Genomic DNA, 57,671 nt, shown 5'->3' on the forward strand with positions numbered 1-57,671 from the left:
GGACGGATCGGCAGGATGGTGGCGGAGGTCGGCACGCCGGCCATCCGCTCCATCACCGAAATATCGATGCCCTCGCGCTCCATCGCATTCAGCACCCAGTCGGCCTTCTCGTCGGCGCCGACCGCACCGACGGCGAGCGCCTTCAGCCCGAGGCGCGCGCAGGGCACCACGGTGCCACCCGCGGTGCCGGCGACCGTGAGCCGGATCTCATCGATCAGCGCGCGGCCGCCGCCGGCCGGGATTTCAGTGACGGGGACGCCGAGGATGTCCAGGATGTAGGTGCCGCAGACGCTGACGTCGTGGGGATGGGCCATGTGGCAAGTCTCGCAATTGTTGGTGCTGGTTTGTTAGGTCGAGGTTTTCGGCGTGCCGTCGCTGTCGCGCAGGCCGTATTGTCCCCATCGCTTCAGGATGCTGTCGATCTCGGCATCCGGCAGCAGCGGCGGCGTGCCGAGTTGCAAGCAGCCGTGATACTGCTTGGCGAGCACCTCGACCTCCACTGCAAGCCACATCGCCTTGCGCAGATTGGGGCCGATGGCGATCAGCCCGTGATGGGCGAGCAGGCAGGCGCGGCGATGGCGCAGCGCCTCCAGTGCCGCTTGCGACAGTTCCGCGGTGCCATATTGCGCATAGGGCGCGCAGGGGATGTCGTTGCCGCCGGCCGCCGCGATCATGTAGTGGATCGCGGGAATGCTGCGGTTCATGATCGCGATGATCGTGCAGAAGATCGGATGCGCGTGCACGACGGCATTCGTTTCGGGCTTGGCCTTGAGTATGTCGAGGTGGAAACGCCATTCCGTCGAGGGCACGCGGCCAGCCGGCGCCGTCCACGAGCCATCCCATTTCATCGCGACGATGTCTTTCGGCCGCATGCTGTCATAGGGAACACCGGACGGCGTCAGCAGGATGCCGTCCCCGGTGCGGACGCTGATATTGCCGGACGTGCCCTGATTGATACCGGCAGCCGACATTTCGTGGCAGGCATCGATGATGGCCTGTCGGGTTGCGACGTCTGCAGCGCTTGGATGCGTCATGGCCTGTTTCCTCGAAAGTCGTCGCTGCGGCTCTTACCGGCCGCTGCGGGCGATCGTTATATCGGTGCGAGGCGGGTCAGCGCCCCATGGCGAAGAATTCGTCGTTCGGCCGCATGCTGGTGACATTCGCCAACCGGTTCGACATGCCGAAGAAGGCGGCGATGGCAGCGATATCCCAGACGTCGTCCTCCGTGAAGTCGTGGCGCTTCAGCGCCTCGATATCGGCATCGCCGACCTCGTAAGCCTGCATCGAGACCTTCATGGCGAAATCGAGCATCGCGCGCTGCCGCGGCGTGATGTCGGCCTTGCGATAGTTCACCGCGATCTGGTCGGCAATCAGCGGGTTCTTGGCGCGGATGCGCAGGATGGCGCCATGCGCCACCACGCAATACTGGCACTGGTTGGCATTGCTGGTGGCCACCACGATCATCTCGCGCTCGGCCTTGGTGATTGGGCCTGGCTTGTCCATCAGCGCATCATGATAGGCGAAGAAGGCGCGGAATTCGTCGGGCCGGTGCGCCAGCGTCAGGAACACGTTGGGCACGAAGCCGGACTTTTCCTGCACCGCGAGGATGCGCGTGCGGATGTCCTCCGGCAGGCTGGAGATTTCGGGGACGGGGAAGCGGCTGATGGCTGAGGTGGTCATGGTTTCTGTTTCCTCTCAGGCGGTCGCGAGTGCAACCAGTCTGTCCTGGTATTCTTCAAAAGCGTCGCGTTGATCTGCAATATGGGGTTCGGCGCGGACCAGGCATGTATGCGCCGAGCAGCCCTGGCCGAATTGCGAGGTGCCGATGTCGAGCGTCAGCACGTTCGGATTGCCGGCGACTTCAAGACCAGTCTCGGCGCGCGGGGTGAACCAGGCGCCGGTCGGCAGCACCAGCACGCCGGAGCGCACGCTGTCGGTGACGTCAGCAGTGGCAAGACAGGCGCCGCGTGCATTCCAGATGCGGATGGTCTGTCCGTCGCTGATGCCGCGCGCCGCGGCGTCGTCAGGATGCAGCCGTGCCTGTTCGCGGCCGTTGCGCTTGTTGGCCACGCTGGCGACGCCGGTTTCGATCTGGCTGTGCAGCCGGCCGGCCGGTTGATGCGAGATCATGTGCAAGTCGGACGCATCGCTACCGTTTCCGAGCCATTCCGCCGGCTCAACCCAGGCCGGATGCGACGGACAATCGGCATAACCGAGCCGGGCGAGGGTCTCGCTGCCGAGCACAATCTTGCCGCTTTCGGTCTTGAGCGCGTGCGCCTCGGGATCGATGCGGAAATCGGCGAGGAAAGTGTGGTCGGCGCGCACCGGGCAGCGCGCGTAGCCGTCGTGCCAGAATGTTTCGAAATCGGGCATGTCGAAGCCGAGCCGCTCGGAGGCGTCCTGCCGGCTCGCCTCATAAAGATGACGGACCCAGCCGATTTCGTCGCGGCCTTCGTTGAAGCGGTCGGCAACGCCGAGCTTGCCGGCGATGCGGTCGAAAATCTCGAAGTCGGGCAGCGAGTCTCCGACCGGCTTGATGGCCTGTTTCATCGCAATGATGAAGTCGGAGCGCCTGTTGCCGGCAAGGTCGTTGCGTTCGATCGATGTAGTCGCCGGTAGCACGATATCGGCGCGCTGTGCCGTCGCTGTGAACATCGGATCCTGGACGATGATGGTCTCGGGCCGCGTCCAGGCTTCGGACAGCCGGTTGAGATCCTGATGGTGATGATAGGGATTGCCGCCGGCCCAGTAGACCAGCCTTGTGTCCGGATAGATTCGCGTCTCGCCCTCATAGGTGAAGGTCGCGCCGGGATTGAGCAGCATGTCGCTGATGCGCGCCACAGGGATGAAACTGTCGATCGGGCGCGTCAATTGCGAGATGGCCGGTGACTTGCCGAGATTGAAGGGCGAGCCGACGCCGCCCAGCGAGGCATAGCCGTAGCCGACACCGCCGCCCGGCAGCCCGATCTGGCCGACGATGGAGGCGAGGCCGAGCGCGGCCCAGAACGGCTGCTCGCCATGATGCGCGCGCTGCAGGCTCCAGCTCACGGTGAGCATGCTGCGGGTATCGACGAGGCGCCGCGCCAGCTGGCGGATGCCATCGGCATCGAGCCCGCAGATCTCCGCGGCCCAGGCTGCATCCTTGCGAATGCCATCCGACGAGCCGTCGAGATAGCCGAGCAGTTGCTCGGCGCCGCTGGTGCAGCGATCAAGGAAATCCCGGGCGTGCCGGCCTGCCTTTACGATCTCGCCGGCGAGGCCCAGCATCAGCGCGGTGTCAGTGTTCGGGCGGATCGGCCACCATTCGGCATCGACCCAATCCGGCATATCGTCCTTCAGCGGCGAGACGTGAACGATGCGGATGCCGCGCTCGGCGATTTTCCTGAGATAGGATTCGAGGCGGTGGGTGCCGATGCCACCGGCCTCGGTCTGCGCAGTGCGCGGCGATAGCGCGCCGAACACCACAAGCGTGTCGGTGTGTGCGGCTATGGTGTCGAGCGTATTGGCCTGGCCGTCGCAAGCATCCGAGCTTCCCAGCGTATGGCGCAGGATCACCGGGCCTGCAGCAATGGAATACGTATCCACATGCCGGGTGAAGCCGCCGACCAGATTGAGCATGCGCTTGAGCAAAGACGACGCATGATGCAGGCGGCCCGAATTGGTCCAGCCATAGGAGCCCGCGAAGATCGACGCATTGCCGTGGGTGTTGGAGACGCGACAGATTTCGTCGGCCACCAGCGTGGTCGCCTCATCCCAGCTGACGGGCACGAACTTCTCCGCGCCGCGCTTGCGCCGATCGCTGTGCTCGCGCTTGTCGAGCCAGCCGGAGCGCACCATCGGACGCAGAACGCGGCGTTCAGGATTGGCCCATTCCGGCACCGAATGGATGATCGGCGAGGGGGCGGGATCATGGACGAACGGCTCGATGCCCACGATCTGTTCGTCCTGCACGAGGATCGTATAGGCGCCCCAGTGACTGCAATGCGGGATCCGCTTGATCTCACTCACGCATCGTCTCCGTGTCGTTGCTCGCCGGTCCTGTCAGGATGCATGGGACAGCGGCCGTTCGATCTCGCGCCGCATCTGCGCGGCGAAGTCCGGATAGGTTTCGGCAACCTCGTCGTAAACACGCCCGCGCAGCAAAGCCAGCGTCTGCGAATCCGGCAGCGCGGTCTGTTCCGGCTGGCTTTCATGGGCGAACTGGAAGCCGGTGGCGTCCTTGATACCTGCGAGGTCGTGTCCGGGATGGATGCTCTGTAGATCGAAGCCCGGACGCGCCTTGTCGAAACGGAACAGGGCCTTGCTGGTCAACAGCGCGATCGGGCCGCCACTGCGGTAAACGCCATTGTCGCTGACGCCCGGCGTGCTGATGAAATCCACCTTCTCGATCAGAGCGCGTGGCGTATGTTCCTCGCGAAACAGGATCACGCGCGGCACGACGTAATATAGATAGGCCGATCCGAACGAGCCGGGCCATCGCACTTGCGTTTGCGGATAGTCGCCGGTGCCCACCAGATTGACATTGCCGCGTCCGTCGATCTGGCCGCCTCCGAGGAAGAAGGCATCGATGCGGCCCTGGCCGGCGCAATCGAACAGTTCGGCCGATCCGTTGGTGAAGAAATTGTGCTCCACCGATCCGAGGATCGAGATACGCGGGCCTTTCTCGCCGGTCTGCTGCTTCAGCGCCCGCAGCAGCATGGCGCCGGCCGCGGGGATCGGCGAGGACGCACCGACAGCGACATGCCGGACGCCGTCGAGCAGTTTGGCGACGGTGCAGATCAGGATCTCGCGCGGGTGAACCTCGCTCATCATGCGGGCTCCATCTGCGCGTTCGTCATGTAGTCGGCAAAACCCTCGGCGCTGCGCGCGGCGCGCGCATAGTGCAGAATCTCGGTCGTGTCGGTCGGATATTCGCCCCACAGGCCGTAGGGCCACGCGCCCTTCGGCGCGACGGCGATTTCGGTGACATAGAGCGCCGGCAGCACGCCCGCCGCGCTCATTTCGCTGGCGAGCAGGCTTTCATCCACGATGCGCTCGACAGTGACAAGCGTGGTGGCCGATGCATAGGCCATCGCGGCGAGTTCGCGGCGTCGCCCGATCCACACATTGCCGAATCGGTCGGCCATCGGTGCGTGGAAGATCGTGATGTCGGGCTTGATCGCGGGGATGAGCACGATGGGATCGCCGCCATCCGCCAGCGGATTGTCGATGACGCGCCAGTCGCTGCGGTGGTGCAGCAGGTCGCTGCCGATCAGCCCGCGCATCGGCATGAATGGGCTGCCTTTCTGCGCGGCCATCAGGCCGGCATGGATAGCGGGGCAGGTGGCGTCCTTCAATGCGATCGCGCCGTCCTTGACGGCTGCGTTGAAACGCGGCGCGCCGCCGGCTTCGCCGAGCGATACGGCGCTGGTCTCAACCGACCGAACCAGACCGGCACCGACGAGTTGGTCCACCTGAAGGCCACCGGTTGGCACGCAGACGAGATCGAGATTGCGTGTGTTGCGCTCTATGATCGGGCGCGTCATTGCCATCGAGACGCCGGCATAATCCACCGGCAGCGCCAGCCGGATTCCCGGCTCCACATACTTCGCCAACGCGCGAAGATCGCTTACCACAATTCGCCTCCCGATTTTATTGTTCTATATTATAGAACGTAGTTCTAAATAAAGTTAGTCGCGCCGCGCCGCGGCTGTCAATCCGTTTGTGTCGCGAAGCGCTTTGCCCATAGGGGAAAATGCAAACCCGTCGGTAAGTCGATGATGACCGGCGCGTCGTCGCATCGCGCATTCACTTGACAAGACGATGCGTCGCGCCAACAATAATTGGAATAACGTCTCATAATATAGAACGACCAGGGAGGTTGATGATGGCTGAGCCATTGGCGCTGCGCGTGGGACATTCCGGCGCGGGTGTTCCGGCGTCGCAGTCGGGCGGCGCAAGCGAGCGTCAGGTCATCGGTTCGCGCATCGCAGTTCGCGATGCCGAAAAACGGTACGGCCAGTTCCATGCCGTCAATCGTATCAATCTTGATATCGAACCCGGCGAATTCATCACGCTGCTCGGCCCGTCCGGCAGCGGCAAGACCACATTGCTGAACCTGCTGGCCGGTTTCCAGAGCCTCGACGGCGGCGAGATTCTCGTGGACGGCAGGCCGGTGCACAACGTGCCCACGCATAAGCGCGGATTCGGCATGGTGTTCCAGAGCTACGCGCTGTTTCCCAACATGACGGTGACACAGAATGTCGCGTTCCCGCTGCGCATGGCCGGCGTCGATCGCGCCACCACCGAGCGGCGCGTTGCCGAGACACTGGAAATCATGCGCCTGTCGGAGCATGCGAACAAATCGCCGTCGGAAATGTCCGGCGGACAGCAGCAGCGTGTCGCCATTGCGCGCGCCATCGTGATGCGGCCGAAGGTCGTGCTGATGGACGAGCCGCTCAGCGCGCTCGACCGCCGGCTGCGCGAATCGATCCAGATCGAGATCCGCGATCTGCATCAGACGATCGGCAGCACGATCCTGTTCGTGACGCATGATCAGGGCGAGGCGCTCACCATGAGCGATCGCATCGCCGTGCTGGACGCCGGCAAGATCGTGCAGATCGGCCGCCCGGTCGACATCTATCGCCACCCGTCCAATCGTTTCGTGGCGTCGTTTGTCGGCGAGAGCAATCTGATCGAAGCCGAGATCATGCAGAAGCGCGGCACCACCGTGACGCTGAAGAACCGCGCCGGCTATGTGTTCGATGCCGAGAGCCGCGACGCCATCGATGTTGGCCGCGTCACCGTGCTGGTGCGGCCCGAGCGCATCGCGATTACCAGCGAGCCAACCGCAAGCTCGACTCCGGTGACTGTGACGTCAGCGATCTTCCTCGGCGAGATCCTGCGCATCGAGGCGCAGATGGACGGCGGCGACACGCTGCTGATCCGCTGCACCGACACCGCCAGGCGGCCGCTGCCCGATATCGGCGATCGCCTGCATGTGAGCTGGGGTCCGGAAGACTGCTGGGTGCTGACATGACGACGATCTCGCTGTCCGAGGAGCCGCGGCATCAGGCGAGCTCCAGCCTGGCCATGAAGCTCAAGAACCCCGCGCTGCTGCTGCTGCCCGCGGTCGCTTTCCTGTCGTTCATCTATCTGCTGCCGCTGGTCGATCTCATTCGCATCAGTATCAGCGGGCCAAGCTGGCTGACCTATTTCCAACGCGTCTTTGCGGTGCCGCTCTATTGGGAATCGCTGGTCCGCACCATGCAGATCTCGGTCACGGTCGCATTCCTGTGCCTGTTGTTCGGCTATCCCACCGCACTCCTGATCCATCGCACCCGCGGCATCACCCGCGCGCTGATCGCCACCGCGATCGTGCTGCCATACTTCATCGCGATCCTGATCCGCACCTATGCCTGGATGGTGCTGCTTGGCCGCAATGGACCGGTCAACAAATTTCTGGTGTCGATCGGTATCCTGAGCGAGCCGGTCCAGCTCTTGTTTCACCGCGGCACCGTGCTGCTCGGCATGACGGCGGTGCTGCTGCCGCTGATGGTGCTGACCATCTATTCGAGCGTGTCGCGGCTCGATCCCGGTCTCACACGCGCGGCGCTGGCCAGCGGTGCGGGGCCTATTGCCGTGTTTTGGCGGGTGCTGCTGCCGCTGACGCTGCCCGGCATTGGCGCCGGCTTCCTGCTGGTTTTCGTGGCCGCGATCGGCTTCTTCATCACGCCGACACTGCTCGGCGGCCCGGGCGACCAGATGTTCGCCATGCATATCACGCAACAGGCGGACTCGGTGACGTCGGAGGGCTTCCTGCAGGCGCTGGGCGTCGTGCTGCTGTTGATCACGCTGCTGGTGGTCGCCATCGCCGGACGTTTCCTTGGCCTGGAATTCATCTGGGGCGGGCGCAAGCTCACCGAGACGACAGCAGGGAAGGCCGCGCCAGCGGCAACGTCCGGCACCGCACGTCGCAGCTTCGGCAGCGCATTTGCTGACGCCATCGGTTGGCCGCTGCTTCGGCTGTTCGGCATGCTGCCGGCTAGTTGCGGCACATGGACGGTCCGCCTGATGGGTGGCCTGGTGGTCGCGCTGTTGATCCTGCCCATCGTGGTCGTTATGATCATCTCGTTCAGCAGCGCCAGCTATCTGACCTTCCCGCCGCCGGGCTTCTCGCTGCGCTGGTACGAGCAGTTCTTCTCCGACACCAACTGGATGCGCGCGTTCTGGACATCCGCGTTGATCGCGGCGGTCTCGGCCTTCATTGCGGTCGGGCTCGGCACATGCGCGGCGCTCGGCATCGTCAGAGGTAATGTGCGCGGCAAATCCGCGATCATGCTGCTGCTGGTCAGCCCGATCATCGTGCCGCCGGTGGTGCTCGGCTTGTCGCTCTACACGCTGTTCTTGAAGTTCGATCTGGTCGGCTCGGTGTTCGGCCTTGCGGCGGCCCATGCCATTGGCGGTTTGCCGATTGTGGTGGTGATCCTGTCTGCTGCGCTGCAGAGCGTGGACTCGCGGCTCGAACAGGCCGCCTCGGTCCATGGCGCGTCGTCGCTCACGGTGCTGCGGCTGGTGACGCTGCCGGCGATTGCGCCGGGCCTTGCGGCCGCGACCTTCTTTGCGTTCCTGCATTCGTTCGACGAATTGGTGCTGACCCTGTTCCTGTCGAGCGCGCAGCTGAAGACGCTTCCGTTGATGCTATGGGGCGATATCAATTACCGGCTCAACCCGGTACTGGCCGTCGTGTCCACGCTCGAAGTGCTGCTGGTCGTGGGAGGACTGTTCCTCGCCCGGCCAGTGCTCGCAACGTCGCAAAAAGCGACCTGATGACAAACGATCAAACAGGAGGAAACACACTATGCTGGGAATGAAACGCTTCAGGCTGCCGGCCTTGGCTTCGGCGGCGTTCATCGCCATGGGGACGGGTCTGGCCGTTGCCCAGAGCAACGTCGTCATCATGCAGGATCCGGGCGGCGGCTATGGCGATGCGCTACGCAAGGTGATGTACGATCCGTTCGAGAAGGAAACCGGCATCAAGGTCGTCACCGTGCAGGAAGCGCGCAGCGGTCCGCGCATCAAGGCGCAGGCCGAAGCCGGCAAAGCGCAGTGGGATCTGACTTTCATCTTCGATCAGGAAACCAAGCTGCTCGGCGACTGCTGCCTGGCTGACATCGACTATTCCAAACTGTCGGAATCCGCGCAGAAGACCCTGGCGGCGATGCCGGACAATCTGAAGCGCAAGAAGGGCGTCGCGCTGCAGGTGATCGGCGTCGGCCTCGTCTACAACAAGGACAAGTTCAAGGGCGATAAGGCACCGCAGAACTGGGCCGACTTCTGGGACGTGAAGAAGTTTCCGGGGCGCCGCTGCATGCCAGCCTGGCCGCGCTTCACCTTCGAGGCGGCGCTGATGGCTGACGGTGTCGACAAGAGCAAGCTGTATCCGATCGACATGGAGCGTGCGCTCAAGAAGATCAAGGAGATCAAGCCGCACATCGTCAAATGGTGGACCACCGCCGCGCAGCCGCCGCAGCTGATCCTCGATGGCGAAGCCGATATGTGCCAGGCCTATACGGGCTCGATGAGCAAACTGGCGCTGGAAGGCGCTCCGATTGATCTCACCTTCAATCAGGGCTTCGTCTATTACGACTTCTTCTCGATTCCGAAGGGCGCGCCGAACTATGACAACGCGCTCAAGCTGCTGTCCTGGCGTCTCGACCCCAAGCGCGCCGCCCAGCTGACCTCCACGTTCCCGGTCGCGCTTCCTTCGAAGGTCGTGTTCGATGCTGCGACGGATAAGAACGTCGCGCGCTATTGGGCGAACAATCCTGAGAACGTCTCCAAGGCAATCGAATGGAGCCCGGACTTCTGGGGGGCGCCATCGCCCGCTGGCAATTCGACCAATGAAGAATATGCGCAGGAAAAGCTGAACGCACTGCTTGCCCAGTAAATCGCGCCATACAACAATGAGACCGGCGGCGGCCCAGCGCCGCCGGTCTGTTCGCAACAGAGAACTACCTCGCATCGGCTGCTTGGATGGATAAGGCATTTATCAAGGGACTGAGGCTCCTCGAGGCGCTCGCGATGAGCGAGCAGCCACGCGGGGTCACCGATCTCGCCAATGAGCTGAAGTTCACCAAGAGCAATGTGCATCGACTGCTGGCGACGCTGCAATCGCAGGGCTTCGTTCGCCAGATTCCGCCGCACAGCACCTACGAACTCACAACCAAGCTATGGGTGCTCGGCAACCACGTCATTCAGCGCATGGATCTGATCCGTATCGCACGCCCGGCGATGACGGCGCTGGCCGAAGTTACCGGAGAGACCGTTCATCTGTCGGTGCTCGAGGGCACCGACGTTGTCTATGTGGACAAGATTGAAAGCGCGCATCATATTCGCGCGCATACCAGCGTCGGCATGCGTGCGCCTGCATTCACCATGGCAACCGGGAAGGCGATGCTCGCGCAAATGCCGGACGAATATCTGGAGAACTTTCGCCCGCATCTCAAGCGTTATACGGATACGACGCGAACGACCATCGAGGAGTTGCGCGAAGACATCCATGCGGCGCGGGCACAAGGCTATTCGTCAGTGCTGCATGGCGAATGGCGGGAAGGTATCGCCGCTTGCGCTTGCGCCATCGTTGGACGCTCCGGTGAACTCGTCGGAGCCATCGGCATGTCTGGCCCGGACATCCGGGTCAAGCGAAAGCAGATCAAGGAATACGCTGTTCACGTGATGGAAGCGGCGCGCGCCATCGGCCTGGCACTCGGCCATGTTCGTGCGATGTGAACAATGGCTGCCCATTCGAAGTCCGTGATACCGCATCGATGCTTCGGTTTGGACGCCTGAATCACGTCTAAGCCGATGCCTTCAATCGGCAAAAACGGAAGACCGTACTTGCGAGATTACCCCGTAAGCGGACATATCCGGACATGCCAAAATCGACCCGAATGACCCACACCAGACATGGGCTGTTTCGATCTCCTGGGCACCGGCGCGCGCGGTCACAGGAGCGCGGCGAGCACAGGGACGTCACCCGCGACGCCGCGAAATAACTGGTAGTACTCTCGCAAACCGTCGCGTTCGCTGTGAAAGCGAAAGTTGATCGACTGCCGCTATTGCGTGGTGGCCTTGGCTGAGCATCGTCGGCCACGGCCATCACCAGTGATCAACAAGGTGTCCGCTGCACGCGTTTTGCATGTCTTCGAAGTCGCTGGCGTCGAATCTACTTTCAATGGCGACAACTGAATCGCCACGATTTCGCCTCCGAGCGATCGGCTAATCTCGCAACGTCACGCAATGATTCTCGCGAGGCATTTGGGATGAATGATTTGATCCTCTGGAACGAGCTAACGCGCCGCGAACAGCGAATTATGAACAAGCTGTTCGGCGGCGGATCAGCCTATGGTGATGGTCCGATAGAAACAGTCAACCTCATGCGGCTCGGTCTGATCACCGAAAGCGGATTAACCTCGGCCGGCCTCGAGTTATTCATTGCTGCTTTCAAAGCGCAACGAGACGTCTGTCGGGCGAACTGATTGCGCGCAGAGCATCGCGTTCTGGTCCGGGCCTCATAACGTCGGATGTTTTTTTATTCGATCTTTGCAAATCAAGAGCCAGGCTTGAGCTGTCCGTTCGGCGTGGAGCGTGAGATCTCAAGCTCTTCCTCGTTCATGTCTGCCGACACATCAGCGAAAAGGGGTGTGCTCAAATAGCGCTCGCCGGTATCGGGAAGCATGCAGAGAATATTTGCCCCTTTCTCTGCCTCGGCTGCAACCTTGAGCGCGCCCGCAAAGGTTGCGCCTGAGGTAATACCCACAAAGATGCCCTCTTTGGTAGCAAGGTCCTTGCTGCAGCGAATGGCATCCGGACCGGAGATCGCTAAGATGCGATCGATGACCTTCATTGCGACGGCATCGTCGGTGAGTTTCGGGATGAAATCCGGCGTCCAGCCTTGCATCGGATGGGGCTTGAATGTCGGATGCGGGGCGGCCGGAGTTCCATCTGAGTTTCGCGACTGCGGGGTGCCACTGGCCAACAACTGCGCATCCTCTGGCTCGCAAACCACTATCTTCGTTTCGGGACGCTCCTCTGCGAGCACCCGCGCGACGCCCTTTAACGTTCCGCCCGTTCCATAGCCCGTGACCCAATAATCCAACCGTTCTCCGGAGAAATCGTCGAGTATCTCACGCGCTGTCGTACGCGAATGAATATCGGGATTTGCTTCATTCTCAAACTGCCTAGTCATGTACCAGCCATGCGCCCTGGCGAGCTCGATGGTCTTGTTGATCATGCCTACGGCGCGCTCAGCCGCGGGAGTTACGATGACCTTCGCTCCAAGGAACCGCATGAGCTTACGCCGCTCGACGCTAAATGGCTCTGCCATGGTGATCACAAGCGGGTATCCCTTGGCGGCGCAGACCATGGCAAGACCAATGCCCGTATTTCCACTTGTCGCCTCTATGACCGTCTGACCAGGCTTGAGCTCTCCAGATTTTTCGGCCGCCTCGATTACTCCGAGAGCCAATCGGTCCTTCACTGAACTAAGCGGGTTGAAGGCTTCAATTTTTACGAAGAGATTCACGCCTTCCGGCGCCAGACGATTGATCCGCACTACCGGCGTATTACCGATCGTTTCGACGATACTTTGATATTTCCGTCCCATGATGCATTTCCCGACATTGCGTTGTTTGCGACGGCTCCAATTGCCATGCATTGCGTCGAAGCTGCCCTCGGTTATTGGGGACAATCATTGGGCGCGCAAGAGTTAGCTTTCAGGGCGTACCCGACTTCACCGCCCGTCCTGATTGATCGTAGCGCGGCAAATGGACCTGTTTTGAACATTGTACCTAGCGGAACAGCCACCGCCTATGCTTTGGTAGAGGCAGATAGTTTTTCACCGAGCCAGGGAGCGTTTTTTGCCCGGCGAGCGCGTGGAACGGCGACTGGCGGCTGTGCTGGCGGCGGATGTCGCCGGCTATAGCCGGTTGATGGGTCATGCCGAGGAGCGCACGCTTGCGGAGCTAAAGACGTTTCGAAAGACGCTTGTCGATCCCAGGATCGCCACGCACTGCGGTCGCATCGTCAAGACCACTGGCGATGGCATGCTGGTCGAATTCGCCAGTGCTGTCGATGCAGCGCGCTGTTCGGTGGAAATCCAGCAAGAGATGGCTCAACAAAACGCCGCCGTTCCGCCGGAACTCAGGATTGAATTTCGCATCGGCATACACGTTGGGGACATCATCATCGACGACAACGATATTTTCGGCGATGGTGTCAACATCGCAGCCCGTCTTGAGGGAATTGCCGAGCCAGGCGGTATCTGCATCTCCGATGATGCGCACAGGCAAATTCGCGGCAAGCTCGACGTCGCCTTCGACGACATCGGCGAGCAGACTTTAAAGAATATTGCCGAACCAATGCGCGTATGGCTCATACGGCTTGCCCGCGAGAGCGCCCCTGCGATCCCGTCAAATTCGTCTGCGAAACAAGTTCGAGATCTAGCTCTACCTGACAAACCGTCCATCGTCGTCCTGCCGTTCGACAACATGTCCGCTGAGGCGGGGCAGGATTACCTTGCTGATGGTATCGTCGAGGCAATTACCGCAGCTCTTTCGTGCATTCGCTCTTTTTTCGTCATCGCCCGTAGCTCAGCGTTCACCTATAAGGGCCGCGCGATAAATGTGCGCAACGTCGGTAAGGAGTTGGGCGTTGCTTATTTGCTTGAGGGTAGCGTGCAGAAAGTCGGCAATCGCCTCCGCATTATCGTTCAGCTAATCGAAACCGAGGGAGGGGCACATGTTTGGAGCTCACGCTTTGACGGCGCAGTCGACGAGTTCTTTGACCTCGAAGACCGAATAACGGAGCAGGTGGCAGGCGCTCTACAGCCTTCCATCCGCATTGCCGAGATTGAGCGGTCGCGACGCAAACGGCCGCAAGACCTGAGCAGCTATGACTATACTATGAGAGCGATGCCTCATGTCTGGGCGTTGGAGAAGGAAGAAAGCGCTAAAGCGATTGAACTTCTCGAAAAGGCGCTCGCGATTGATCCCGAATATCCCCTAGCTTTGTCGCTTGCTGGTTGGTGCCACGCCCAGCGCTCGGTCTATAACTGGGCGGACGACATCGTTGGAAGCCAGGCAATGGCGCGATCGCTCGCCGAGCGGGCAGCAGAGATGAGTGGCGATGACCCCGTCATTCTGGCGGTACTCGGCGCAGTGCACACATTTGTACGCAACCATGGAACCGCGCGTATACTGCTTGAGCGAGCCGTCAGCCTCGACCCCAACGCTGCATGGGCCTGGAGTAGGCTCGGATGGCTAGAGAACTATGCCGATCAGCCTCAGAAGGCGATTGACAATTTCGAGCGCGCTCTGCGCCTGAGCCCGATTGATCCAATGAATTTCAACAACTATGTAGGAATAGCCTCTGCGCATGAAGTAGCGCAAGAATACGACAAGGCTGCCGCGTTCTATAGGCGCGCCCTCGAAGAACGGCCAAACGCTAGTTGGATTTATCGCAATTTGGCGTCGGTCCTGTCGGGAGCCGGCCGGGTCGGCGAAGCTAAACAAGCATTCGAGGAGTTGATGCTTACTTACCCCGATCTGACGATTTCAAAATTCAAACAGGCAATGGTGTTTTCGCCTGCTGTTCTGAACCGTATGGCAGAAAACCTCCGAAAGCTCGGGTTGCCTGACTAGGACGACCGGAGAGAGCCGGCCGGCATCGATACCTTTCCGAGCACATCTCGATGAGTTGACTTCCGCTTGTGGGACTTTTCGGACCTGAGGCGATGTCTGACCTGAGTCCGTTATCGGCACCCAAGCAAACGTCCGCCGTCCGCGCGAAGTTTATGGGGTCACGCCCTAGTGAGGCATCCACATCGTTGTCGCCTGATCGCTCGCCTCGTGTTGCTCAAGGCGATCGGCTTCCTGGCGGTATGCGTGCGATGCTTCGACAAGTCGCGTGACGGTGACGGCATCCAGAATGGTCTTTGCCAACCGTTCGGCGCGGATCGCTTGTTCTCTGAGATACTGAACCCTGGTCATCTGTTGCCCTCACACTTGCTGATACAAGTTGAGTCAATTTCGATCGTTCCCAGCCTGTCCCCTGATGCTTAACAGACCGTAAGCGGCGCTGGATTCGCAGTGAAGATTGTCCTGATTGTGGTGAACGCGGCGGCGCCAACCCTAATACTCCCGCGCAAACGGACATTCTCGTTAAGCCCGAACATTTCGCCTGAGGTGGTAGGCATGTAAATCGCCTTCACCCTCGTCATTCGCACCGTTGCTATCCCCGGTTCAAACGGGGAGATCGCAATGTCGGAGAATGCAGGCGTCGCCAAGCGGCTAGAGAAATTTCCGGCTTTCGACGGCTTTCGGGGGATTGGCGTGGTGGTGGTGGTGGTGTTCACCCATTGCCCGTAGGTGCGGGACCGCAGCGCCTACAACGCGATCTGGTACGTCAATCAGCTGTCACGCGTGGGCTATATCGCGCTCGACATCTTCTTCGTGATCTCAGGCTTCTTCATCACGCGTTTGCTGCTGCCGGTCAGCACAATGGGAGCAGACATCGCCCAAGACGGCCTGCTCGCCGGGTTGCCCACGCAGCGTTTTTCCCCCGGAGGATCGCGCCAGACCGGCCGACGAGCCTTCGCAGCAGACGATGATCTGGCGAGGAGTTCGTCGCAGTCAGGCGAAATAACGTCGGCTGCGCCGCCGGCGGCATTAGTTGCAACCGAGGCGCGAAGCCGTCGTGATCGGCCTCGGTGATGTGCGCGTGGTGATGGGTGTCGTCCATCGGGAAGGGCTTCGCCCGGTTTGTAGAGACCATGTAGCGAAGGGCAAGACTTGACGAAGCCTCGCGTCTACTTCTCATTGGCTGGCAGCACGGCGATAGTCCGTGCCTGCTTGGAGGTCTCGCCCGATGATCACGCTCTATCACTGCGCCCGCGCGCGCTCGTTCCGCCCGCTATGGACGCTTGAAGAGCTCGGGCTAACCTATGAGCTGAAGATGCTGCCGTTCCCGCCGCGTGTCTTTGCCAAGGAATATCTCGGCATCAATCCGCTCGGCACTATCCCGCTGATGCTCGATGGCGAGATCCGAATGACGGAATCGGCGGCGATCGCGCAATATCTGGTGACCAAATACGGTCCGACGCCGCTGGCCGTCGGCATCGACGAGCCGGACTACGGCGCGTTCCTGAACTGGCTGCATTTCGGCGAGGCGACGCTGACCTTCCCGCAGGCGCTGGTGCTGCGTTATTCGAAGCTCGAGCCGGAAGAGCGCCGTCATCCGCAGGTGGTCGAGGATTATTCGAAATTCTTTCTTGGACGGTTGCGTATGATCGAGACCATCACCACCGGCAAAGACTATGTCTGCGCCGGCCGTTTCACCGCCGCGGACATTTCCGTCGGCTATGCACTGCTGCTGGCCAATCGTCTCGGGCTTGCATCGCAATTCGGGCCGAGTGTCACAGCCTATTGGGCGCGATTGCAGCAGCGCGAGGGCTACCTGCGTGCGGTTGAGTCCGAGAACCGCGCCGGCGACGCGCTGGGTTTGGCGCGCCGCTTCTGAGCGGCTATACCGACCGAACCATATTCAAAACGAGCGAGCAGACCGATGGCCAATGATAGCGTAATCTTGGAGAAGAAGGGCGCCGCACTCTGGATCACCATCAATCGGCCGGAGAAGCGCAATGCCATGAATGGCGATGTCATCGCCGGCATCGCCAACGGCTATCGCATGGCGCATGAGGACGCCGGCGTGCGCGTCATCGTGCTGACCGGTGCGGGCGAGAAGGCGTTCTGCGCCGGCGCTGATCTGGCGAATGCGGGTGCGGCCTTCTCGATGGATTTCTCCAAGCCCAACGGCGATCTCGCCGATCTCATGCGGCTGTCGCAAAACGCCACGAAACCCGCCATTGCGCGCGTTAACGGCGTCTGCATGGCCGGTGGCATGGGGCTGCTGTGCATGACCGACATGGCGGTGGCCGCGGACCACGTGATCTTCGGTCTGCCCGAGGTGAAGGTCGGCGTGTTTCCGATGCAGGTGCTGGCGCTGCTGCAGTCCATTGCGCCACGTCGCCTGGTCAACGAATGGTGCATCACCGGCGAGCCGTTCGACGCGCAGACCGCGCTTGGCGCTGGCCTGTTGAATCACGTGGTGCCGGCGGCCGAGCTCGACAGCAAGGTCGACTGGCTGATCTCGCGCATCACCGACAAGTCGCCGACCGCGATCCGCCGCGGCAAATATGCGATGCGCGCCATCGCCGCGATGTCGTTCGACGAGAGTATTGCCTATACCGAAAGTCAGATAGCGCTCCTGTCGATGACCGAGGATGCGAAAGAAGGCCTCAAGGCGTTTGGCGAGAAGCGCAAGCCGGTGTGGCCGGGTAAATAGGCGGCTCTCGGTGGCGCGCCACGGCAGACCATCGAGCCGGCGTGCCGGCGCATCGTCAGCCTTAAAGCGGAATTAACAGTGTCGCCGTACCCTCGCAGCCCGTGAGCGACCAGGCCATCAGCAGCCCAGCCAAACAGTTCCCGGTGCGGGCAGCGATGCCTTTGCTGGTGAGCGCGTGCGTCTATGGCCTGCTGCTGGCGCTCGGGCCGCAGCTGCTGAACGATCCGGACAGCTATTCTCATATCGCGATCGGCCGCTGGATACTGGCGAATGGCGTCATTCCGTCGACCGACTCGTTCTCGTTCTCCATGCGTGGCGGTCATTGGCTTGCCTTCGAATGGCTCTCCGAGGTCATTTACGGGGCGGTCTATACGTTTGCCGGCTGGCAAGGCGTTGTGGCGCTTGCTGCCGCAGCCATCGCGCTTTCCGTCGGGATTCTGACCCGGTTCCTGCTGCGCGAACTTGCGCCGAAGCCGGTATTGATCATCGTTACAGCCGTGGTCGTTCTTCTCGCGCCGCATCTGCTGGCGCGGCCGCATGTATTGGCACTGCCGGTCATGATGACGTGGGCGACCGCGCTCGTTCGTGCCATGGATACGCGTGCACGGCCGCCTTACTGGGCGTTACCCCTACTGGTTCTGTGGGCCAATCTTCATGGCAGCGTCATTCTGGCGCTGGGATTGATCGGCCCCGCGATCCTCGAAGTCCTGATACGGAACAAGCTCCGCGAGCGGCCTCGCGAAGTGCTCCATTGGCTCGCTTTCACGGCTCTCGCTGTTGCCGCATCCTGCCTGACCCCTTACGGGCCCGGCACGCTGTTGATGCCGCTGACGACGCTCGGTCTTGGCGATGCGCTAAACTGGATCGGCGAATGGCGGCCACAGAATTTCGGCCGCATCGGGATCTTTGAGATCCTGCTGCTGGGGGGAATCTTTGTGCTGTCGCGCGGCGTGACGCTTCCCATGGTGCGGGCGCTGGTCTTAATCGGCCTGTTGCATTTTGCTTTGGCGCAGGTGCGCAACGTCGATCTGCTTGCCATGCTGGCGCCGCTCTATCTTGCCGCGCCGATCGCGCGGCAGTTTCGCAGCTGGGCCGCATCCAACGAGGTCGGCTCAGGTCGGACGCTGCAGGTCGGTGCCGTCGGTGTCATGATCCTGGCGACCGTAATCTCTTCGGCGCGCGACGTTCGCCCCGCCGCGCGAAATACGCCGCAGGCAGCGGTGGCCAGCGCCGGTCTGACCGCGGCGAACCGCGTGCTCAACGATTATTCGTTTGGCGGCTATCTGATCTTCGCGGGAATTCCCACTTTCATCGATGGTCGCGGTGAACTCTATGGCGGTCGCTTTCTTCATCGCTACAACAGCGGCCTCTCGCTGGCGGACCTGAATGATTTTCTGAAGCTGCTCGACGATTACAAAATAGATGCCACGCTGCTGGAGCCGGAAACTCCGGCGGTGGCGTTGCTCGATCGGCTGCCAGACTGGAAGCGCGTCTATGGCGACGACGTCGCGGTGGTCCACAAGCGGCAGAATGCAACGGCGAAGTAATTAAGCAGTGGCGAAAGTGGCGTATTGTGCGCCAAGCGGCAGGCCGCTGAAGGCGTTTTCGACACGCCGCGCGGCTTTCGCTTCCCAGGGCAGTAGCAGGAAATGATGCGAAGCGATGTCGCGGAGGCCGGCGCCCGCCATGATCTTTTGCGTCGTGCCCGCGCCGAGCAATACCGCGTCGCGATCGAACTCACAGCGCGCGACAGCAAAACGGGTCAGCGGATTGAACGGGTTGTGTTCGATGACACAGACCAGCCCTCCTGGCCGCACAACGCGCCGCATCTCACGCATGAAACCCGCCCATTCCGCGGGCGGGACGTGATGCATGACGCAGATCGTGGTGACCAGATCGAAGCTGGCATCGGCGAACGGAAAGACGTTGCCGTCGAAGGCCCGGTAGTCGACGTCGGGGTTGTCGACCTGTGCCTGCGCAATACTGGCGGAGGATACGTCTATGCCGCTGAGTTGACCGACCATGCCGCGCAGCAGTGGATGGAAGCTGCCAACGCCGCAGCCGACATCGAGCATGTCAGGCTTTTTTGATTGAAGCCGCGCTGCGATCAATTCGCGCAATAGATCAGCCTTGGCGCGCATGAAGAAGCTATGCGGCAGGCCGGAAAAGTCGATCGAGGATTGAACGACGTCGCGGTAGTTGCTGCGGTAGCTGTCGAACAGCTGGCTCATGACAATCCGCTCCGTCAGGCGCTGCGCGAGGTGCGGTAAGATGCTTCGCTTTGATCGCGGTCGAAACCGACGCGGTTTTGCACGACATAAAGTGGACGATGTTTCGCTTCTGCGTGAATGCGCCCGACATAAAGGCCGACGATGCCGGTCATCAGCATGTTCAACCCGCAGAGTAGCGACACGATAACGATGATCGACGACCAGCCGGCGACCAGATGCGGGTCGTTCGTCATCCACAGCAGCAACACCCAGCCGCCATACAGCAGAGCCAGGCTCGACACTGTGAGACCGCACCAGATCGCCAGCCGCAGCGGCGCGTCGGAAAAGCCCAGCGCAGCGGACATGGCAAGCCGTGCCATCTTGAACAGCGGATACTTGGTTTCGCCGGCGGCGCGTTCGAGGCGATGGAAGCTCACTTCGGCCTGCCGGAAGCCGAGCCAGGCGATCATGCCGCGCACGAAGCGATCGCGCTCCGGCATCTGGCGCAACGCGTCCAGCACCTTGCGGTCGATCAGTCGGAAATCGCCGACGTCTGCCGGGATACGAACCGAGGTCATACGGCCAAGCACCCGATAGAACACATGGGCGGTGGCGCGCTTGAACGCGCTTTCACCCGCGCGGGACAGGCGGCGCGCATAGACCACGTCATTGCCTTCGCGCCACTTGGCGATCAGTTGTTCGACGACTTCAGGCGGGTCCTGCAAATCCGCGTCCATGACGACGATCGCGTCGCCTTGCGCGGCGTCCATGCCGGCGGTGATGGCCACCTGGTGGCCGAAATTGCGCGACAGGCCGATGTAACGGAAGCGTGGATCACTCTTGGCGAGTGCCTGCAGCACGATGGGGCTGGTGTCGCAGCTGCCGTCGTCCACGAAGATGGCTTCCGCGGGCGCGTCGAGGCGGTCGAGCAGCAGTCCCAGCCGGCGGACCAACACAGGCAGCACGGCCTCCTCGTTATAGACCGGCACGACGATGCTGTAGATGATCCGCCCGCCATCAATCGCCATTTTGGAGTTCCGCCCTGCTGAATGGCGGGATCCTAGGCCTTGATGGTTAAGGCGGCCTTGCAAAGAGCCTTGAAATCAGGCGCCTTGGGCCGCCTTTGCGCGGTTCCATGAGGCAGGCCCAGGTCGAACCAGACCGCGTGGCGGTCCGCTCGGCTATGGCCGTCTGTCAATCTTGTACAGGACAAATCGTGCTGACCTGTCCACCTCTTGCAATCTGTCGGGCAGCGGGGGCGCCGCAGCGGGACCGAGCACATAGAGATAGTCGAAGTCCCTGTGCCAGGTCTGGATGAAGGACGGCGCGCCGTCTGGCGCGTTGCCGGTGGCGATTGCACTGAGCAACCGCATCGGCACGGGCCCGCCATAAGGAATGGCAAGACGTTGCACGGTGGCACTGGGGCGAAGCGGCTGCTTGCCGGTCTCGGTGAACACGTTGGGGACGAACGCATTAGCGTAATGCACGGCCAGGGTCGGGGCATAGGCCATCGGATAATCTGTCAGGTCGTTGAACGGCGGGTCATCGCCATTGCCGCTTGTCCCGACAAGAACCAGTGCACCGCGATCAAGCTTCTGGAACGAAGCGATCAGCGCCGCATAGTCGGCGCGATAGGAGAGCCAGACGGCAAAGACGGTTGCGAGATTGGCGAGGATGACGCCGCTGACCACCAGCAAGGCGGCAGCGAGCGATCGCCGGTCCGGCAGGGATAGTGAGCAGAAGGCCGCAACGATGATCACCGCGCCGGGGATAATCCGGAGGTCAGCAAATGATGTGCCGAGAAGCTTCGAAGGGATGATGAGATAGAGAAACGAAAAGCCGGCAACAAGCCAGATGCCGACCGGTTCGATCTTCAGAACCTCGTATTTGAACGCCAGATACAGCGATACCAGCAGGACCAGAACGCTGATGGCGGAGACCGTCATGTTATAGCCATTGAGGATACGGAATACCCAAACTGGCTTGTACTGAAGCAGCCACTCCGTGCCGTCACTGCCGACCGATCCGGAGGTCGCGCGCATCATGATCAGCAAGAGCACCACAGGCAGTGCGAGAAGGACGAGGCGCAACAGAGTCGCGCGATAGGGCACCTTCCGCTGATGGGCGCGCCAAAGTTCATACAGACCGATGGCTCCGCCATAGATGCCGAGCGAAAAGAAGTGGACCGCGAAAAGTGCCGGGACGAAACAGGCGTTGACGACGAGCCGTATCAGCGGAGCACGCTCGATCACCGCCAGATAGGCGGCGATGCCCCAGAGCGAGATACCCAGGCCGAATTCGAAATTCAGAAACCCCCAGCTGAAGGGCAGGCAATAGACGAACAGAAGCGCAGCAAAGCCGCCGATCTGAACACGGCCCTTTGCAACCCGCTCCAGCGCGAGCGCCCCGCTAATGATCAGTAACTGACTGCAGAGCAAAAACAGCCGGGTTGCGTTCTCGACGCCGACCCATCGTGCGATCTGCGGGACGAGCAGATCCATGCCGAGATTCGGATACAGCGCCCAGTGCACCTCGTAATACGGGTTGGCGCCGGGCTGCCCATTTTGGGCCAGAAGATACATGCGGGCGAGGTGGTTGACATAATCGACCATCGCCGGAATCGGAGTCAGCACAGTCGGGAGAAGCGAAGCGCCCGCAAGCAATACAAAAACGATTATTCCCGCGGACCGCATGTTGGCCGGGGCGGGATTACTGGTCGAGATAGCCATTGGGATTTTTCTGCTGCCAGTTCCAGGCATCGCGGCACATATCCGAAATATCGCGCCGGGCACGCCATCCCAGCGCTTCTTCGGCAACGTCGCCGCTCGCATAGTAGCTGGCGATGTCACCGGCCCGTCGTGGTGCGAAGGCAAAAGGAATCGTCCTGCCGCTCACAGCTGTATAGGCATCGACCAGCTCCAGCACGCTTGTGCCTCGTCCGGTTCCCAGATTGACTTTGAGGACCTTCTGCTTGTGGACATGGTCAAGGGCGGCGACATGGCCGGCGGCTAGATCGACCACATGGACATAGTCGCGTATGCCGGTGCCGTCCGATGTCGGGTAATCGTTGCCAAAAACATTAAGCACAGGCAGTCGCCCGATCGCGACGCGCGAAATATAGGGCATGAGATTGTTCGGAACGCCGTTGGGATCTTCCCCGATCAACCCACTTTCGTGGCTGCCGACCGGATTGAAATAGCGGAGAATTGCGACATTCAACGGGGGCAGGGAATGTGCAATGTCGCTCAGTAATTCCTCGGCCTGCAATTTGGTGCGGCCATAGGGGCTGAATGGTGCGAGCTTGTGGTCCTCCCGCAAGGGCAGTACGTCCGGCTCGCCATAGACGGTCGCCGACGACGAGAACACGATATTGCGCACGCCGGTCTGCTGCATCGCCTGCGCCAGCCTCAGCGTGCCGACCACGTTGCAGTCGTAATACTCGGCCGAGCTGGTGACGGAATCCGCAACCGACTTCAGCCCGGCGAGATGAATGACGGCGCTGAAGCGATGCGCCGACAGTGCCGATATCAGCGCTTCGACGTCGCGCACGTCGCCCTTGACCACTTCGGGAGCGGTGCCGGTGATCCGCCGGATGCGGTTGATGACTTCGGGATGGCTGTTGCAGAAATTGTCATAGACGACGACGTTGCGGCCGGCCTGGATCAGCTCCACGCAGATATGCGAACCTATAAACCCAGCACCGCCTGTAATCATCACCGTCATGTCGGAATGGTCCTGCCTGGAAGCCGTCGGGCGACCATTGACACTAGCCCGGTCAGCTTAATAAACGGCAGCTCGTGGTGACAGGTGGCGGCCGACAGCGGCTTTGGTTAGTAAATCGTATCTATCAACTAGCCGGTGCGTTTCAGCCGGTGCAGCGTCACTTCCGGAGGGCAATTCAGCCGCACCGGGAGCAGACTGGTGCCGACGCCGACGGACGTATAGCCGGCCATGCCTTCATGGCGCCACGCGCCGTTGCCCATATGGCGCGGCAGCACAGCTTCCAGCTTGATGGCGTAGCCGCCGGGCAGGCAGAGCTGGCCGCCATGGGTGTGGCCGCTCAACATCAGATCGAAATCGTGCTCGGCCGCCTCGGCATAGGTCTCCGGCGTGTGCGATAGCAGGATCGAGAAGGCGTCCGTCGGAATTTGCGACGCGACCTTCGGGATGTCGTCGGCGAGATAGAAATGCGGATCGTCAACGCCGGCGAGATAGATGCTGTCATCGCCGCGGGTAATCACATCGCATTCGTTGAACATCATGCGGATGCCCATTGATTCCAAAGCTGGCGTCATGCGGATACTGTCGTGATTGCCGAGAACGCCATAGACAGAATCGCGCAGCCTCGCGCGCAGTTCGCCGACACCTTCGGTGGCGCGCTGATACGGCCCATAGGTCTTGCCGCGATAGTCGCCGGTCAGCACACAGATGTCGTAATCGAGATCGCCGACGAAGGAGATCAGGTGGCGCAGCGCGTCCTCGCTGAGATCGACGTGGAGATCGCTGATATGCAGGATCGTGAAGCCGTCGAACGCGGCGGGCAGGCGCGGTGAGGCGACGATATTCTCGCGGACCAACACGCGGTTGGCCTCGCGGCGGGCGCGGCTATAGAGGCCGGTGAATTGCAGTGCGGTGCGCACGATCGGCGGTGCCGTCAGCCAGTTCTCCAGATTGAAGAACAGGCGGCCCTGGCCGAACAGCTGGTGATCGCGATGGGTCTCGATCTCCAGCCGGGCCTTGACATGCGCATCGCCGATGCGGTCGATCAGCGGGCGGAGCGCGCTGTCGTCGATCAGGGGATGCGGTGGCTGAGTCAACGTCGATCTAGCCGGTCGAGGCCTTGAGGCCGGCCGCCTCGATGCCCGCGACGGCTGCGATCTCGTCATTGTCCGATGTATCGCCGGAGATGCCGATAGCGCCGAGCAGGCTGCCCGATGCGTCATGAATGAGAACGCCACCCGGCACCGGGATCAGCGCGCCGCGCGCCATGGTATTCACGGCATCGATGAAGAACGGCTGCTCTTCCGCACGCTTGAACAGCGCGCGTGAACCCAGACCCATCGCCAGCGCGCCATAGGCTTTGCCGTGAGCGACTTCGCCGCGCATAAGGCTGGTGCCATCCTGCGCGATGGTGGCCTTCACGCAGCCGCGAGCGTCGAGCACCGTAACGACCATGGGCTTGAGCTTCATCTCGATCACCTTGGCGAGAGCGCCATCGATGATCTTGCGGGCTGTATCGAGGGTGAGGTCGGCCATATCGGTTGTTTCCTAGTTGAGCGTGGAAGAATGGACGTTTGTTGCGGCGCCGTCGAGGCTCATGGCCAGCACGCGCGCGACATGCAGCGCATGGCGCGAGGCGCCGTCAGCGATCTGATGCCGGCAGGATGTGCCGTCGGCGACGATCAGCGTATCGGCGTCGGCCTTGCGCACGGCGGGTAGCAAGGACGCTTCGGCCATCTGGATCGAGACGTCATAGGTGTCGGCACCATAGCCGAACGCGCCCGCCATGCCGCAGCAACTGGATTCGATGGTCTCGACCTTCAGATCAGGGATCAGGCGCAAGGCCTGTTCGACCGGCTTGAACGCACCGAACGACTTTTGATGGCAATGGCCATGCACTATCGCTTTCGGCGCGATCGGCTTCAGCGGCAGTTGCAGCCGGCCGGCCTCGGCTTCGCGGACCAGGAATTCCTCGAACAGCATGGCGTGCGCGCTGACGCTCCTGGCCGTATCGTCGGAACGTAGCGACAGCAATTCATCGCGTAGCGTCAGCAGGCAACTCGGCTCCAGCCCGACGATGGGGACGCCGCGTGCCGCGAAGGGCGCATAGGTGGCGACGAGACGGTCGAGTTCGGCGCGGGCCTGATCGACAAGGCCTGCCGAAAGGAAGGTACGGCCGCAGCACAGGGCACGACTGCTGCGATCCACCGGCTTCGGCAGATGCACGCGATAGCCACCGGCGGTGAGCACGCGCAGTGCGTCGTCGAGGTTCTCGCGCTCATAAGCGCGGTTGAAGGTGTCGGCGAACAGCACGACCTCGCGGCCATCGCCGGGGCCGACGGCTTCGGCGTCCCTGTGAAACACGTCGCTGCGCCATTCCGGCAGGCTGCGCTTGGCGCTGATACCCGCATAGCGTTCCAGCAGGTTACGCAGCAGCGGGCTCTTGTTGCGCAAATTCGCCAGCGGCGCGGCATGCGCGGCCAAAGCGGCATAGCGCGGCAGATAGCCGACGAGGCGATCGCGCAGGGTGAGACCATGTTTCGCGACGCGTGCGGCCAGAACCTCGATCTTCATCTTGGCCATATCGACGCCGGTCGGGCATTCATGGCGGCAGGCCTTGCACGACACGCAAAGTTTCATCGTGTCGGCCATGGCATCCGACGTCAGCGCATCCGGGCCAAGCTGGCCGGAGATGGCCAGCCGCAGCGTGTTGGCGCGGCCGCGGGTGACGTCCTTCTCGTTGCGTGTGGCGCGATAGGATGGGCACATCACGCCGCCCTCTAACTTCCGGCAAGTGCCATTGTTGTTGCACATCTCGATGGCGCCCTGAAAACCGCCGCCGGCGCCGGGCCATGCGGACCAGTCGAGCGCGGTCTTCAATTCGCCGACGCGATAGTCCGGCGTGTAACGAAACAGCGAACGATCGTCCATCTTGGGCGGATCGACGATCTTGCCGGGATTGAGAACATTCTGCGGATCGAAGCGATGCTTCACTTCGGCAAAGTCGCTGATGATGCGCTCGCCGAACATTTCGGCGTGGAATTCTGAGCGCACGAGTCCGTCGCCGTGCTCGCCGGAGTGCGAGCCCTTGTATTCCCTGACCATCGCGAAGGCTTCTTCGGCGATGGCGCGCATCGCCTTGACGTCCTTGTCGAGCTTCAGGTTCAACACCGGGCGAACATGAAGGCAGCCTTCGGAAGCGTGTGCATACATGGTGCCGGTGGTGTCGTGCTTCCTGAAGATCGCGGACAGGCGCTCGGTATAGTCGGCCAGATGCGGCAGCGGCACCGCGCAGTCCTCGATGAAGGAGACCGGCTTGCCGTCCTGTTTCATCGACATCATGACATTGAGGCCGGCCGCGCGAAACTCGGCAATACCCGCCTGAAGCGCTGGCTCGGTGACGTCGACGACGCCGCCCCATTTGCGCGCCGGGTTGTTCCAGCCAAAGCCGAGATCGCCCATCAACGCACCCAGCTCTTTCAGCTTGGCGGCATTGGCGGCCTGATCCTCTTCCGCGAATTCGACGATCAGGAGTGCATCCGGATCGCCGCGCACGGCACTCTTGATGATCGGCTGGAACATCGCGATGTCGCGGCCGAGTGCGATCATGGTTCGGTCGACGAGTTCGACGGCGATGGGCTTGAGCTTGACCAGATGTTGGGTCGCATCCATGGCCTCGTAAAAGCTGCCAAAGTGGCAGACACCGAGCGCCTTGCTGCCGATGAGCGGCCACAGCTTGAGTTCGACCTGTGTGGTGAAGGCGAGGGTACCTTCGGAACCCACGAGGAGATGCGCCAGGTTGTTGGCGGTGTTGCGCGGCGTCAGCGCATCGAGATTGTATCCGCCGACACGGCGCTGCACCTGCGGAAAGCGTTCCGCGATCTCGGTCGCTTCGCGCTCGCCGAGCGCCAGCATGTCGCGAAACAAAGCAGGCGCATCGTCCCCGGAATTTACTTCGCCGAAATGCAGCAGGTTGCCATCCGCCAGCGCAGCATCCATTGCAATCGTATTGTCGCGCATGGTGCCATAGCGCAGCGAACGGCCACCGCAGGAATTGTTGCCGGCCATGCCGCCGATGGTGGCGCGCGACGCGGTGGAGACATCCACTGGAAACCACAGCCCGTGTTTCTTGAGCTGCCGGTTGAGATCGTCCAGCACGATGCCGGGCTCGACGATGCAGGTGCGGTTCTCGACGTCGAGCGAGAGGAGCTTGTTGAGATGTTTGGAGAGGTCGATGACGATGCCGTCATTGACGGTCTGTCCGCATTGCGAGGTGCCGCCGCCGCGCGGCGTAACGATGCGGCCATCGTCGCGGCAGATTGCCAGCGCGCGCAGCGCTTCGTCGATGGTGCGCGGCACGACCACACCGAACGGTACGATCTGGTAGAACGAGGCATCGGTGGCATAACGGCCGCGATTGAACGGGTCGAAGAACACGTCGCCGGAGACTTCCCGTGACAGCGTGGCAGCCAGCGCGCTGTCTGCAGCCGTGCTCCGAATGATTGCCGCCTTCGCCATGGATTCCAGCCTTATCCCTCTATCGCCCTGTCTTGCATCCGGATTCCGGCTTGGCAACCCGGCGGTGCCGCGCTCCGGCAGTCGCAACAAGGAGATACGGGAGGGATAAGAAATCCTCATGGCTGCCCCACGTTTTTCTTCGGCGCTCTGGTATACCAGACGCGGGACAAGCCGTTTGAAAGGTGCTATCCGGGCGTTTCAATAAAAATGGACTCCCTGGGAAGGACGAGACATGACCGTGCACACCGGAAGGCATTTCCTGCAGATTCCTGGCCCGACCAACGTACCCGACCGGGTGCTGCGGGCGATGGATATGCCCACGCTGGACCATCGCGGTCCCGAATTCGCCGAGCTCGGCCTCCACGTCATTGCTGCGATGCAGCGTGTATTCCGGACCAAGCAGCCGGTGATCATATATCCCTCCTCGGGCACCGGCGCCTGGGAAGCCGCCATCGTCAATACGCTGTCGCCGGGCGACAAGGTGCTGATGGCCGAGACCGGCCAGTTCGCCACGCTGTGGCGGGGTCTCGCCGAGAAGTTCAAGCTCGATATCGATTTCGTGCCGGGCGACTGGCGCCACGGCGCCGATCTCGCCGAGATCGAGAAGCGTCTCGCTGCCGACAAGTCGCACGCCATCAAGGCCGTGATGATCGTGCATAACGAGACTTCGACCGGTTGCGTCACCCATCCGCAGGATGTCCGCAAGCTGCTCGATCGCGTGAAGCATCCGGCACTGCTGATGGTGGACACCGTGTCGGGCCTCGGCTCGCTCGAATATGAACATGACGCCTGGGGCATCGACGTCTCCGTCGCCGGTTCACAGAAGGGCCTGATGCTGCCGCCGGGCCTCGGCTTCAACGCCGTGTCCGACAAGGCGCTGGCCGCCTCCAAGGCCAACAGCTCGTTCCGGTCCTATTGGGACTGGGAGGAGATCATCGCCGCCAACAAGCTCGGCTCGTGGCCCTATACGCCCGCCACCAATCTGCTCTACGCGCTGAAGGAAGGCGTGGCGATGCTGGAGGAGGAGGGGCTCGACAACGTGTTCGCGCGCCACAAGCGCCATGGCGCCGCCGCCCGCGCGGCTGTCAAGGCCTGGGGTCTCGAGACGGTCTCGATCGAGTCACATGATCACTCGCCGGCGCTGACCGCGGTGCTGATGCCGGAAGGGCATGACGCCGACGTGTTCCGCAAGGTGGTGCTCGACAATTTCGACATGTCGCTCGGCACCGGCCTCAACAAGTGGAAGGGCAAGATCTTCCGCATCGGCCATATCGGCCACTTCAACGATCTGATGCTGATGGGCACGTTGTCCGGCGTCGAGATGGGTCTCGAACTTGCCAAGGTCCCCCATCGCGCCGGCGGCGTGATGGCAGCGATGGATGTGCTGACCGGCAAAAGCGTGGTGCCGATGACCAAGGCTGCGGTGGCTTAAAGGCCACGAAATCCCGTCTTTGAGGCCTAACAATCTACTGGAGGCTGGAGCATAATCGCTCCAGCCTTTTCAACATGTTGCGGCGGAATGCTGCACCAGAGGACGAATCACATGAACGCGCCCACGCCCGCCACTGAAGACCTGCTGTATTCCGTCGAGAACGGGATCGCGAAGATCACTTTCAACCGTCCGCAGGCGCGCAATGCCATGCTGTTCTCGATGTATGAGCGGATGGCAGAGATCTGCCAGGCCGCCAATGAGGACCACTCGATCAAGGCGATCATCCTGACCGGCGCCGGCGACAAGGCCTTCGCGTCGGGCACCGATATTTCGCAATTCCGTGAGTTCAAGACGGCGCAGGACGCGCTCGATTACGAGGCGCGGATCGACCGTGTGCTCACCGCGCTGGAGACCTGCCGGGTGCCGACCATCGCCGCGATCGCCGGTGCCTGCACCGGGGGCGGCGCCGGCATTGCGGCCTGCTGCGACCTGCGCATCGGTACGGCTGCCACGCGCATGGGCTTCCCGATTGCCCGCACCCTCGGCAACTGCCTGTCGATGTCCAATATCAGCCGCGTGATGGCGCTGGTCGGACCGGCCCGCACCAAGGACATGATCTTCACCGCCCGCCTCATCGAGGCTGATGAGGCGCTGGCGCTGGGTCTGATCAACGAGATCGTGCCCGATGTCGAGACGCTGCAGCGCCGCGCGCTGGAACTCGCGCAACTGGTGGCCAGCCACGCGCCGATCACCCTCGAAGTGACCAAGGAAGCCGTGCGCCGCCTGCGCCCGACCCTGACCCGCGAGGAGGGCAAGGATCTCGTGCTCAAGGCCTATATGAGCGAGGATTTCCGCGAGGGCATGGATGCCTTCCTGAACAAGCGCAAGCCGAACTGGCAGGGCAAATAACGGGCAGGCGACGGTCTCGGGCAATCACCTCATTCCGCCGCCCGGCAGCTGAACAGGGTGCCGGCCCCTGACCAAAGTCGGCCTTCGCATGCGCGGGACATGCTTGAAGTCACGGTCAATACCCCGCACAATAGAACCAATGAAAAATGGCGGGCATCCAATGTCCGCCGATCTCTACAGGGAAGAAACCAATGTCCAAGTCGATCAGGGCCACAGCTGCGCTTGCAGCCGTGCTCGCCAGCGCGCCCATCCTCTCATCGGCCACATCGCCGGCCATCGCTTGGGAGCCCACGAAGCCCGTCGAGATCGTCGTTGCAGCGGGCGCCGGCGGCGCCTCCGACCAGATGGCGCGCATGATGCAGGCTGCCATCCAGAAGAACAATCTGATGAAGGCGCCGGTGGTGGTGTCGCTCAAGGGTGGCGCATCCGGTGCGGAAGCGCTGATCTACATGAAATCCAGCGACGGCGACGCCAACAAGGTGCTGATCGCCTATTCGCTGATCTACATGCTGCCGCTGTCCGCCAAGATTCCGTTCAACTGGCGCGACCTCACACCGGTGTCCGTCGTCGCGATGGACCAGTTCGTGCTGTGGGACAATGCGGGTGGCGCCAAGACGGTGAAGGAATTCATCGCGGCGGCCAAGGCTGCATCGTCGCCGTTCAAGATGGGCGGCACCGGCTCCAAGCGTGAAGACCATGTGCTGACGGTGTTCATGGAAAAGCAGACCGGCGCCAAGTTCTCCTATCTGCCCTACAAGTCGGGCGGCGAGGCGGCGACGCAGCTCGTGGGCAATCACACCGAAGCCAACGTCAATAACCCCAGCGAGAATCTCGAAGTCTGGCGCGCCGGTCAGGTGCGCGCGCTCTGCGTGTTCGACAAGGAACGCATCTCCTACAAGACCAAGGTCACCGAGACGCAGTCGTGGAACGACATCCCGACCTGCAAGGAAGAGGGCCTCGACGTGCAGTATCTGATGCTGCGCGCCATGTTCCTGCCCGGCAAGGTGACGCCCGAGCAGCAGGCTTTCTATGTCGATCTGTTCGAGAAGGTGACCAAGACGGCCGAATACAAGGACTACATGGAGAAGCAGGCGCTGAAGCCGATCTTCCTGAAGGGGCCGGAGATGCTCAAGTTCCTCGAAGAGGACGATGCGCTCAACAAGTCGCTGATGACCGAAGCGGGATTCGTGGCGAAGTAAAGCCAATGACTGTCATGCTCCGCGAAAGCGGGGCATCCAGCAAAACACCGACAGCGAGAAAACCACTGACGGCTCGCATACCGTCATCACCCGCTTTCGCGGGTGATGACAAGTTTCTTTGATGCGCGAGCGTGTATCCTTTCTCCATCCTTAGAAACCATGCCAATGTCCAATACCGACCTCGAAATCATCGTCGAAGATCCCACCGCCCCGGAGGACGACTCGCCCTCTGTCGTCAGTACGCGCACCATCGAGATCATCGTCTCGCTGGTCCTGCTGGCACTGGCCATCGTGCTTGGCTTCGACAACTGGCGCACCGGCATCGCCTGGGATTCCACGGGGCCTCAGCCCGGCTATTTCCCGTTCTATCTCTCGGTCATTCTCGGTGGTGCCAGCCTCTATGGACTGATCGCGACATTCTTCGCCCGAAGTGGCGGTTCCGACACTTTCGTCACCCGCGCACAATTGCGGCGCGTGGCGCTGGTGTTCATTCCCACCGCACTGTTTTGTCTCGCCACGCAATTCCTCGGCATCTATGTCGCGAGCTTCGTGCTGATCGCCGGCTTCATGCGCATGGTCGGCAAGATCGCGCTGTGGAAGTCGCTGCTCACCGCCTTCGTGTTCACCGCGATCATGTTCGTCACCTTCGATGTCGCGTTCGACGTCATCATGCCGAAGGGGCCGATCGAATCGGCTCTCGGTCGCTAGGACTACTGAAATGGAAGCCTTCGGACTGTTGATGCACGGCTTCGCCGTGCTGATGACCTGGAAGATCATCTCGCTGATGGTCGTCGGTCTCGTGCTCGGCATCTTTGTCGGCGTGCTGCCGGGCCTCGGTGGCCCCAACGGCGTCGCCATTCTGTTGCCGCTGACCTTCACCATGGATCCGACCTCGGCCATCGTGATGTTGTCCTGCATCTATTGGGGCGCGCTGTTCGGCGGCGCCATCACCTCGATCCTGTTCAATATCCCCGGCGAGGCGTGGTCGGTGGCCACGACCTTCGACGGCTATCCGATGGCGCAGCAGGGCAAGGCTGCGGAAGCACTTACGGCGGCGTTTACCTCGTCCTTCATCGGATCGCTGGTGGCGGTGATGCTGATCACATTTCTGGCGCCGATGATCTCATCCTTCGCGCTGAAATTCGGGCCGCCGGAATTCTTCGCCGTCTATCTTCTGACCTTCTGCTCCTTCGTCGGTCTCGGCCGGGAGGCCAAGCACAAGACAGTCATCTCGATGGCGCTGGGGCTGCTGATCGCTGGCATCGGCATGGACACGGTGTCGGGCAATCTGCGCATGACCTTCGGCTCGGACAATCTCCTGCGCGGCATCAACTTCCTCGTCGCGGTGATCGGCCTGTTCGGCATCAGCGAAATCCTGCTCACGATGGAAGAACGCCTCGCGCTGCGTGGGCACGCCGCCAAGATTAGCCTGCGCACGGTGCTGAAGGTCTGGATGGATCTGCCGAAATACTGGGTGACGCTGCTGCGTTCATCCGTGATCGGCTGCTGGCTCGGCATCACGCCGGGCGGCGCCATTGCGGCGTCCTTCATGGGCTACAACCTCGCCAAGCGCTTCTCCAAGGATCCCGAAAGCTTCGGCAAGGGGCGCATCGAAGGAGTATTCGCGCCGGAGACCGCGGCGCACGCGTCAGGCACCGCGGCGCTGCTGCCGATGCTGGCGCTCGGCATTCCAGGTTCCGGCACCGCGGCGATCCTGCTCGGCGGCCTGATGGTGTGGGGGCTTAATCCGGGGCCGCTGCTGTTCGTCGAGCACAAGGATTTCGTCTGGGGCCTGATTGCCTCGATGTATCTCGGCAATGTCGTCGGTCTCGTCATCGTGCTGACGACCGTGCCGGTCTTCGCCTCGATCCTGCGCGTGCCGTTTGCAGCAGTGGCCCCGATGATCGTGGTGTCCTGTGCCATCGGCGCCTATGCGATCCAGAATGCGATGTTCGACATCTGGCTGATGCTGGGCTTCGGCGTCGTCGGCTATGTGTTCAAGAAGATCGGAATTCCGCTCGCGCCGTTCACGCTGGCGCTGGTGCTCGGCAGCCGCGCCGAGGATGCGTTCCGCCTTGCCATGATCGGCTCCGGCGGCAGCGTTGGCGTGTTCTGGTCCAATGGCCTGGTCGGCACCATCACCACGCTGGCGATCACGTTGTTGTTCTGGCCACTGATCGATCGTGCCTTTACGGCCGTTGCACGCATCTGGAGGCCGACGCCGGTGACGACGTAAATCGTGCTCGCGCTTGGCTGGATGGAGGCCTAGTCCGGCAATGACGGCTGCGCGAGATATGCCAGCAGCTTTATCTCGCGGCGTCCGCGGGTGACAGTGTCGAGCACGAGGCCCGACGAAAATGAGAGCACGCCGACGATCATCAGGCCGGTCGAGAGCACGGCGGTGGGCAGCCGAGGCACCAAACCTGTTTCCAGATAGGTGACGGTGACGGGAATCGCGAGGCCGATGGAGACGATGCCGAAAAACAGGCCAATTGTGCCGAAGAAGCGCAGCGGCTTTTCCGAACGATAGAGCTTCATGATGGTGCCGAGGATCCGGAAGCCGTCCTTCCACGTGCTGAGCTTGCTGATGGAGCCCTGCGGTCGCGCGAAATACGACGTCTCGATTTCAGCGACCGGGAGTGCAAGCTGCAGCGCATGAACGCTCAGCTCGGTCTCGATCTCGAAACCATCGGACAGCACCGGGAAGGATTTGACGAAGCGTCTCGAGAATACCCGATAGCCTGACAGCACATCTTTGAAGTTCTGCCCGAACGTCAGTGACAGAAAGCCGGTGAGCAGTGAGTTACCGGTACGGTGGCCAAGGCGATAGGCGGTAACCTGCTGTTCGATGCGGCGGCCCACCACCATGTCGAGGCGATCGTTTAACAGCGCTTCGATCATGGCTTGCGCGGATGTCGCGTCGTAGGTCGCATCGCCATCGACAAGAACGTAGATATCGGCATCGACGTCACCGAACATGCGGCGGACGACATGACCTTTGCCTTGACGGGACTCGCTGCGAACAATCGCACCCGCCTGCGAGGCTACTTCACCCGTGCGATCTGTCGAGTTGTTGTCGTAAACATAAATTGTGGCGGCGGGCAGCGCCCTGCGGAAATCGTTCACGACTGTTGCGACCGCGACCTCTTCATTGAAGCAGGGGATCAGGATAGCGACGCGGTGCGGTGCGGTCATGGAGCTTTCCGGCGGGTTCGAGGCGCAGCACGATCTCCGATCGACCGCGCCTGGACGAAGATGTGCTCCCTATTATGCAGCCTACGGCGTTAATTTTCACAGTATTTGACAGCTCGCCGCCTCAGACCACCTTGCCCCGGCGCAGTTCGGCGATCTCTTCGGCACCGAAGCCGAATTCGGCGAGTAGCTCCTCCGTCTGTTCGCCGACTTCCGGCGGACGCGCGGCCATGTGGCTCGGCGTACGTGACAGCGTGAAGGGCTGAGCGACCAGCGTGATCTTGCGGTTCTGGTCGTTGGGAACGTCTTGCGCGAGGCCCAGATGCTTGACCTGTGCATCTGCGAACATCTGGTCGACGGAGTAGATGGGCCCGCAGGGCACGCCGGCGGCATTGAGGTCGTTGACCCATTCCTCGGTGGTGCGCTTTTCGGTGCAGGCGCTGATCGCGGCGTTGAGGGCGTCGCGGTTCTTCGAGCGGGCAGGGCCGGTGGCGTAATCAGGATGGGTGATCAGTTCGGGGGCGCCGATCGCCTGGGCGCAGCGCTCCCAGATCTTGCCGCCGGTGGTGGCGATATTGATGTAGCCGTCGGAGGTCTTGAACACGCCGGTGGGAATGCTGGTCGGGTGGTTGTTGCCGGCCTGCTTGGGCACGTCTTGTTCCATCAGCCAGCGCGCGGCCTGGAAATCCAGCATGAAGATCTGCGCTTGCAGCAGCGAGGTCTGGACCCACTGGCCCTGACCGGACACATCGCGTTCTAGTAGGGCTGTGAGCACGCCCAGCGCGCAGAACAGCCCGGCGGTGAGATCGGCCACGGGGATGCCGACCCGCATCGGGCCCTCGCCAGGGGCGCCTGTAATGGACATCAGGCCGCCCATGCCCTGGGCGATCTGATCGAAGCCCGGCCGCTTGTGATAGGGGCCGTCCTGGCCGAAGCCGGAAATGCTGCCATAGACGATACCGGGATTGATCGCCTTCAGGCTCTCATAATCAATGCCGAGCCGGGCCTTAACATCCGGGCGAAAATTCTCGACCACCACATCGGCTTTCTCGACCAGCCGCTTGAACACCGCGAGACCGCGCGGGTCCTTCAGGTTCAGGGTCATGGCCCGCTTGTTGCGGTGCAGGTTCTGGAAGTCCGAGCCCTGCCGCGGGCCACCGGGCTGTTCTCCCGCAGCGTCATCGCTCAGCGCATCGATCTTGATGACATTGGCCCCCCAATCCGCGAATTGCCGGACCGCTGTGGGGCCGGAGCGGATCCGGGTGAGGTCGAGCACAGTAAAGCGGGAGAGGGCCTGCGAGGCGCGCGGGAAGGGCATTCAGAGGCTCCGATGGTGCCGTGAAGGGGGGCGAGGCAATACCTTTCGCGCAAAGCGGCGGCCTTGTCATGCCCGGGGATCGATGGCGGGGCGTACATCCCCGCCATCTTGCGCAAAAATCCATGTTTGACCGGGATGTCACAATCGGTTGCAACCGGCGCTCTTTTCGCGCAATCACTTGCCCCTCAATCTAACTGGTTGAATGCTAGGCGTTATTTGGAGTTATGCGTATGTTGAGGGTATTGTTTTGGGACTTATCGTTTTTGCGGCCGGTTACACGCTGGCGATGCGGCTCATGGCTCACAGGGCTGACGTGTTGCACGGGAATCCATTGAGTCGGACGAGCGCATCGCACGAGCTTATGCCGACATGGCTGCGGCCATCATTGCAAGCTATCTGCCGAGAGGGCGACTACCTGCCGTGCGCCGTCAGGTAAGCGGGCTCTGTCGGACGAAATCACGCTTGTTAGCTCTGAAGAGGTCCACATCTCTTTGTTATTTTTAAGTATCTGAAATATAAAAGATATCTCTGTTCTCCGGCTAAGCGCCGAGTTGCCCCGACATTCGGCGCTTACGGCGGATACGCGAGTTCCGCCGGAAGACGTGTCCAGGGGCTGTGAAGGTCTCTGCCTGGCACTCAACGCTCGATCATCTGCTCTGGTCCACGGGCGAAATTTGCAGTAGTCGAACGCTCGGTCGGTGTGCTCAACCCGTTTGCGGGCAAATCGTCCGGTGGCGGTGTCATTTCTCTCTAGCTTCGTATGGAGTTGTCGTTGGATATCGAGAAGTTGCTTGCGAAGCTCGGACAGTCGAATCCCTACAAGGATTTCGATGCCGGAAAGATACCGCAAGATATGCAGGGATGGGGCAGCGAACACCCATATTTCCCGACCCTCATTTCGATGACCAAGCCGAAGCAGATTATCGAAGTCGGCACCTGGAAGGGGGCTTCTGCCATCGGCATGGCGCGACATGCACTGGCGATCAATCCTGACGTGAAGATTTTGTGCGTCGATACATGGCTCGGTTCGAACGAAGCGCTTTGGACCGACCCCAAGCTTCGGGAACTGCTGCAGATCGAACATGGCTATCCAACCATGTACAAGCAGTTCCTAGCGAACATCATTCACGAGAAACTGACACGCACGATCTTCCCTCTTCCGATGACGTCCATTTCCGCTGCCGAGACGCTGGCGAAATATGATGTCAAGGCTGAGCTCATCTATATCGATGCCGCGCATGGCGAGTATGAGGTCTATGGAGACTTGATCCACTACTGGCCTCTCGTGAGGCCGGGCGGGATCATGTTTGGCGATGATTACTGGAATACGTGGCCAGGTGTTATCAAATCGGTCAACCGTTTTGCCTATGAGCAAGGCCTCGGTCTCGAGACGAACTCCGGAAAATGGTTTCTGGTAAAGCCGGCTTGACGTCCCGGTGATCCCAGACGACCGGCTCGAGCCGTGGAAAGGCGGTCGCTGAATGCCCAGCCTGGTAGTCGGCGCCAGAGGCATTGTGGGCGCGCATATTGTGCGGCGCCTCGTCAAACTTGGCGAATGCCCTTTGGCGCTGTCACGGACACCGCAAGAGGCGGCCGACGTGCGATGGATCGTCGGTGATCTGGTGCGTCCGGACGATCTTCAACTGCCGCCGGTGTCGACCATTTATTGTACGGCACCGGTTGGTCTCCTGGCCGATGCGATAGGGCATATGGCCGGCTCTTCTCTTCGTCGTGTCGTTGCGTTCACATCGACGAGCCTCGTGACCAAGGTCGATTCGGAGATCGAGAGCGAACGCGACAGCGTACGTAGCTGGGCTGAGGACGAGCGGCGGCTGATCGATGCTTGCAGGCGGCTCGGCATTCACTGGACGATTTTGCGTCCGACCATCATCTATGACGAAGGGCAAGATCAGAACGTCACGCGCATTGCGAGACTGGTCGAGCGATTCGGTTTCTTTCCGCTGGCCGGCAACGGGAAGGGATTACGCCAACCGGTGCATGCCGAGGACCTCGCCAGCGGCGCCGTCGATGCGGCGGCGAGCGAAGCCGCGATCGACAAAATCTACGCCGTGCCTGGTGGCGAGGTCGTCAGCTACCGCGAAATGGTTGGCCGTATATTTGACGGTCTAAATAGGTCGAGACTGATTCTGCCGATTCCGCTCTTGCTGTGGAAGGCCGCGTTGAAACTGGGCGCGCCGTTCGTGCCGAATACCAATGTCGCGATGGGCAGTCGGATGGCGAAGGACATGGTGTTCGACGGGGCACCTGCAGCGCGCGATTTCGGCTGGCGCCCAAGGGGCTTCAAACCACGCTTCAGAATGCCGCTGTAGCCTCGCCGCTGCGGCGTGGTTCGACGAGGTCTACTTCGCGTTCAGGAGTTTCTCCCACCTGTAGGCGTGGTCGATGATCGTCGACAATCGATCATGCTGCGGCTTCCAGCCAATGCTGAGCAAGCGCTGGTTGTCGGACACCACTGATACGAGATCGCCAATTCTTCTGGCTGCAACTCGTTTGTTGAGGCGCCGCCCGATCGTCGCTTCGATGGCCTCAAGTACTTCCATGACCGAGTAGCCTTTGCCGTAACCGCAATTCAAAACAACATTTCCGCCGCCGGAGCGAAGGTGCTCGAGCGCGGACACGTGAGCGCTGGCGAGGTCTGCGACATGAATGAAATCACGGATGCAGGTGCCGTCAGGCGTGTCGTAGTCGTCGCCGTAGATGTCGATATGGTCTTTCTCACCGAGTGCGGCTGACAGCCCTTGCTTGATGAGATGTGTCGCATTCCTGGTCGATTGACCAAAACGCATCTGAGGATCGGCGCCCGCGACGTTGAAATAGCGCAGAATCGCAAACTTCATGCCGTGCGCCAGGCACGCATCGCGCAGGATTTCTTCCGTCATCAGCTTCGAACGCCCGTAGGGCGATATCGGTCTCAATGTTGAGTCTTCACTCACCTGAGGAGCATCAGACCGCGCGTAAACCGCGGCCGTCGACGAGAAAACGAAGTTCCGGATACCGCCTTGCACCGCGGTCTGGATCAGGGACTGGGCTTTGATCGTATTGTGCAGGTAGTAACTGAGCGGATCCGAAAACGATTCCGAGACGATGACTTTGCCAGCGAAATGAAAGATGGTCTCGACGTTGTTCGTCCGAATGATATCTGCGACCAGTTCACGGTCTCCGATGTCGCCGACCACCAACGGAACACCGGCAGGAACAAGCGAGGACAGTCCCGTTGACAGGTCGTCCAGAATAACCGGCTTGTGTCCGAGGTCGAGCAGCGCGAGCACTGCGTGTCCACCGATATAACCTGCGCCGCCTGTGATTAAAACTGTCATACGTGTATCATTTACCGTGCGATGATCCCCGAAAGATCATTTTGGAAAGCGACATGCAAGTCAGGCTATTGGCTGCGAGTAGGCTGGATATCGACCGGCACGTTGAACTTCTGCGCAGCGCGTTCGGGCAGTCCGCCTGGGCAACGCAGATCGGCGATACCTTTACCCCAGAATTCTATCGTTGGAAGTACTTCTCGCCCGCAGGGGAAGCCGTCATTGCGTCTCTGAGTGGGGAGGAGGGCCTCGTTGCCAGCGTCTCGGCATTTCCGACCCGCCTCCACACTCCCTCTGGCGAGCAAAGGGGTTGGCAGATCGGAGACATTGCCACGGTCAGTTCGGCCCGACGACGAGGGCTTTACCGTAAATGTCTGGATGCGCTGGTTGAACGTCTGGGCTGCGACATTATGGTCTGTTTTCCCAACGCGCTTTCAAGAAACGGTATCGAGGCTTGCGGCTTCGGCGTCGCCGCGGAAGTCAGAACCTTCATACACCCACTGATCGGTCCAGGGCGCTCGGCGCCACCCGATCACGCGAATTGGGATAGTCTTGAAAGCTGCCATTTTGGTGAGCCCGCCAGAGCCGGGGGCTATTCGTTCGTCCGCGACCGCGAATTTCTCAGGTGGCGATATCGAGACAATCCAGCCTGCGCCTATGAGCTTGCGTCACGACAAGGCGCTTATTGCGTCTCCAGACCATTCGTTGCCTTCGGAAGGCGTGTCAACGTCGTGATGGAAGTCGGCGCCAGCAACGATCGTATTCTTCGCCATCTCATGTGTGATGTCGAAAGAACAGCCGCCAAGCAGGAAAGGGTCGCGAACTTCGTAATGACAAGCCGCCCGATGCCCTGGCGGATGCGTATGCGCTACCTTCCGGTTCCACACTGGCTGTTGCCAAAGCGGCAGCTTCTGCTTGTGCGAATGCCAGGCGGCCATCCGCTTCAAGGGAATTGGGACGTTCAGATCGGCGACTGGGATGGGCTGTAGTTACGGCTTCGACCACACCGACAATGTGGCAAATGCGAGCGCCCGTCCGATTGCGTTACGATAGAACAGTTTGTCAAATGCGTAAGTTGCATCAACCAGCGACTTTCCGCCGACGTTCAGTGCAGGAAACGCGTCCGGGTTGTAGTAGAGGACATACGACAGAAGGCCCGGGTGGCAAATGAACTTGGGTCGCAGCCCTGCATCGGTGAATAATGTCTCCAACGTGCTGACCGGAAAGGCTCTCTCGGTTTGTTCATCGAAGAGCGAGTTATCCTTGTAGATGCGCTCGCGCACCATGCGGAAAAGTGGATTTCCGTGGGTTGGCTCAAGGTTGATGAAAAGCCCGCCCTTGCGCAGGCCGGGTGCAAGATTCTTGACGATGACGGGCGCATCCAGCGGCGTGTGATGAAGGCCGCCGATCAGAATGACAATGTCGTAGCTATCGGGAGCTGGCGTGTACCTTGTCGCGTCAGCCTGTCGTATGTTGAGATCGGGATTGGTCTGCTTGACCGAGTTCACCACTGAATCGGAATAATCGAAACCTTCATAGCGGATATTACTGGACAAGTGCTTCTTGAGCAGATCGTTCCCGTCGCAAAAGCCGCACATTGGCTCCAGCACATCGAGCTGCTTGTCTTTCAGGTCCGGAAATTGCGCGAACACATCGGTCCACATTCTTTCCTTCAGGTACAGGTGATTGGTGGCCTGACGGCCCTCATGGTAGCGGTCGGCGATCGAGTTGAAATGTTCACGCTGGCGTTCGATCAGGCCATCCTTGTTATCACTCATTTGCTGACGAACTCCCGCATTGATAAAACGACGATCCCAACGATGACGAGCGCTATGCCGACGAGGTGCGTCGGATCGACACGTTCATGCAGAATGAATTTTCCTGCCAACTGGGTTCCGACGATCAGGCACCCCGCGGCGAGCGGAAAAGCCAGCGACAGCGGCAGGATTCGCAGCAGGCCGTACCATATCAGGAAACCCGTGCCATAGAGAAATACGCCGAGCAGAAAGCGCGCCGAGAGGTAATTGCCTTCGAGCTTCAGGAGCACAAGTCCGCCGACGCTCGTGGCAACATAGGCACAAAGCAGAAGAGCAGTGAGGAACGCTGTCATTCGTCGCTGCTATTCAGGTTCGAGCGTCCTACAACAAAGCCGGGCCTTTTCCTGGTCTCGCGAAGAATGCGTCCCACATATTCGCCGAGCACGCCGAGAACGAACAGCTGCAGCGATCCAATGATCGATACGATCAGAGCGACTGACGTCCACCCCGGGACGACGCGGCCGTATAACAGGAATATGGACAGGGCGTAGATGGCATATAGTGCGCCGATTCCGGCGATGGCGAGCGCCAGAAAAGTCGCGAGCCTCAGCGGCTGAATGCTGTTGGCCACAACGCCGGACGCGGCGAAGGATATCATCTTCCGCAGCGAATATTTCGTCGTACCGTGCATGCGCTGATCGGGGACATAATTCAGCTTGTAGGTGGAAAAGCCCACCCACGGAATGATGCCACGCAAAAAGAAGTCGTGTTCAGAAAGGCCGTTGACCACATCGACCACCTTGCGATCGAGCAGCCGGAAGTCGGCGCTACCGGGATCGATCGCCACGTCGGAGACCGCATTCATGATCGCGTAGAAAAGAGACGACGTTACGCGCTTGAATGTAGAGTTGCTTTCGACTTCTTGCCGAATCGTGAGAACGACCTTGAATCCTTCTTGCCATTTCGCAATCAGGTCGGGAAGCAGACGCGGTGGATGCTGCAGGTCGGCATCCATGGAGATGACGCAATCCCCAGTCGCACCTTGGAGGCCGGCACGGAGGGCGGCCTGATGGCCGAAATTTCGCGACAGGCTGATATATTTGATGCGAGGGTCGGCCTGCGATGCAACGATCGCGATCGCAAGCGTCGCGTCGGAGCTGCCGTCATCGACCACGATGATCTCGTGCAGGCCCTCCGGTACGTTGCTTCGGATTTGGTCGAGCAGCACAGGCAAATTGCCTTCTTCATTGTGTGCCGGAACGACGATTGAAACTCTCATTATGCAGCCGCCAGTTGCCCAATTGTTTCTGGGGAATTACACTGTTTCTCATCGGCCACGCAATTGAATTGGATTCTCGGGCCGCGAGGATCTTCGCAGCCGCAAGAATGGTTCTCCGTGACAATTGGACGTTTTATCCTCGGAATTCTGTTTGCCCGAACAGGACCGCTATTGGCGATCGTTGTCGCGTTGGGATCGCTGATCGTCGCATTCGCACTTTTTGGCTCGCAGATTCGGGAAGCCGGTTGGGGTGTCATCGACGATCATGAGGTGTTCCTTTTTCTCGGGAAAAACGAGCATTTGCGGTTCTCCGAGATTTTCACGACCATTTTGACGAAGACTGAAATCGGGAGCTTGGTCGGCCGCTTTCGGCCTTCCTATTATTTTCTGCGGATTAGCGAAACGGTGGTTTGGGGCCGCCATGTCCACCTCTGGTACGTGTCTCACGCGGTCGCCTTTGCGGTGTTTCTGGCGGCCATTTGGTGGAGTGTGTCGCGGTTTCTGGGACTGGTCCCGGCGGCGCTGTCGATGCTTCCGATCGTTTGCACCAACTTCTGGGGAGCCATCTGGGGGCGGCTGGGGCCTTCGGAGATCTACGCGGCGCCGGCCATGGGTCTGGTTCTTGCGGGGAGTGTCGTAATGTTTTTCTCTTCAATGACGCGCCGCAGCAACTGGAGCGTCGTTCTATTAACAGTAGGTATCATAGTAGCTATAGGTAGCAAAGAGACGTTGTTACCACTTGCGGGAATAGCGGTTTTGGTCATCGCGCTTGCGGCACGACTGGGTCGTATCGGCAGAATTTCCGCAACGCTGTCGCTGACGATTATCGTCCTGTTCACAGTTGTGATCGTGGCCGTCGCATCGTTCCAGATGTTGAGTGTGGGCACTGATATCTATGCCAATCCCATCAGCCTTACGGGAAGACTTGCTGCCGTTCTCGCGGTGACACCAATCTGGGTCTTCGCCGCCTGTTCGACAATTCCCGTCGTTGCGCTGGTAACTTACAGCGCATCGAAGCCGTCTCCAGCTCTTCCTACACTTGGCGTCGCCGGCGGTCTCTGCTTCCTGATCGCACTGTATGTATCGCAACAGGTCGCCTATGGCGGAACGCTGCCAACTGGTACGCGGTACGATTTTCCAGCGATGCTGATTCCCACCTGGATTGCGATCTATGTGGGTTGCGTTGTTGTTTTTTGGACGAGGCAGGTCAGGGTCTGGGCCGGGAACATTCTCGCTATGTGCCTGGGCCTTGCTGTTGCAGGTGCATCCGTCACCTACGGTGCGATGGATGACCTTGCGTTATCAATGGCCGCTGTGGACAAGAATATTTCGGGCACCCAGAAATTTTCTTCGGAGCTCGCGCGGGTTCTGGCTGCGGCACGTGCGAATCCAAGCACGCCTATCGTGCTGGAGGTCCACGGTTCTGGGGCGTTTGAGCCGGTCTACTCGCTGGAGCGCTATTTCATCGCCGAGCATGTCGCCAACAAAGTCGCCGTCAGGTTTCGGCCGATGGGGACGGGCAACAACTCCCTGCACAATATGCTGGATACAATGCTGATCGGGTTGCAGGAGAAGGGCGATCATTTCTTCGTTCCGCTCTTGTCAATTCCTGCGGATGCGCCTTGCTTGAGCGTTGGTCTCAATGGCGAAGGTGACGAGCGATGCGAGAAATTCCGGATTAATAGTTGAGGCGTGGGCTCATTTGACGCCGTCGATCCTGTGTCCAGCCGAAGTTCCGTGCCGTCAGGCGCACTATGATTTCGGCGCAGGCGGGGCGGCGGATGCCAGCCAGACGATCTTGAAGTCCGCTAGCGGTGTCACGCGATAATTTCCTGCATAGCTCACACCGGGCAGCAGCAGGGCCCATTTCGAGCCGGCGGGCAGGTCGGCGTCTGTGACGCGACTGTCGGACCCTGTCACTTGCGCGCGGCTCATGGAGCGCATGTAGAAAATGACGCGGGGCAGGTCGCCGCCGCTGTGGGGCGTGCCCACGATCACGCCATCCGCGCGGCCGACCAGACCTTGGATCGTCGCGTCGGGAGCGATGAACACCTGATCGATCGCTGTCGGAGCCAGGCTGCGGAAAGGTGCCACAACGACGAGCAAGATCGCGGTGCCGACCGTGATCGCCGTGATCAATATAAGCCAGATCCGCACGATGCGGCGCGTCGATGGCACGAAGAGACACCAGCCGAACAGTGCCACTTGGGCCGCGACAAGACCGTATGACAGCCGGATGAGAGATCGCCCGCCCCACAGGGTCATGTCAGGATAGTCGACGGGGCCAACTTCGTAACGCCACACGATGACCGCAGCACCCAGCGCGGATAGGGCGAGACATAATCTGGCGAAGGCCGGAGGCGGACTGAAAGCATTGCGCTGCCAGGCAGAAACGGAAAACAGCGCGACAAACGGAAGAACGTAAACGTAATAGCGACCGTGCAGCCGCGTGATGCGCTCCGCTTCCGGCGCGAATTGATAGACTTTCTGCGAGAAATACACGGTCATCGCGACCGTTGCGGTCAGCAGGCACAGCGACAGCAGCGCCAGTTCATACTGACGCCTGTCGGTGTTTTTTCCGGTGGCGTTCAGCCAGATTTCGTTGATCGCCATCGCGATGGGTAGTGCCATCAGAGCGCAGATCGCCGATGCGTGACCGCCGACATTGATCAGGGTGGCGACCCAATCGATCTGTGCATTAATCAGCCCGGCGTAGTTGCCCGTGGAAACCGACCAGACCCACTGACCCGTGAGCGCGAACTTGACGATAACGTGGACGAGGTAGCAGGTCGATGCTTGAAGAGCAGCGACCGCGACACTCTGCCAGCGTGGCCGATAGAGAATCAGGAAGACGCTGAAGCCCAGCGCGAGCGCAAATGCATGCGGCTTGATCAGGGACAGCAATCCCAATGACAGGCCGCCCAGGATTGCGCTGAGCAGGATGGACCGATCGATGGTGACGATGATTAGTGCGAGGCTGCACCAGAAGCCGAAGAAGAATACGGGTTCGGGCATGACGTAGCGCACGAACGAACTTATCGGCGTGGCGATGACGATGCAGGCAAAAAGCGCGGCGTAAGTGCAACCGACATAGCGTCTTGCGACGACGAAAGATGGGAGGGCTGTTCCGGCGATGAAGACCGCATTCAGCGCCTTGATCCAGCCATGCGCGTCATGAGCCGGGAAAGCCGAATATAGCCAGAAGTAGAGATGGGACGGGTACTCGACGAGGTGACGCCATATTGCGTAATTGGCGGCGTTCGCGCCGTAGAGGATGGGCAGCAGATACCCAGCTTCGTCGCCGAACACAAATGCCTGCCTGGTCTGGGCCGCGCTGAAAAGCAGAATGATGAACCAGACCATGCTTAATCCGGCCAGCAACCATCCAGCCCTTGATTCCGCAAAATTCCGGCCCTTGCTGAAAAACGTCTGTGCAGACAATGGAGCCGACTTTATCAGTTCTGGAGTTCGGAAAATGCAGAATAGGCGTCGATGATCTCATCGATCGGGCCGTAGGCCTTGATCTCGCCGCGCTCCATCCAGATCGCCTTATTGCAGAACCGCTTGCACAAATCCATGCTGTGGGAGGCAAGAACCATGATGCTCGTCGTTTCCACGAAACGCTCCAGCCGTAGCTGGGCTTTCGCCATGAAGTTGGCATCCCCGGCCATGATCCATTCGTCCATGATGAGGATTTCGGGAGCAAAACACGTTGCAACTGCAAATGTCAGGCGCGTCATCATGCCGGAGGAATAGGTCCTTACGGGAATGTGGAGATGATCGCCGAGCTCGGCGAATTCGACGATATCGGCCACCCGTTTTTCGATCTCGCGTGCCGGCAATCCCAGCACGAGGCCGCGAATGCGAATGTTCTCTAGGCCGTCGATATCGCCATCGATGCCAAGGCCGATATCGAAGATCGGCGAGATGCGGCCCACGGCCCGGACAGTGCCTGAAACGGGCTCGTAGATGCCGGCCATCACGCGGAGCAAGGTCGATTTGCCTGCTCCGTTGGAGCCGATTAGGGCAACGCGATCGCCTGTTTCGAGGGAGACAGAGACGTCGCGGATCGCCTCGACGATGATCCGCTGGTTCGCGTCATTGGCGAGCTGCCCGCGCGAGCTATGAAACAGAACCTGTTTTTTGAGAGACCGGGAGCCTCCATGATAGATCGGAAACGATACTGAGACGTTCTGCAGCGTCAGTTCGGTGACTGGCTTCGTCATGCCGGTTAAACCCAATAGGAGATACGCGACCGGAAGGCTGAAAAGAACAGCCCGACCACGATCAGGTTCACCAGAGTGACTCCGGCAAGGACCGCGTAATCCATGGCAGCCGGCATTGTGCCCAGCAGTGGCGCCCGGACGACGTCAATCATGGCATGAAACGGATTATAGTGAACGAGGTACGCATGATGTCGCAATAGTTCCGGCTTCCAGGTAATGGGCGTCACGAAAAAAATAATCTGGACCACTGAATTGATGAGCGGCGGAATGTCGCGGAAGCGGGCCGATATCATGCCGATGAAAAGCGTGGCCAGAGCTCCGTTCAACACCACGATGATGAAACCGGGAAGCGCGAGGAGGGCGACCCAGCCGGGATTGATGCCGAAATAGAAAACCACCGCAAAATAGATCAGAAAATTATGCGCAAAAATGATTACCTTGCTCCAGGTAGCGCGGAACACGTAGATCGAATAGGGAAGCCTGACCTGCTTGATGTAGGATTCGGACCCGGTGAAGAGCGTGCCACCCTCGGTCAGAAATGTTGAAATCAAGCTCCATAGCAAAAGCCCGACGCATAAGAAGGGTAGAAATTCGTTGACTGTCGTGTTGAACAGGGTCGCGTATAGAACGCCGAGCGATAACACCATGACCGACATGCTTGCTGTAAGCCAGAACGGCCCAAGTGCGGAGCGCCGGTATCGCTGAAGAATGTCGTTCCAGCCGAGCCGTCCCCACAACCGCCACTGTGTCAGGCCTGTGGCGATGTCTCTCAGAGCCCTGCTCCGCAAGGCGCGCTGATCGCTGCTGCCTGCAACTTCGTTGACCAGGATGGGGGACTGGGATTGCAGCGTCATAGACATTAGGGCTCGGAAAGGGCTCGCAGGCCTTATAAGCCGAGGCCGACCGCATGTCAGTGGGGATTGTTCAGAATTCTCCTAGCATCGATCGCTTGGCGATAGATGTCGCGCATACGCGATCCGAATAGTTTCTCGTCAAACTCGCCAAACGCGCGAGCAGCGCCTGACGTGCCAAGTTTCCGCGCAAAAGCGGGATCGTCGAGCAAACGGGTCAGCGCTCGTGAAAGTTGCTCGGTGTCGCCCGGCGCCACGGTCAGGGCCTCAAGGCCGTCCCGCGCCACAAGGGGTACGGTGGTGGGCAGGTCTGTGTTGACGATCGGAAGTCCCGCTGCCATCGCCTCGATCTGAACGATACCGAAAGCCTCGGCGGCGCTCACCGAGGGAAACGCAAATATCCGCGCGGCATGCAACATTTGCTTGATGCTACGTCGTGGCAACCGGCCCGCAAAATGGACCTTCTCCGCGACACCCCGTTCTGAGGCGAGATGCCGCAGTTCTCCGAGAAGTGGTCCCTCGCCGATGATGGTGGCGCTGCCGTCTACATCGCGCATGGCATCGATCAGGATATCGAAGCCCTTGTAGCCGACGAGACGCCCCAGCGCGACGATGTGGCGGGGATGGGCGAGCAGTAACGCACGGATTGCAGCATGATCCTCGGCATCGAGGGTGCGCCAGTATTCCAGATCCATGCCATAGGGGAGTGCCATACACTTGCCGACATGCGGCCCCAGGAATTCGGAGTGGTCGATCACCGGCTGTCCTGAGACGACGATTCGATCGGCGCGTGCCAGGACGCGGCGGATCATTGGCGAGACGAGCTTCTTCAGCAGGGGGAAGCCGATGATCTCGGCATGCCAATACACGACGAGCGCGACATCCCTAGGTAACCCAAGCAAGATGGCCATGTCGGTCAGCGGTAGTGGAGCGTGATGTACGACGACATCGGCCGCACGTGCCTGGCGCATGAATGCCGGGATATAACCGGGTGCCATCGGCGTCGAAAACAGCGTGCCGAAAGATCCGACTGCTTCGACTGGTACGCCGTCGATGTCCAACATGCGGGCCGTACCACGCCGGCGCGCGCAAAGTATGGATTGTCCGAGATCTTTGTCTGATGACCGACTGAGGCTGGACATTACTGCAGGAATGCCGCCGTCGATGTCTGGCCGGTAGATCTTATAGGCGTGAAGGATACGCAAATCGTTGCCTTGAACTCGCCCTCGTCATTCCGCTTGAGGTAACGACTCTCGGTGGAGCAGCGGTGAGGTCAGGCATTCTCCCTTGTTGAGGTCCTAGATAGCCTCATTCATGCCGGTCGAAGAAGCGGAATCCGTGCTTTTTGACGAGTTCGTCACGTTCGGCAATCTTGAGATCCTCGCGCATCATCTCGCTTACGAGATCGCGGAACGATGTGCGTGGTTCCCAGCCGAGTTGCCGCTTTGCCTTCGACGGGTCGCCAAGCAGGGTTTCGACTTCGGCAGGCCGGAAATAGCGCGGATCGATAGCGACAATACATTTGCCGGTCTCAGCATCATAACCCTTCTCATCGATGCCCTGGCCGTCCCAGCGCATCTTGATGCCAACTTCTTCAGCCGCGTAGTTGACGAAATCACGCACTGAATACTGTTCGCCGGTTGCGATGACGTAATCCTCTGGCTTCTCCTGCTGCAGCATGAGCCATTGCATTTCCACATAGTCGCGGGCATGGCCCCAGTCGCGCTTCGCATCGAGGTTGCCCAAATGCACGCGCTCCTGCACACCGAGCTTGATGCGGGCCAATGCGCGCGTGATCTTGCGTGTAACGAAGGTTTCGCCGCGCAGGGGAGATTCGTGATTGAAGAGAATGCCGTTGCACGCGTAGATGCCGTAAGCTTCGCGATAATTGACGGTGATCCAGTACGCATAAAGTTTGGCCACGCCATAGGGTGAGCGCGGGTAGAACGGCGTGGTCTCTTTTTGTGGCGTTTCCTGCACCAGACCATAAAGCTCGGAGGTTGATGCTTGATAAAAGCGCGACTTCTTCTCAAGGCCGAGGATGCGGAGCGCTTCGAGAATACGCAGTGGTCCGAGCGCATCGGAATTGGCGGTGTATTCCGGCTCTTCGAACGACACCGCAACATGGCTCTGTGCCGCCAGATTGTAGATCTCGTCCGGCTGCACTTCTTCGACGATGCGGATGAGGCTTGACGAGTCGGTGAGATCGCCATGATGCAATGTAAAATCGAGCCCTTTCTCATGCGGATCATGATAAAGGTGATCGATGCGATCGGTATTGATGAGCGAGGTCCGGCGTTTGATACCGTGAACCGAGTAGCCCTTGGTTAGCAAGAGTTCAGCAAGATATGCACCGTCCTGACCGGTCACGCCGGTTATCAGTGCTACTTTCTTCGACATGCGTACGCTCTTGGTTTGTTCGAGATGCTCAGGGCTTGTTCGAAAGGCGGAGCCAACCGGGCGGCTCCGCGGGGCCTGGCAAGTCGCCGGACCCTATGATCGACGACTATTAGGATGGATTGCCGTCACAATCAACGGCATTTCCGGCCGCGAAGACGGTCTGCGAGATAGGCGGGAATGACTGAAAAACCGCCAGCACCGTTCCACCGTCTAGCGGCTTTGACGGTCGTTGCGAGCAGGCGGATGGCATAGCGCATCTTGTCATTTTCGCGGCTGATTTCGGCTTCTGTGACGGCGGTGGCATAGTTCCAGATCCAACGATCCGGCACTTTGCCAAACAGGCGTTTCAGGGTGTCATTAATCTCGCTGTGGACAGCAACCCGGGACCCCAAGGTCTTGTTCGTTGCGTATAATCGCGAACCGGCCAATTTTTGTTCGATATATGCGAAACGGGCGCCAGCCTTTCCGAGGCGCAGCCAGAATTCATAATCCATACAATAGCGAAGGTTCTCGTCCAGCATGCCATAGCGCGCCAGCACGCTACGTCTGAAGAACGCAGTAGGTTGGCAGATGAAGCAGGTGCTCTTCAATCTCTCGAAGTCCCATCTCTCCGTTGGGTAGTCTTCGAAGCTGCGATCGTTCTCATCAATATGGTCGGCCTGGCCATATACGATCTCAACATCCGGGTTGGCTGCGAAAAATTCGATCACTCGCGCAATCGCCGATGGGTAATAGACATCGTCGGAATTCAGCCAGCCAATGATGTCGCCGTCGGTTGCAGCGATCCCCTTGTTGACGGCATGGGTCTGCCCTTTGTCGGGTTCAGACCACCATCTGATCCTTCCGGTCCAGCGTTTCAGGATGTCTACTGTTTCATCGCGGCTCCCGCCATCGAAGACGACGTGTTCGATTTCAGCGCCCGACTGAAGTGCGACGCTCTGCAGCGTACGCTCAATAAATCGTCCCTGTTCGAATGAGGGGGTGACGATCGAAACCTTCATGGGTGCGCTCGCCCTGATGTGGCGCGGTGACTGTCGACAACGTCATTGAACGTAGCGAGATACTGTTTGGCCATTTGCTGGGAATTGACAAATCGGGCAGCCTGAATTCGCCCCCGTTCGATCAGTTGCTGCCGCAGTTCTTCGTCGTGTGCGAGGGAAACCATTGCGTCTGCGATCTGCTCGGGGACCCACGGGTCGAACAGGATCGTCGCATTCCCGGCAATCTCGGGAAGGGATGCGACGTTGCTGCATCCGACGGGAATGCCGAGTGCCATGGCTTCGGCCACGGGTAGGCCGAATCCTTCATAGAGCGACGGGAAAACGAGGCCGGCGCTGTTGGTGATCAAAGCGAGGAGTTCTTCATCCGACAGGTAACCGGGGAACAGGATGTCATGTGCCAGATTCATGTTGCGAGCGGCCCGAAGCAGCCACTCTTGCCGTTCGCCGGGGGCTCCGGTGCAGACCAGTCGAATATCCGATCCAAGACCTCGAGCGCGGGCCATACCGAAGGCGGTCAGCAGCATTTCGTGATTTTTGTGCTTCCAGAAATTCGCGGGGTAGATCAGGTAGCGCGCCCGATCGAGATTGAGTCTTCCGAGGATGGCAGGCGTCCGGTCTGTTGCGGTCAGGAGATGCTTTGAAATTTGGAGATGGACGGTCCGAACGCGCGAAGGGTCAAGGCCTGCTTTAGCTATCACTTCAACCCGCGAGAACTCCGAAATGGCAACCAGCATATGGGATTTGCGGCATGTTTCATCGATGCTGCGGCCACGGTGGGCGATTTCCGTGGCGGTGAAGAATTCGGGGTATGCCGCGTATTGCAGATCATAAATTGTGGCGATGAGCGGCACACCCGGATCGTGATATGTCGGCGCCGTGAACGGACAGAAAAGCAGATCGGCATTAAGTTGTCCGATCATCGGATTGGATTTGCGACGCTTGAGAGCGGTAAGCAGTTGTGATCCGATTCTTGCAACGGAGGTTGCAACGCGGACCGGCAGATGCGGCAGAATTCTGAACAGCAATCGGGCGGGCAGGGAAGCCGTCGGTCCTGAGCCACTTGGGTCGATAGCGAGAATCCGGCGTACGTTGGCGCGCTCCAGCGCCGCCAGTTCTTCATGCGTTGCGATCTGCGTGAGCAGAATAAATTCAGTTTCGGGCGACAGAGTCGCCAGTTCGCGAACCAGTTCCAGGATGAAGCCCTTGGCGCCGCCGTTAGCTCCACCGGGCAGCATCGGCGTAAGGTCGACGACGACTTTACGCAGAGCGGACTTATTGAAATCCGGAGACATTGTTCCTAACTGACGTGATGCGAGACTTCAGACGTTCCGCAGGGTAAAGCGAGGTTGACCCCGACGATCGCCAGTCATTGCCGCTCCGTGAAATGAGGCGATCTGGACGAGAATCCTGCGCTTGGATTGCGTGGAACTCAACAGTAAAAGCCTGCGTCCGCAAGCATATTTTTCCCTGACAGATCCTGCGGCCGATTGACTTGACATAGCCCGATGACATCTGCGATGGCATGTCTGGACGTCCCGTATGCCATCAAGCGACGTCCCTAGATTGCTCGCTCAAGGTGGGTCTTTCGTTCAGTACCTGAGCTTCTGTGACCCTTGTGGCGCAATATATCCCTTAGGAAAATTACCTATGCAAGGCCATGAGCGTGAACTCGATCAGTCGGAACTGAATCGTGTCATTGCGCCCGAGATCAAGGGCGATGCTCTGTATTCGTTGATCAAGCATCTGGCTGCAACCGAAAAGCTGGATGCTGTTCTCGAAATTGGTTCGTCGGCCGGCGGTGGTAGCACAGAAGCGTTTGTGGCTGGTCTGTCTGAAAATCCCGGACATCCGAAACTGTTCTGCATTGAGGTTTCCAAGCCGCGCTTTGAGCAATTGCAGAAGACCTATGCGAGCTATCCATTCGTATTCTGCTACAATCGCTCGTCGGTCAGCCTCGACGAATTTCCCAGCCCGGAGACGGTTACGAAATTCTACAAGGACACGCCGTCGGGACTGGTTAAGTTTCCCCTTGAGCAAGTGCTCGATTGGCTGCGGCAGGATATGCAGTATGTGCGCGAGGCCGGCGTTCAGGCCGGTGCGATCGAGGCCATCGCCGCCGAGCACGGCATCAAGACCTTCGATATGGTCCTGATCGACGGATCGGAATTCACCGGCGAAGTCGAATACGACAAGATCAGGGGCGCGCGGATCATCCTGCTTGACGACACCAACACTTTCAAATCTTGGAACGTTCGCCAGCAATTGCTGGCCGATCCGATGTACGATCTGATTGCGGACGATCAGGCGCTTCGCAACGGCTATTCGGCGTTTCGCCGTCGGGCGATTCGGCGGTTGGCCGGCGGGCCGGCGCTTCCAATCCACTTTTTCACGATCGTGCTGAATGGCGAGCCGTTCATTCGGTACCACGAGCACGTTTTCGCGCGCCTCGATGTGCCGTGGCATTGGCATGTCGTCGAAGGTGTTGCGGCTCTCAAGCACGATACCGCCTGGAGCAGTGCGACGGGTGGGCATATCGATAGTTCGGTTCACGATCAGGGTCGGAGCAATGATGGCACGAGCGCCTATCTCGATGATCTGAAGGCCCGTTTCCCGGATCGCGTTACCATTTACCGCAAACCTCTCGGCGAGTTCTGGGATGGCAAGCGGGAGATGGTCAATGCGCCACTACCGAATATCAACGAAGACTGTCTGCTCTGGCAGGTCGACAATGACGAGCTTTGGCCGCTCGAGCAGATCAAGACCGTTCATCGGATGTTCGAGGAGCAGCCCGATCGATCGGCTGCCTATTACTGGTGCTGGTATTTCGTCGGCCCCGACAAGATCATTAGCACTCGCTACAACTACGCGCAGAATCCGAACCAGGAATGGCTGCGGACCTGGCGCTATCGGCCTGGCGCCAAATGGGCCGCGCATGAGCCGCCGATTCTCGTGACCGCTGCGGATGGCAATTCGGTGGAGGCGACGGACATCGCCAAAATCAAGCCGTTCACGCAGGACGAGATGGAGCAGGCCGGCGTGATGTTTCAGCATTTCGCCTACGCCACCGAAGATCAGTTGCTCTTCAAGGAGCACTATTACGGCTATCGCGATGCACGAACGCAATGGCGCGCGCTCCAACAGCAGGCCGGGTCCGGTCATCTGAAGGACTTCTTCGGCTGGGTCTCCGACGAGACCATGTTCGATGATGTGAAGTATTACCCGCTGGTTCCTGTCGCGAAGGTCGATGCTGGCAACGGCGCTTGGACATTCGAATTCGGCGATGCCGGCGTGCAAAGCGTTGCGCCGCGGCAACAACCGCGCATCGTCGTGGATGGTATCTTCTGGCAGTATCTTTCGTCCGGCATAGGTCGGGTGTGGGAGAATCTGCTTCGCGAATGGACCAAGTCCGGCTTTGGCGAAAATGTCATCGTGCTGGACCGCGCCGGAACGGCACCGCGGATCGACGGTGTCCATTACTGGACGATTGCCAAACATGACTATGCGCGTACTGCGGAAGACAGCCTGTATCTCGATCGGGTATGTCAGCAGCTTGGCGCTGATCTTTTTGTCTCGACCTACTACTCGACGCCGACCGCAACGGCATCGTTCTTTTCGGGCTACGACATGATCCCGGAAGTGCTCGGCTTCCCGCTAACGGATGAGAGCTGGAAGGAGAAGCAGCTCGCGATCCGTCATGCAGCCGGTCATTCAATGATCTCGCAAAATTCCGCTGATGATCTCGAACGGCTTTATCCGGAGCTGCCGCGGGGCAGCACTCATGTAACCTATGTCGGTGTGGCTCCGGGATTTCATCGGGCGGATGAAAGTGAAGTTGCCGCGTTTCTGACCGCACATGGCCTGCAAGGGAAGAGCTATGTGCTGATGGTCGGAGAGCGCACCGGTCACGGCGGTTACAAAAATGGAGAATTGGTGTTTCGGGCGTTGGCGACAATGCCAAAGGAACATCCGCTGATTCTGGTCTGCGTTGGCGGGCATGCCGATATCGAACCTCAGCTCAGGGAGATTGCACCCAAGCTCGATGTGCGGCGTTTGAAGTTGAACGATGTGGAGTTGCGCGCGGCTTACACCGGTGCGCATGCGCTGCTGTATCCTTCAAAATATGAAGGATTTGGCATGCCGCCGCTGGAAACTATGGCATGCGGCGCGCCTGCGATCGTGTGCCGCAATTCGTCGCTTCCGGAAGTCGTCGCGGATGCGGCGATCTTCGTCGATGAGAACGATCCGGCTGATATGCAGAGGGCGATCGTCAGCCTGTTCGTTGCGGATACGCGGAGAGACTTCATCGATCGCGGTCTCCGCCAGGCTTCGGAATTCAAGTTCGAGAGGACTGCACGTCAATTGGCGGATGCTTTGACCAAGACGCATCGGCTTCTTCTGGACGGCGAACTGCCGATGCCGGGGCGCGGATGGGCGGAATTCCGCAAGCTTCAGCGTCGCGTTCAACTCCACGGAGCTGCACGCGGAGCAAACGATAGGTCTCTGACTGCTGCCGAACTGGACGAACTCCGATCTTCCCGAGCGACCGATGGGGGCGAGCTCGTGCAGGCATTGCAAACTATTTCCGCGATGCGCCGAAGTCCGTTCTGGAAAGCCCGCGAGGTAACAGTTAGAATGCTTCGAAAATTGCGATGGCGGCAACGGGCATAGCCGTCTGCCGGCCCGTCCTCCATTAATGATCACAGTCTTGCCAGATCATCACTCAAGCACGGCTATGTGCGTTGATTTGAGTAGATGTGCGGATTGAGTGGCCGATGAATCCTTTTCGTTTTTTTTCAAGCTTGAGGTCGAGCCTCGAGAGAGTTGAACGGCATCTCGACCAGCATCTGCTGGACTCGAAGGCCCAGTACGAAGCCACAAGGTCCCAGATCGCTGTGCTGTCCGTTTCATTGGAGGCGATTGGGGCGCGCGGCGTTGCTGCGCCGAGCTCCGAAGATCCGGGTGTTACTTATCGGAACGGTCTTCACGCTGTTGGCGTGCTGAACTACCAAAACGACATCGTGAGCGGCGAACGGCGCTTTCTGACGAACTACATCAGTCAGTTTCCGAATGCCGTCATTCTGGATGTCGGCGCGAATGCCGGGCAGTACGCCGAGCTGGTACGCGAGCTTGGGCCGAAAACGGTCATTCATTCGTTCGAGCCGCATCCGAAATCTTTTGCCAAACTCTCCGACCTCCGCGACAGGCTTGACGTTAATGTCCATGCCATGGCGCTGGGCGACATACAGTCGGAAATCGAATTCTTCGACTATGCGGACGACGCGGGCTCGCAGCACGCATCGGTGTATCGGGATGTCATCGAAGTGGTTCATGCCCGCCCGGCTGCGTCTGTCAAGGTCCGCTGCGAAACGCTCGACGTCATCGCACCCCAGCTTGGGATCAAACATATAGGGCTTCTGAAAATCGACACGGAGGGGCACGATTATTCCGTGCTCAAGGGCGCGTGCGGTCTGCTGGATGCAGGTTTGATCGATGTCATTCAGTTCGAGTTCAACGAAATGAATGTCATCTCGCGGGTCTTCATGAAGGATTTCTTCGCGCTCTTGCCCGGTTACCGAATCTACCGGCTGCTTTCGAACGGCGTGATCGAGTTCCAGACATACGATCCCACCTTTATGGAAGTATTCGCGTATCAGAACATTATCTGCATACGGCGAGATATCGATCCTTTCTGGGTACATGCCAGTGAGTAGCGAAATCCATATCAATTCTGCCGACCGCAAGCAGGTATCGTTGCTTCGCACGATCCTTGAGCATCGGCAGTATATCCTGAGCAATGCCTTTCAGGAGTTTCTCTACAAATATGCCGGAACCGGCATCGGCCTGATGTGGAACGTGATCCATCCGATCATGATGGTGATCGTGTTCAGTTTCGTTTTCACCACGATCATGCCGGCGCGATACAATGCGGGCGGCGTTCATGACATCTCGTTCGTGTTGTTCCTCTGCTCTGGTCTGCTACCTTGGCTCAGCTTTGTCGACGGATTGCAGCGCGGGACGATGACGTTCATCGACAGCGCCGGCTATCTGCGGAAGCTTGCGATTCCGGAAGAAGTATTTCTGGCGAAGACGGTTGTTGGCTCGTGCATTCTGCTCGCCATCAATATCGCCGTGCTGGTGCTGGCCGCGTTCGTGCTCGGCTTCTGGCCGCGCTGGACGTGGCTCCTGATACCGGTCGTCGGGGCTATGATGATGCTCATGGCCTTTGGATTGGGGGCGTTGTTCGCAACAGTTAACGTCTTCACGCGCGACGTATCTCAGATCGTCATGATCGTGACGCAACTTTGGATGTGGTTGACGCCGATCGTCTACAGTTCAGCGACGATGCCCGAGTGGTTGCGATCGCTCCAGCTCGCCAATCCGATTTATCCGTTTATCGAGCTTTTCAGGGATGTGTTTCTGTTTGGCAGCTTGGGCGCGCCGGTGCTTTGGCTCGCAGCACTATTCTGGACCTGCGTCACGCTGCTCGCCGGCTCGATGATGCTGCAACGATTTCGTTCCGAGTTGCGTGATCTGCTATGAGCGCGATCGTTGAGGCTCGTGGTCTCGGAAAGCGCTACAGGATCTATTCCAATCCGTGGGATCGGTTTGTAGGTGTCTTCGTGCCGTCGAGGGCTGGAGCTGCGCGGGAATTGTGGGCGCTCCGCGATATCGACGTTTCGGTCGCGACCGGCAAGTGTCTTGGCGTGATCGGTGCCAACGGTGCCGGCAAATCCACGCTGCTGAAACTGCTGACAGGTGTGGTCCAGCCAACCGTCGGGTCCCTGCAGATGCATGGCAAGGTCCTCGCGCTGCTCGAGTTGGGCACCGGCTTCAATGGCGAACTGACAGGACAGCAGAATCTCGTCGCAGTGGGAGCGATGCTCGGCTATTCGCAGGAGACGGTGCTTTGCAGGCTGGATGCCATCAGAGCGTTTGCCGATATCG

Annotated in this window: 51 protein-coding genes (2 of these 51 running past the window's edge); 23 read left to right on the forward strand and 28 right to left on the reverse strand. The window is 60.0% G+C overall.

Translation table 11 applies throughout. From position 1 onward, the window contains the following. The 6 genes from AB8B02_RS05890 to AB8B02_RS05915 form a co-directional block, all read right to left on the reverse strand. A protein-coding gene (locus tag AB8B02_RS05890; protein WP_439063392.1) for a sugar kinase crosses the window boundary here: on the reverse strand, positions 1–314 show its start. Its footprint begins 646 nt before the window's first position; only the first 314 of its 960 coding nucleotides appear in the window; the start codon lies at positions 312–314; the stop codon falls past the left edge of the window. 33 nt (positions 315–347) lie between these two features. Beyond that, the gene (locus tag AB8B02_RS05895) at positions 348–1,034 is read right to left on the reverse strand and encodes an L-fuculose-phosphate aldolase (RefSeq protein WP_439063393.1); all 687 of its coding nucleotides are present in this window, start codon (positions 1,032–1,034) and stop codon (positions 348–350) included. A gap of 76 nt (positions 1,035–1,110) precedes the next feature. Next, a complete protein-coding gene (locus AB8B02_RS05900; RefSeq protein ID WP_093760256.1) occupies positions 1,111–1,680 on the reverse strand; it encodes a peroxidase-related enzyme in 570 nt (189 codons plus the stop codon). Between the two features lie 15 nt (positions 1,681–1,695). Then, a complete protein-coding gene (locus AB8B02_RS05905; protein WP_439063394.1) occupies positions 1,696–4,008 on the reverse strand; it encodes a molybdopterin-dependent oxidoreductase in 2,313 nt (770 codons plus the stop codon). Between the two features lie 33 nt (positions 4,009–4,041). Beyond that, positions 4,042–4,809 carry a CoA-transferase gene (locus AB8B02_RS05910; RefSeq protein ID WP_439063395.1) on the reverse strand — a complete coding sequence of 256 codons (768 nt, stop codon included), beginning with the start codon at positions 4,807–4,809 and terminating at the stop codon, positions 4,042–4,044. Beyond that, a complete protein-coding gene (locus AB8B02_RS05915) occupies positions 4,809–5,615 on the reverse strand; it encodes a CoA transferase subunit A (RefSeq protein WP_439063396.1) in 807 nt (268 codons plus the stop codon). The genes AB8B02_RS05910 and AB8B02_RS05915 overlap by 1 nt, the downstream gene beginning before the upstream one ends. 251 nt (positions 5,616–5,866) lie before the next feature. Between AB8B02_RS05915 and AB8B02_RS05920 the strand changes: the two genes are divergently transcribed. From AB8B02_RS05920 to AB8B02_RS05940, 5 genes are all read left to right on the forward strand, one after another. Further along, a complete protein-coding gene (locus AB8B02_RS05920; protein WP_439061244.1) occupies positions 5,867–7,018 on the forward strand; it encodes an ABC transporter ATP-binding protein in 1,152 nt (383 codons plus the stop codon). Then, complete coding sequence (locus AB8B02_RS05925) at positions 7,015–8,808, forward strand: ABC transporter permease subunit (RefSeq protein ID WP_439057770.1); 1,794 nt, start codon at positions 7,015–7,017, stop codon at positions 8,806–8,808. Before AB8B02_RS05920 ends, AB8B02_RS05925 begins: the two co-directional genes overlap by 4 nt. Before the next feature lie 31 nt (positions 8,809–8,839). After that, positions 8,840–9,928, forward strand: coding sequence for an extracellular solute-binding protein (locus AB8B02_RS05930; RefSeq protein WP_093760248.1), 1,089 nt, complete (start codon positions 8,840–8,842; stop codon positions 9,926–9,928). An 86-nt stretch (positions 9,929–10,014) separates the two neighbouring features. Beyond that, positions 10,015–10,770 (forward strand): IclR family transcriptional regulator, encoded by a 756-nt coding sequence (locus AB8B02_RS05935; protein WP_309946428.1) that lies wholly within the window; start codon positions 10,015–10,017, stop codon positions 10,768–10,770. A 533-nt stretch (positions 10,771–11,303) separates the two neighbouring features. Beyond that, positions 11,304–11,519 carry a hypothetical protein gene (locus tag AB8B02_RS05940; protein ID WP_175366776.1) on the forward strand — a complete coding sequence of 72 codons (216 nt, stop codon included), beginning with the start codon at positions 11,304–11,306 and terminating at the stop codon, positions 11,517–11,519. 71 nt (positions 11,520–11,590) lie between these two features. Here AB8B02_RS05940 and cysK read toward each other — a convergent pair whose 3' ends face one another. Then, positions 11,591–12,646 carry a cysteine synthase A gene (gene cysK, locus AB8B02_RS05945; protein ID WP_231077523.1) on the reverse strand — a complete coding sequence of 352 codons (1,056 nt, stop codon included), beginning with the start codon at positions 12,644–12,646 and terminating at the stop codon, positions 11,591–11,593. Between the two features lie 253 nt (positions 12,647–12,899). Here cysK and AB8B02_RS05950 point away from each other — a divergent pair, with 253 nt between their 5' ends. After that, positions 12,900–14,681, forward strand: a complete 1,782-nt coding sequence (locus tag AB8B02_RS05950) for an adenylate/guanylate cyclase domain-containing protein (RefSeq protein WP_439063397.1) — start codon at positions 12,900–12,902, stop codon at positions 14,679–14,681. A gap of 165 nt (positions 14,682–14,846) precedes the next feature. Here AB8B02_RS05950 and AB8B02_RS05955 read toward each other — a convergent pair whose 3' ends face one another. Beyond that, positions 14,847–15,029 carry a hypothetical protein gene (locus AB8B02_RS05955; RefSeq protein WP_116660635.1) on the reverse strand — a complete coding sequence of 61 codons (183 nt, stop codon included), beginning with the start codon at positions 15,027–15,029 and terminating at the stop codon, positions 14,847–14,849. 378 nt (positions 15,030–15,407) lie between these two features. Between AB8B02_RS05955 and AB8B02_RS05960 the strand changes: the two genes are divergently transcribed. From AB8B02_RS05960 to AB8B02_RS05975, 4 genes are all read left to right on the forward strand, one after another. Further along, positions 15,408–15,752, forward strand: a complete 345-nt coding sequence (locus tag AB8B02_RS05960) for a hypothetical protein (protein WP_439063398.1) — start codon at positions 15,408–15,410, stop codon at positions 15,750–15,752. Positions 15,753–15,906: 154 nt separating this feature from the next. Then, on the forward strand, positions 15,907–16,557 hold the full coding sequence (locus AB8B02_RS05965) for a glutathione S-transferase family protein (RefSeq protein ID WP_309946423.1): 651 nt from the start codon (positions 15,907–15,909) through the stop codon (positions 16,555–16,557). A gap of 45 nt (positions 16,558–16,602) precedes the next feature. After that, positions 16,603–17,382, forward strand: coding sequence for an enoyl-CoA hydratase/isomerase family protein (locus AB8B02_RS05970; RefSeq protein WP_439061249.1), 780 nt, complete (start codon positions 16,603–16,605; stop codon positions 17,380–17,382). A gap of 155 nt (positions 17,383–17,537) precedes the next feature. Beyond that, positions 17,538–18,929, forward strand: a complete 1,392-nt coding sequence (locus AB8B02_RS05975) for a hypothetical protein (RefSeq protein WP_439063399.1) — start codon at positions 17,538–17,540, stop codon at positions 18,927–18,929. On the opposite strand, the gene AB8B02_RS05980 is transcribed toward AB8B02_RS05975, so the two are convergent. The 7 genes from AB8B02_RS05980 to AB8B02_RS06010 form a co-directional block, all read right to left on the reverse strand. Continuing rightward, positions 18,930–19,613 carry a class I SAM-dependent methyltransferase gene (locus tag AB8B02_RS05980; RefSeq protein WP_439063400.1) on the reverse strand — a complete coding sequence of 228 codons (684 nt, stop codon included), beginning with the start codon at positions 19,611–19,613 and terminating at the stop codon, positions 18,930–18,932. A 14-nt stretch (positions 19,614–19,627) separates the two neighbouring features. Beyond that, positions 19,628–20,620 carry a glycosyltransferase family 2 protein gene (locus AB8B02_RS05985; protein ID WP_320447577.1) on the reverse strand — a complete coding sequence of 331 codons (993 nt, stop codon included), beginning with the start codon at positions 20,618–20,620 and terminating at the stop codon, positions 19,628–19,630. 153 nt (positions 20,621–20,773) lie between these two features. Continuing rightward, positions 20,774–22,204, reverse strand: coding sequence for a hypothetical protein (locus tag AB8B02_RS05990; protein ID WP_439063401.1), 1,431 nt, complete (start codon positions 22,202–22,204; stop codon positions 20,774–20,776). 97 nt (positions 22,205–22,301) lie between these two features. Further along, positions 22,302–23,315, reverse strand: a complete 1,014-nt coding sequence (gene galE / locus AB8B02_RS05995; protein ID WP_439063402.1) for a UDP-glucose 4-epimerase GalE — start codon at positions 23,313–23,315, stop codon at positions 22,302–22,304. A 128-nt stretch (positions 23,316–23,443) separates the two neighbouring features. Beyond that, entirely contained in the window at positions 23,444–24,409 is a 966-nt protein-coding gene (locus tag AB8B02_RS06000; protein WP_439063403.1) for a metallophosphoesterase, read from the reverse strand. A 7-nt stretch (positions 24,410–24,416) separates the two neighbouring features. Next, positions 24,417–24,848 (reverse strand): GlcG/HbpS family heme-binding protein, encoded by a 432-nt coding sequence (locus AB8B02_RS06005; protein WP_439063404.1) that lies wholly within the window; start codon positions 24,846–24,848, stop codon positions 24,417–24,419. A 12-nt stretch (positions 24,849–24,860) separates the two neighbouring features. Continuing rightward, a complete protein-coding gene (locus AB8B02_RS06010; protein WP_439063405.1) occupies positions 24,861–27,830 on the reverse strand; it encodes an FAD-binding and (Fe-S)-binding domain-containing protein in 2,970 nt (989 codons plus the stop codon). Between the two features lie 232 nt (positions 27,831–28,062). On the opposite strand from AB8B02_RS06010, the gene AB8B02_RS06015 reads away from it, so the two are divergent. The 5 genes from AB8B02_RS06015 (at position 28,063) to AB8B02_RS06035 (ending at position 33,606) form a co-directional block, all read left to right on the forward strand. Beyond that, positions 28,063–29,262: a pyridoxal-phosphate-dependent aminotransferase family protein gene (locus tag AB8B02_RS06015; protein ID WP_439063406.1), complete on the forward strand. Its 1,200-nt coding sequence runs from the start codon at positions 28,063–28,065 to the stop codon at positions 29,260–29,262. Between the two features lie 111 nt (positions 29,263–29,373). Next, entirely contained in the window at positions 29,374–30,171 is a 798-nt protein-coding gene (locus AB8B02_RS06020; RefSeq protein WP_439057784.1) for an enoyl-CoA hydratase/isomerase family protein, read from the forward strand. Between the two features lie 191 nt (positions 30,172–30,362). Beyond that, positions 30,363–31,370, forward strand: coding sequence for a tripartite tricarboxylate transporter substrate binding protein (locus AB8B02_RS06025; RefSeq protein WP_184514932.1), 1,008 nt, complete (start codon positions 30,363–30,365; stop codon positions 31,368–31,370). 165 nt (positions 31,371–31,535) lie between these two features. Beyond that, on the forward strand, positions 31,536–32,078 hold the full coding sequence (locus tag AB8B02_RS06030; protein ID WP_231077510.1) for a tripartite tricarboxylate transporter TctB family protein: 543 nt from the start codon (positions 31,536–31,538) through the stop codon (positions 32,076–32,078). Positions 32,079–32,088: 10 nt separating this feature from the next. Further along, on the forward strand, positions 32,089–33,606 hold the full coding sequence (locus AB8B02_RS06035) for a tripartite tricarboxylate transporter permease (protein WP_089267956.1): 1,518 nt from the start codon (positions 32,089–32,091) through the stop codon (positions 33,604–33,606). Positions 33,607–33,635: 29 nt separating this feature from the next. On the opposite strand, the gene AB8B02_RS06040 is transcribed toward AB8B02_RS06035, so the two are convergent. Both AB8B02_RS06040 and AB8B02_RS06045 read right to left on the reverse strand, forming a co-directional pair. Next, positions 33,636–34,565, reverse strand: a complete 930-nt coding sequence (locus AB8B02_RS06040; protein ID WP_439063407.1) for a glycosyltransferase family 2 protein — start codon at positions 34,563–34,565, stop codon at positions 33,636–33,638. A 121-nt stretch (positions 34,566–34,686) separates the two neighbouring features. Further along, positions 34,687–35,880 (reverse strand): CaiB/BaiF CoA transferase family protein, encoded by a 1,194-nt coding sequence (locus AB8B02_RS06045; RefSeq protein WP_439063408.1) that lies wholly within the window; start codon positions 35,878–35,880, stop codon positions 34,687–34,689. A 772-nt stretch (positions 35,881–36,652) separates the two neighbouring features. On the opposite strand from AB8B02_RS06045, the gene AB8B02_RS06050 reads away from it, so the two are divergent. Both AB8B02_RS06050 and AB8B02_RS06055 read left to right on the forward strand, forming a co-directional pair. After that, complete coding sequence (locus AB8B02_RS06050) at positions 36,653–37,309, forward strand: class I SAM-dependent methyltransferase (protein WP_439063409.1); 657 nt, start codon at positions 36,653–36,655, stop codon at positions 37,307–37,309. A 52-nt stretch (positions 37,310–37,361) separates the two neighbouring features. Further along, entirely contained in the window at positions 37,362–38,210 is an 849-nt protein-coding gene (locus AB8B02_RS06055) for an NAD-dependent epimerase/dehydratase family protein (protein ID WP_439063410.1), read from the forward strand. Between the two features lie 30 nt (positions 38,211–38,240). On the opposite strand, the gene galE (AB8B02_RS06060) is transcribed toward AB8B02_RS06055, so the two are convergent. Further along, a complete protein-coding gene (galE, locus tag AB8B02_RS06060; protein WP_439063411.1) occupies positions 38,241–39,218 on the reverse strand; it encodes a UDP-glucose 4-epimerase GalE in 978 nt (325 codons plus the stop codon). Between the two features lie 53 nt (positions 39,219–39,271). On the opposite strand from galE (AB8B02_RS06060), the gene AB8B02_RS06065 reads away from it, so the two are divergent. Beyond that, positions 39,272–40,201 (forward strand): GNAT family N-acetyltransferase, encoded by a 930-nt coding sequence (locus AB8B02_RS06065; protein ID WP_439063412.1) that lies wholly within the window; start codon positions 39,272–39,274, stop codon positions 40,199–40,201. On the opposite strand, the gene AB8B02_RS06070 is transcribed toward AB8B02_RS06065, so the two are convergent. From AB8B02_RS06070 to AB8B02_RS06080, 3 genes are read right to left on the reverse strand one after another with little or no spacing between them, the layout of a single operon-like run. After that, positions 40,202–40,990 (reverse strand): class I SAM-dependent methyltransferase, encoded by a 789-nt coding sequence (locus AB8B02_RS06070; protein WP_439063413.1) that lies wholly within the window; start codon positions 40,988–40,990, stop codon positions 40,202–40,204. Continuing rightward, a complete protein-coding gene (locus AB8B02_RS06075) occupies positions 40,987–41,322 on the reverse strand; it encodes a hypothetical protein (protein ID WP_439063414.1) in 336 nt (111 codons plus the stop codon). Before AB8B02_RS06075 ends, AB8B02_RS06070 begins: the two co-directional genes overlap by 4 nt. Further along, on the reverse strand, positions 41,319–42,248 hold the full coding sequence (locus AB8B02_RS06080; protein WP_439063415.1) for a glycosyltransferase family 2 protein: 930 nt from the start codon (positions 42,246–42,248) through the stop codon (positions 41,319–41,321). The genes AB8B02_RS06075 and AB8B02_RS06080 overlap by 4 nt, the downstream gene beginning before the upstream one ends. Positions 42,249–42,419: 171 nt before the next feature. Here AB8B02_RS06080 and AB8B02_RS06085 point away from each other — a divergent pair, with 171 nt between their 5' ends. Beyond that, the gene (locus tag AB8B02_RS06085) at positions 42,420–43,937 is read left to right on the forward strand and encodes a hypothetical protein (protein WP_439063416.1); all 1,518 of its coding nucleotides are present in this window, start codon (positions 42,420–42,422) and stop codon (positions 43,935–43,937) included. Positions 43,938–44,000: 63 nt separating this feature from the next. Here the strand turns inward: AB8B02_RS06085 and AB8B02_RS06090 are convergent, their stop codons facing one another. From AB8B02_RS06090 to AB8B02_RS06120, 7 genes are all read right to left on the reverse strand, one after another. Continuing rightward, the gene (locus AB8B02_RS06090) at positions 44,001–45,611 is read right to left on the reverse strand and encodes a hypothetical protein (protein ID WP_439063417.1); all 1,611 of its coding nucleotides are present in this window, start codon (positions 45,609–45,611) and stop codon (positions 44,001–44,003) included. A gap of 92 nt (positions 45,612–45,703) precedes the next feature. Beyond that, on the reverse strand, positions 45,704–46,474 hold the full coding sequence (locus AB8B02_RS06095; RefSeq protein WP_439063418.1) for an ABC transporter ATP-binding protein: 771 nt from the start codon (positions 46,472–46,474) through the stop codon (positions 45,704–45,706). Positions 46,475–46,479: 5 nt separating this feature from the next. Then, positions 46,480–47,334 (reverse strand): ABC transporter permease, encoded by an 855-nt coding sequence (locus AB8B02_RS06100; protein ID WP_439063419.1) that lies wholly within the window; start codon positions 47,332–47,334, stop codon positions 46,480–46,482. A gap of 50 nt (positions 47,335–47,384) precedes the next feature. After that, positions 47,385–48,530: a glycosyltransferase gene (locus AB8B02_RS06105; RefSeq protein ID WP_439063420.1), complete on the reverse strand. Its 1,146-nt coding sequence runs from the start codon at positions 48,528–48,530 to the stop codon at positions 47,385–47,387. Positions 48,531–48,633: 103 nt separating this feature from the next. Then, positions 48,634–49,725, reverse strand: coding sequence for a GDP-mannose 4,6-dehydratase (gene gmd / locus AB8B02_RS06110; protein ID WP_439063421.1), 1,092 nt, complete (start codon positions 49,723–49,725; stop codon positions 48,634–48,636). A 131-nt stretch (positions 49,726–49,856) separates the two neighbouring features. Further along, positions 49,857–50,726 (reverse strand): glycosyltransferase family 2 protein, encoded by an 870-nt coding sequence (locus tag AB8B02_RS06115; protein ID WP_439063422.1) that lies wholly within the window; start codon positions 50,724–50,726, stop codon positions 49,857–49,859. Next, complete coding sequence (locus AB8B02_RS06120) at positions 50,723–52,018, reverse strand: glycosyltransferase family 4 protein (RefSeq protein ID WP_439063423.1); 1,296 nt, start codon at positions 52,016–52,018, stop codon at positions 50,723–50,725. Before AB8B02_RS06120 ends, AB8B02_RS06115 begins: the two co-directional genes overlap by 4 nt. A 355-nt stretch (positions 52,019–52,373) precedes the next feature. Between AB8B02_RS06120 and AB8B02_RS06125 the strand changes: the two genes are divergently transcribed. The 4 genes from AB8B02_RS06125 to AB8B02_RS06140 form a co-directional block, all read left to right on the forward strand. Beyond that, positions 52,374–55,394: a glycosyltransferase family 4 protein gene (locus AB8B02_RS06125; protein ID WP_439063424.1), complete on the forward strand. Its 3,021-nt coding sequence runs from the start codon at positions 52,374–52,376 to the stop codon at positions 55,392–55,394. A 104-nt stretch (positions 55,395–55,498) separates the two neighbouring features. Beyond that, the gene (locus AB8B02_RS06130; protein WP_439063425.1) at positions 55,499–56,437 is read left to right on the forward strand and encodes an FkbM family methyltransferase; all 939 of its coding nucleotides are present in this window, start codon (positions 55,499–55,501) and stop codon (positions 56,435–56,437) included. Then, positions 56,424–57,266, forward strand: coding sequence for an ABC transporter permease (locus AB8B02_RS06135; protein WP_439063426.1), 843 nt, complete (start codon positions 56,424–56,426; stop codon positions 57,264–57,266). Before AB8B02_RS06130 ends, AB8B02_RS06135 begins: the two co-directional genes overlap by 14 nt. Then, positions 57,263–57,671 carry the 5' end (the start) of an ABC transporter ATP-binding protein gene (locus AB8B02_RS06140; protein WP_439063427.1) on the forward strand. It continues 893 nt past the right edge of the window, so only the first 409 of its 1,302 coding nucleotides appear in the window; the start codon lies at positions 57,263–57,265; its stop codon lies off the right edge, out of view. Before AB8B02_RS06135 ends, AB8B02_RS06140 begins: the two co-directional genes overlap by 4 nt.

This window comes from Tardiphaga sp. 862_B3_N4_1, assembly GCF_051811085.1.
In the GTDB taxonomy this organism is placed as follows: domain Bacteria; phylum Pseudomonadota; class Alphaproteobacteria; order Rhizobiales; family Xanthobacteraceae; genus Tardiphaga; species Tardiphaga robiniae.

Coding starts and splice junctions, on each gene's coding strand:
- AB8B02_RS05930 (WP_093760248.1), top strand. CDS start 8,840: ATGCTGGGAATGAAACGCTTCAGGCTGCCGGCCTTGGCTTCGGCGGCG.
- AB8B02_RS06090 (WP_439063417.1), bottom strand. CDS start 45,611: ATGGTCTGGTTCATCATTCTGCTTTTCAGCGCGGCCCAGACCAGGCAG.
- cysK (WP_231077523.1), bottom strand. CDS start 12,646: ATGGGACGGAAATATCAAAGTATCGTCGAAACGATCGGTAATACGCCG.
- AB8B02_RS06080 (WP_439063415.1), bottom strand. CDS start 42,248: ATGAGAGTTTCAATCGTCGTTCCGGCACACAATGAAGAAGGCAATTTG.
- AB8B02_RS06040 (WP_439063407.1), bottom strand. CDS start 34,565: ATGACCGCACCGCACCGCGTCGCTATCCTGATCCCCTGCTTCAATGAA.
- AB8B02_RS05980 (WP_439063400.1), bottom strand. CDS start 19,613: ATGAGCCAGCTGTTCGACAGCTACCGCAGCAACTACCGCGACGTCGTT.
- AB8B02_RS06015 (WP_439063406.1), top strand. CDS start 28,063: ATGACCGTGCACACCGGAAGGCATTTCCTGCAGATTCCTGGCCCGACC.
- AB8B02_RS05900 (WP_093760256.1), bottom strand. CDS start 1,680: ATGACCACCTCAGCCATCAGCCGCTTCCCCGTCCCCGAAATCTCCAGC.
- galE (WP_439063411.1), bottom strand. CDS start 39,218: ATGACAGTTTTAATCACAGGCGGCGCAGGTTATATCGGTGGACACGCA.
- AB8B02_RS05925 (WP_439057770.1), top strand. CDS start 7,015: ATGACGACGATCTCGCTGTCCGAGGAGCCGCGGCATCAGGCGAGCTCC.
- AB8B02_RS05895 (WP_439063393.1), bottom strand. CDS start 1,034: ATGACGCATCCAAGCGCTGCAGACGTCGCAACCCGACAGGCCATCATC.
- AB8B02_RS05910 (WP_439063395.1), bottom strand. CDS start 4,809: ATGAGCGAGGTTCACCCGCGCGAGATCCTGATCTGCACCGTCGCCAAA.
- AB8B02_RS05975 (WP_439063399.1), top strand. CDS start 17,538: ATGCCTTTGCTGGTGAGCGCGTGCGTCTATGGCCTGCTGCTGGCGCTC.
- AB8B02_RS06075 (WP_439063414.1), bottom strand. CDS start 41,322: ATGACAGCGTTCCTCACTGCTCTTCTGCTTTGTGCCTATGTTGCCACG.
- AB8B02_RS06070 (WP_439063413.1), bottom strand. CDS start 40,990: ATGAGTGATAACAAGGATGGCCTGATCGAACGCCAGCGTGAACATTTC.
- AB8B02_RS06120 (WP_439063423.1), bottom strand. CDS start 52,018: ATGTCTCCGGATTTCAATAAGTCCGCTCTGCGTAAAGTCGTCGTCGAC.
- galE (WP_439063402.1), bottom strand. CDS start 23,315: ATGACGGTGATGATTACAGGCGGTGCTGGGTTTATAGGTTCGCATATC.
- AB8B02_RS05965 (WP_309946423.1), top strand. CDS start 15,907: ATGATCACGCTCTATCACTGCGCCCGCGCGCGCTCGTTCCGCCCGCTA.
- AB8B02_RS06100 (WP_439063419.1), bottom strand. CDS start 47,334: ATGTCTATGACGCTGCAATCCCAGTCCCCCATCCTGGTCAACGAAGTT.
- AB8B02_RS05990 (WP_439063401.1), bottom strand. CDS start 22,204: ATGGTCGATTATGTCAACCACCTCGCCCGCATGTATCTTCTGGCCCAA.
- AB8B02_RS06125 (WP_439063424.1), top strand. CDS start 52,374: ATGCAAGGCCATGAGCGTGAACTCGATCAGTCGGAACTGAATCGTGTC.
- AB8B02_RS06045 (WP_439063408.1), bottom strand. CDS start 35,880: ATGCCCTTCCCGCGCGCCTCGCAGGCCCTCTCCCGCTTTACTGTGCTC.
- AB8B02_RS06010 (WP_439063405.1), bottom strand. CDS start 27,830: ATGGCGAAGGCGGCAATCATTCGGAGCACGGCTGCAGACAGCGCGCTG.
- AB8B02_RS06030 (WP_231077510.1), top strand. CDS start 31,536: ATGTCCAATACCGACCTCGAAATCATCGTCGAAGATCCCACCGCCCCG.
- AB8B02_RS06035 (WP_089267956.1), top strand. CDS start 32,089: ATGGAAGCCTTCGGACTGTTGATGCACGGCTTCGCCGTGCTGATGACC.
- AB8B02_RS06130 (WP_439063425.1), top strand. CDS start 55,499: ATGAATCCTTTTCGTTTTTTTTCAAGCTTGAGGTCGAGCCTCGAGAGA.
- AB8B02_RS06020 (WP_439057784.1), top strand. CDS start 29,374: ATGAACGCGCCCACGCCCGCCACTGAAGACCTGCTGTATTCCGTCGAG.
- AB8B02_RS05940 (WP_175366776.1), top strand. CDS start 11,304: ATGAATGATTTGATCCTCTGGAACGAGCTAACGCGCCGCGAACAGCGA.
- AB8B02_RS06135 (WP_439063426.1), top strand. CDS start 56,424: ATGCCAGTGAGTAGCGAAATCCATATCAATTCTGCCGACCGCAAGCAG.
- AB8B02_RS05920 (WP_439061244.1), top strand. CDS start 5,867: ATGGCTGAGCCATTGGCGCTGCGCGTGGGACATTCCGGCGCGGGTGTT.
- AB8B02_RS05985 (WP_320447577.1), bottom strand. CDS start 20,620: ATGGCGATTGATGGCGGGCGGATCATCTACAGCATCGTCGTGCCGGTC.
- AB8B02_RS06055 (WP_439063410.1), top strand. CDS start 37,362: ATGCCCAGCCTGGTAGTCGGCGCCAGAGGCATTGTGGGCGCGCATATT.
- AB8B02_RS06025 (WP_184514932.1), top strand. CDS start 30,363: ATGTCCAAGTCGATCAGGGCCACAGCTGCGCTTGCAGCCGTGCTCGCC.
- AB8B02_RS05935 (WP_309946428.1), top strand. CDS start 10,015: ATGGATAAGGCATTTATCAAGGGACTGAGGCTCCTCGAGGCGCTCGCG.
- gmd (WP_439063421.1), bottom strand. CDS start 49,725: ATGTCGAAGAAAGTAGCACTGATAACCGGCGTGACCGGTCAGGACGGT.
- AB8B02_RS06095 (WP_439063418.1), bottom strand. CDS start 46,474: ATGACGAAGCCAGTCACCGAACTGACGCTGCAGAACGTCTCAGTATCG.
- AB8B02_RS05955 (WP_116660635.1), bottom strand. CDS start 15,029: ATGACCAGGGTTCAGTATCTCAGAGAACAAGCGATCCGCGCCGAACGG.
- AB8B02_RS06115 (WP_439063422.1), bottom strand. CDS start 50,726: ATGAAGGTTTCGATCGTCACCCCCTCATTCGAACAGGGACGATTTATT.
- AB8B02_RS06065 (WP_439063412.1), top strand. CDS start 39,272: ATGCAAGTCAGGCTATTGGCTGCGAGTAGGCTGGATATCGACCGGCAC.
- AB8B02_RS06005 (WP_439063404.1), bottom strand. CDS start 24,848: ATGGCCGACCTCACCCTCGATACAGCCCGCAAGATCATCGATGGCGCT.
- AB8B02_RS05970 (WP_439061249.1), top strand. CDS start 16,603: ATGGCCAATGATAGCGTAATCTTGGAGAAGAAGGGCGCCGCACTCTGG.